56 protein-coding genes and 2 tRNA genes (2 of these 58 only partly in view) are annotated in these 55,190 nt (G+C 68.2%); 24 read left to right on the forward strand and 34 right to left on the reverse strand.

What is annotated here, in order from left to right:
• Window positions 1-311 carry the start of a 3-isopropylmalate dehydratase large subunit gene (gene leuC / locus BJ980_RS05575; protein WP_179501377.1) on the reverse strand. 1,111 nt of this gene lie to the left of the window's left edge, so 311 of the gene's 1,422 nt are visible here — the first part of the coding sequence; the start codon lies at window positions 309-311; its stop codon lies off the left edge, out of view.
• 130 nt (window positions 312-441) lie between these two features.
• On the opposite strand from leuC, the gene BJ980_RS05580 reads away from it, so the two are divergent.
• Window positions 442-1,164, forward strand: coding sequence for an IclR family transcriptional regulator (locus BJ980_RS05580; RefSeq protein ID WP_056676208.1), 723 nt, complete (start codon window positions 442-444; stop codon window positions 1,162-1,164).
• Window positions 1,165-1,169: 5 nt separating this feature from the next.
• Here the strand turns inward: BJ980_RS05580 and BJ980_RS05585 are convergent, their stop codons facing one another.
• The 4 genes from BJ980_RS05585 to BJ980_RS05600 form a co-directional block, all read right to left on the reverse strand.
• Window positions 1,170-1,652 carry a methylated-DNA--[protein]-cysteine S-methyltransferase gene (locus BJ980_RS05585; protein ID WP_179501378.1) on the reverse strand — a complete coding sequence of 161 codons (483 nt, stop codon included), beginning with the start codon at window positions 1,650-1,652 and terminating at the stop codon, window positions 1,170-1,172.
• Between the two features lies 1 nt (window position 1,653).
• Complete coding sequence (locus BJ980_RS05590; RefSeq protein ID WP_179501379.1) at window positions 1,654-3,159, reverse strand: DNA-3-methyladenine glycosylase 2; 1,506 nt, start codon at window positions 3,157-3,159, stop codon at window positions 1,654-1,656.
• A gap of 105 nt (window positions 3,160-3,264) precedes the next feature.
• Window positions 3,265-3,933, reverse strand: a complete 669-nt coding sequence (locus BJ980_RS05595; RefSeq protein ID WP_179501380.1) for a response regulator — start codon at window positions 3,931-3,933, stop codon at window positions 3,265-3,267.
• Window positions 3,930-5,507, reverse strand: coding sequence for a sensor histidine kinase (locus tag BJ980_RS05600; RefSeq protein WP_179501381.1), 1,578 nt, complete (start codon window positions 5,505-5,507; stop codon window positions 3,930-3,932). The genes BJ980_RS05595 and BJ980_RS05600 overlap by 4 nt, the downstream gene beginning before the upstream one ends.
• 123 nt (window positions 5,508-5,630) lie before the next feature.
• Between BJ980_RS05600 and BJ980_RS05605 the strand changes: the two genes are divergently transcribed.
• The 4 genes from BJ980_RS05605 to BJ980_RS05620 are packed head-to-tail and all read left to right on the forward strand — an operon-like array spanning window position 5,631 to window position 9,125.
• Window positions 5,631-6,668 carry a Bug family tripartite tricarboxylate transporter substrate binding protein gene (locus BJ980_RS05605; RefSeq protein WP_246279929.1) on the forward strand — a complete coding sequence of 346 codons (1,038 nt, stop codon included), beginning with the start codon at window positions 5,631-5,633 and terminating at the stop codon, window positions 6,666-6,668.
• Window positions 6,665-7,198 (forward strand): tripartite tricarboxylate transporter TctB family protein, encoded by a 534-nt coding sequence (locus tag BJ980_RS05610; RefSeq protein WP_179501382.1) that lies wholly within the window; start codon window positions 6,665-6,667, stop codon window positions 7,196-7,198. Before BJ980_RS05605 ends, BJ980_RS05610 begins: the two co-directional genes overlap by 4 nt.
• On the forward strand, window positions 7,198-8,733 hold the full coding sequence (locus BJ980_RS05615) for a tripartite tricarboxylate transporter permease (protein WP_179501383.1): 1,536 nt from the start codon (window positions 7,198-7,200) through the stop codon (window positions 8,731-8,733). The genes BJ980_RS05610 and BJ980_RS05615 overlap by 1 nt, the downstream gene beginning before the upstream one ends.
• A complete protein-coding gene (locus tag BJ980_RS05620) occupies window positions 8,730-9,125 on the forward strand; it encodes a universal stress protein (protein ID WP_179501384.1) in 396 nt (131 codons plus the stop codon). Before BJ980_RS05615 ends, BJ980_RS05620 begins: the two co-directional genes overlap by 4 nt.
• Window positions 9,126-9,191: 66 nt before the next feature.
• Here BJ980_RS05620 and BJ980_RS05625 read toward each other — a convergent pair.
• From BJ980_RS05625 to BJ980_RS05645, 5 genes are all read right to left on the reverse strand, one after another.
• Window positions 9,192-9,264 (reverse strand) — tRNA-Glu (locus tag BJ980_RS05625).
• An 83-nt stretch (window positions 9,265-9,347) separates the two neighbouring features.
• Window positions 9,348-9,419: transfer RNA gene (locus BJ980_RS05630), tRNA-Gln, on the reverse strand.
• Between the two features lie 30 nt (window positions 9,420-9,449).
• Window positions 9,450-10,400, reverse strand: a complete 951-nt coding sequence (locus BJ980_RS05635) for a CPBP family intramembrane glutamic endopeptidase (RefSeq protein ID WP_179501385.1) — start codon at window positions 10,398-10,400, stop codon at window positions 9,450-9,452.
• Between the two features lie 2 nt (window positions 10,401-10,402).
• On the reverse strand, window positions 10,403-11,908 hold the full coding sequence (gltX, locus tag BJ980_RS05640) for a glutamate--tRNA ligase (RefSeq protein ID WP_281363716.1): 1,506 nt from the start codon (window positions 11,906-11,908) through the stop codon (window positions 10,403-10,405).
• Window positions 11,905-12,714 (reverse strand): fumarylacetoacetate hydrolase family protein, encoded by an 810-nt coding sequence (locus BJ980_RS05645; RefSeq protein WP_179501386.1) that lies wholly within the window; start codon window positions 12,712-12,714, stop codon window positions 11,905-11,907. The genes gltX and BJ980_RS05645 overlap by 4 nt, the downstream gene beginning before the upstream one ends.
• A gap of 431 nt (window positions 12,715-13,145) precedes the next feature.
• Between BJ980_RS05645 and BJ980_RS05650 the strand changes: the two genes are divergently transcribed.
• Complete coding sequence (locus tag BJ980_RS05650) at window positions 13,146-14,030, forward strand: 3-methyladenine DNA glycosylase (protein ID WP_179501387.1); 885 nt, start codon at window positions 13,146-13,148, stop codon at window positions 14,028-14,030.
• A gap of 12 nt (window positions 14,031-14,042) precedes the next feature.
• Here BJ980_RS05650 and BJ980_RS05655 read toward each other — a convergent pair whose 3' ends face one another.
• Window positions 14,043-14,348, reverse strand: coding sequence for a hypothetical protein (locus BJ980_RS05655; RefSeq protein ID WP_179501388.1), 306 nt, complete (start codon window positions 14,346-14,348; stop codon window positions 14,043-14,045).
• A gap of 244 nt (window positions 14,349-14,592) precedes the next feature.
• Here BJ980_RS05655 and BJ980_RS05660 point away from each other — a divergent pair, with 244 nt between their 5' ends.
• Window positions 14,593-15,840, forward strand: coding sequence for an MFS transporter (locus tag BJ980_RS05660; RefSeq protein ID WP_179501389.1), 1,248 nt, complete (start codon window positions 14,593-14,595; stop codon window positions 15,838-15,840).
• A 246-nt stretch (window positions 15,841-16,086) separates the two neighbouring features.
• Here BJ980_RS05660 and BJ980_RS05665 read toward each other — a convergent pair whose 3' ends face one another.
• The gene (locus BJ980_RS05665) at window positions 16,087-16,698 is read right to left on the reverse strand and encodes a pentapeptide repeat-containing protein (RefSeq protein WP_343047706.1); all 612 of its coding nucleotides are present in this window, start codon (window positions 16,696-16,698) and stop codon (window positions 16,087-16,089) included.
• A 31-nt stretch (window positions 16,699-16,729) separates the two neighbouring features.
• Window positions 16,730-17,299, reverse strand: a complete 570-nt coding sequence (locus BJ980_RS05670; RefSeq protein WP_179501391.1) for a TetR/AcrR family transcriptional regulator C-terminal domain-containing protein — start codon at window positions 17,297-17,299, stop codon at window positions 16,730-16,732.
• A 124-nt stretch (window positions 17,300-17,423) separates the two neighbouring features.
• Between BJ980_RS05670 and BJ980_RS05675 the strand changes: the two genes are divergently transcribed.
• From BJ980_RS05675 to BJ980_RS05685, 3 genes are read left to right on the forward strand one after another with little or no spacing between them, the layout of a single operon-like run.
• Window positions 17,424-18,035, forward strand: coding sequence for a biotin transporter BioY (locus BJ980_RS05675; RefSeq protein WP_179501392.1), 612 nt, complete (start codon window positions 17,424-17,426; stop codon window positions 18,033-18,035).
• On the forward strand, window positions 18,032-18,718 hold the full coding sequence (locus tag BJ980_RS05680) for an ATP-binding cassette domain-containing protein (RefSeq protein ID WP_179501393.1): 687 nt from the start codon (window positions 18,032-18,034) through the stop codon (window positions 18,716-18,718). The genes BJ980_RS05675 and BJ980_RS05680 overlap by 4 nt, the downstream gene beginning before the upstream one ends.
• Before the next feature lie 16 nt (window positions 18,719-18,734).
• Window positions 18,735-19,349 carry an energy-coupling factor transporter transmembrane component T family protein gene (locus BJ980_RS05685; RefSeq protein WP_179501394.1) on the forward strand — a complete coding sequence of 205 codons (615 nt, stop codon included), beginning with the start codon at window positions 18,735-18,737 and terminating at the stop codon, window positions 19,347-19,349.
• 129 nt (window positions 19,350-19,478) lie between these two features.
• Here the strand turns inward: BJ980_RS05685 and bsaP are convergent, their stop codons facing one another.
• Window positions 19,479-19,664 (reverse strand): biotin synthase auxiliary protein BsaP, encoded by a 186-nt coding sequence (bsaP, locus tag BJ980_RS19635; RefSeq protein ID WP_484549439.1) that lies wholly within the window; start codon window positions 19,662-19,664, stop codon window positions 19,479-19,481.
• Window positions 19,665-19,807: 143 nt separating this feature from the next.
• Between bsaP and bioB the strand changes: the two genes are divergently transcribed.
• Both bioB and BJ980_RS05695 read left to right on the forward strand, forming a co-directional pair.
• On the forward strand, window positions 19,808-21,004 hold the full coding sequence (bioB, locus tag BJ980_RS05690) for a biotin synthase BioB (RefSeq protein WP_179501395.1): 1,197 nt from the start codon (window positions 19,808-19,810) through the stop codon (window positions 21,002-21,004).
• Between the two features lie 84 nt (window positions 21,005-21,088).
• Window positions 21,089-21,343: an AAA family ATPase gene (locus BJ980_RS05695; protein WP_179501396.1), complete on the forward strand. Its 255-nt coding sequence runs from the start codon at window positions 21,089-21,091 to the stop codon at window positions 21,341-21,343.
• 98 nt (window positions 21,344-21,441) lie between these two features.
• Here BJ980_RS05695 and BJ980_RS05700 read toward each other — a convergent pair whose 3' ends face one another.
• Window positions 21,442-21,981: an NADPH-dependent FMN reductase gene (locus tag BJ980_RS05700; protein ID WP_179501397.1), complete on the reverse strand. Its 540-nt coding sequence runs from the start codon at window positions 21,979-21,981 to the stop codon at window positions 21,442-21,444.
• Between the two features lie 89 nt (window positions 21,982-22,070).
• On the opposite strand from BJ980_RS05700, the gene BJ980_RS05705 reads away from it, so the two are divergent.
• On the forward strand, window positions 22,071-22,667 hold the full coding sequence (locus tag BJ980_RS05705) for a TetR/AcrR family transcriptional regulator (RefSeq protein ID WP_343047707.1): 597 nt from the start codon (window positions 22,071-22,073) through the stop codon (window positions 22,665-22,667).
• Between the two features lie 15 nt (window positions 22,668-22,682).
• On the opposite strand, the gene cimA is transcribed toward BJ980_RS05705, so the two are convergent.
• Entirely contained in the window at window positions 22,683-24,263 is a 1,581-nt protein-coding gene (gene cimA / locus BJ980_RS05710; RefSeq protein ID WP_179501398.1) for a citramalate synthase, read from the reverse strand.
• Window positions 24,264-24,538: 275 nt separating this feature from the next.
• On the opposite strand from cimA, the gene BJ980_RS05715 reads away from it, so the two are divergent.
• A complete protein-coding gene (locus BJ980_RS05715; RefSeq protein WP_179501399.1) occupies window positions 24,539-25,183 on the forward strand; it encodes a MerR family transcriptional regulator in 645 nt (214 codons plus the stop codon).
• 19 nt (window positions 25,184-25,202) lie between these two features.
• Here BJ980_RS05715 and BJ980_RS05720 read toward each other — a convergent pair whose 3' ends face one another.
• The 4 genes from BJ980_RS05720 to BJ980_RS19210 form a co-directional block, all read right to left on the reverse strand.
• Window positions 25,203-27,023 carry a protein kinase domain-containing protein gene (locus BJ980_RS05720; RefSeq protein ID WP_179501400.1) on the reverse strand — a complete coding sequence of 607 codons (1,821 nt, stop codon included), beginning with the start codon at window positions 27,021-27,023 and terminating at the stop codon, window positions 25,203-25,205.
• 131 nt (window positions 27,024-27,154) lie between these two features.
• Window positions 27,155-28,228, reverse strand: coding sequence for a branched-chain amino acid aminotransferase (locus BJ980_RS05725; protein ID WP_218855421.1), 1,074 nt, complete (start codon window positions 28,226-28,228; stop codon window positions 27,155-27,157).
• 91 nt (window positions 28,229-28,319) lie between these two features.
• Window positions 28,320-29,402: a 3-isopropylmalate dehydrogenase gene (locus BJ980_RS05730; RefSeq protein WP_179501402.1), complete on the reverse strand. Its 1,083-nt coding sequence runs from the start codon at window positions 29,400-29,402 to the stop codon at window positions 28,320-28,322.
• Between the two features lie 10 nt (window positions 29,403-29,412).
• On the reverse strand, window positions 29,413-29,538 hold the full coding sequence (locus BJ980_RS19210; RefSeq protein ID WP_281178381.1) for a hypothetical protein: 126 nt from the start codon (window positions 29,536-29,538) through the stop codon (window positions 29,413-29,415).
• A gap of 456 nt (window positions 29,539-29,994) precedes the next feature.
• Here BJ980_RS19210 and BJ980_RS05735 point away from each other — a divergent pair, with 456 nt between their 5' ends.
• Window positions 29,995-30,561, forward strand: coding sequence for an O-methyltransferase (locus BJ980_RS05735; protein WP_179501403.1), 567 nt, complete (start codon window positions 29,995-29,997; stop codon window positions 30,559-30,561).
• A gap of 73 nt (window positions 30,562-30,634) precedes the next feature.
• Here BJ980_RS05735 and yczE read toward each other — a convergent pair whose 3' ends face one another.
• On the reverse strand, window positions 30,635-31,339 hold the full coding sequence (yczE, locus tag BJ980_RS05740) for a membrane protein YczE (RefSeq protein WP_179501404.1): 705 nt from the start codon (window positions 31,337-31,339) through the stop codon (window positions 30,635-30,637).
• A 61-nt stretch (window positions 31,340-31,400) separates the two neighbouring features.
• Between yczE and yczR the strand changes: the two genes are divergently transcribed.
• The gene (yczR, locus tag BJ980_RS05745; RefSeq protein WP_179501405.1) at window positions 31,401-32,855 is read left to right on the forward strand and encodes a MocR-like transcription factor YczR; all 1,455 of its coding nucleotides are present in this window, start codon (window positions 31,401-31,403) and stop codon (window positions 32,853-32,855) included.
• A 6-nt stretch (window positions 32,856-32,861) separates the two neighbouring features.
• Here the strand turns inward: yczR and BJ980_RS05750 are convergent, their stop codons facing one another.
• From BJ980_RS05750 to argG, 3 genes are all read right to left on the reverse strand, one after another.
• Entirely contained in the window at window positions 32,862-34,025 is a 1,164-nt protein-coding gene (locus BJ980_RS05750; RefSeq protein WP_179501406.1) for a glycoside hydrolase family 16 protein, read from the reverse strand.
• A 143-nt stretch (window positions 34,026-34,168) separates the two neighbouring features.
• Window positions 34,169-35,755, reverse strand: coding sequence for a phosphoglycerate dehydrogenase (serA, locus tag BJ980_RS05755; protein ID WP_343047708.1), 1,587 nt, complete (start codon window positions 35,753-35,755; stop codon window positions 34,169-34,171).
• A gap of 179 nt (window positions 35,756-35,934) precedes the next feature.
• Window positions 35,935-37,365, reverse strand: coding sequence for an argininosuccinate synthase (gene argG, locus BJ980_RS05760; RefSeq protein WP_179501408.1), 1,431 nt, complete (start codon window positions 37,363-37,365; stop codon window positions 35,935-35,937).
• An 86-nt stretch (window positions 37,366-37,451) separates the two neighbouring features.
• On the opposite strand from argG, the gene BJ980_RS05765 reads away from it, so the two are divergent.
• Window positions 37,452-38,435 carry a hypothetical protein gene (locus BJ980_RS05765; protein WP_179501409.1) on the forward strand — a complete coding sequence of 328 codons (984 nt, stop codon included), beginning with the start codon at window positions 37,452-37,454 and terminating at the stop codon, window positions 38,433-38,435.
• Between the two features lie 3 nt (window positions 38,436-38,438).
• Here the strand turns inward: BJ980_RS05765 and BJ980_RS19410 are convergent, their stop codons facing one another.
• Together BJ980_RS19410 and BJ980_RS05775 are read right to left on the reverse strand one after the other, a co-directional pair.
• Complete coding sequence (locus tag BJ980_RS19410; protein ID WP_179501410.1) at window positions 38,439-40,643, reverse strand: DUF4185 domain-containing protein; 2,205 nt, start codon at window positions 40,641-40,643, stop codon at window positions 38,439-38,441.
• A 36-nt stretch (window positions 40,644-40,679) separates the two neighbouring features.
• Window positions 40,680-41,387: a DsbA family oxidoreductase gene (locus BJ980_RS05775; RefSeq protein ID WP_179501411.1), complete on the reverse strand. Its 708-nt coding sequence runs from the start codon at window positions 41,385-41,387 to the stop codon at window positions 40,680-40,682.
• Window positions 41,388-41,538: 151 nt separating this feature from the next.
• Between BJ980_RS05775 and BJ980_RS05780 the strand changes: the two genes are divergently transcribed.
• The 3 genes from BJ980_RS05780 (at window position 41,539) to BJ980_RS05790 (ending at window position 44,361) form a co-directional block, all read left to right on the forward strand.
• On the forward strand, window positions 41,539-42,438 hold the full coding sequence (locus tag BJ980_RS05780; protein ID WP_179501412.1) for an ABC transporter ATP-binding protein: 900 nt from the start codon (window positions 41,539-41,541) through the stop codon (window positions 42,436-42,438).
• Window positions 42,435-43,289 carry an ABC-2 transporter permease gene (locus tag BJ980_RS05785; protein ID WP_246279930.1) on the forward strand — a complete coding sequence of 285 codons (855 nt, stop codon included), beginning with the start codon at window positions 42,435-42,437 and terminating at the stop codon, window positions 43,287-43,289. Before BJ980_RS05780 ends, BJ980_RS05785 begins: the two co-directional genes overlap by 4 nt.
• Window positions 43,290-43,368: 79 nt before the next feature.
• A complete protein-coding gene (locus BJ980_RS05790) occupies window positions 43,369-44,361 on the forward strand; it encodes a zinc-ribbon domain-containing protein (protein WP_179501413.1) in 993 nt (330 codons plus the stop codon).
• Window positions 44,362-44,465: 104 nt separating this feature from the next.
• On the opposite strand, the gene ilvC is transcribed toward BJ980_RS05790, so the two are convergent.
• The 5 genes from ilvC to BJ980_RS05815 form a co-directional block, all read right to left on the reverse strand.
• Complete coding sequence (gene ilvC, locus BJ980_RS05795; protein WP_179501414.1) at window positions 44,466-45,491, reverse strand: ketol-acid reductoisomerase; 1,026 nt, start codon at window positions 45,489-45,491, stop codon at window positions 44,466-44,468.
• A 65-nt stretch (window positions 45,492-45,556) separates the two neighbouring features.
• Window positions 45,557-46,099 (reverse strand): acetolactate synthase small subunit, encoded by a 543-nt coding sequence (gene ilvN / locus BJ980_RS05800; RefSeq protein ID WP_179501415.1) that lies wholly within the window; start codon window positions 46,097-46,099, stop codon window positions 45,557-45,559.
• A 13-nt stretch (window positions 46,100-46,112) separates the two neighbouring features.
• Window positions 46,113-47,879, reverse strand: a complete 1,767-nt coding sequence (locus BJ980_RS05805; RefSeq protein ID WP_179501416.1) for an acetolactate synthase large subunit — start codon at window positions 47,877-47,879, stop codon at window positions 46,113-46,115.
• Window positions 47,880-48,111: 232 nt separating this feature from the next.
• A complete protein-coding gene (locus BJ980_RS05810; protein WP_179501417.1) occupies window positions 48,112-48,759 on the reverse strand; it encodes a 4a-hydroxytetrahydrobiopterin dehydratase in 648 nt (215 codons plus the stop codon).
• A gap of 16 nt (window positions 48,760-48,775) precedes the next feature.
• The gene (locus BJ980_RS05815) at window positions 48,776-49,480 is read right to left on the reverse strand and encodes a GNAT family N-acetyltransferase (protein ID WP_179501418.1); all 705 of its coding nucleotides are present in this window, start codon (window positions 49,478-49,480) and stop codon (window positions 48,776-48,778) included.
• Between the two features lie 206 nt (window positions 49,481-49,686).
• Between BJ980_RS05815 and BJ980_RS05820 the strand changes: the two genes are divergently transcribed.
• The 4 genes from BJ980_RS05820 to BJ980_RS05835 are packed head-to-tail and all read left to right on the forward strand — an operon-like array spanning window position 49,687 to window position 53,188.
• The gene (locus tag BJ980_RS05820; protein ID WP_425490355.1) at window positions 49,687-50,682 is read left to right on the forward strand and encodes a FecCD family ABC transporter permease; all 996 of its coding nucleotides are present in this window, start codon (window positions 49,687-49,689) and stop codon (window positions 50,680-50,682) included.
• Between the two features lie 15 nt (window positions 50,683-50,697).
• Window positions 50,698-51,690, forward strand: coding sequence for an ABC transporter substrate-binding protein (locus BJ980_RS05825; RefSeq protein WP_179501420.1), 993 nt, complete (start codon window positions 50,698-50,700; stop codon window positions 51,688-51,690).
• Window positions 51,687-52,481 carry an ABC transporter ATP-binding protein gene (locus BJ980_RS05830; protein ID WP_179501421.1) on the forward strand — a complete coding sequence of 265 codons (795 nt, stop codon included), beginning with the start codon at window positions 51,687-51,689 and terminating at the stop codon, window positions 52,479-52,481. The genes BJ980_RS05825 and BJ980_RS05830 overlap by 4 nt, the downstream gene beginning before the upstream one ends.
• Window positions 52,478-53,188: a class I SAM-dependent methyltransferase gene (locus BJ980_RS05835; protein WP_179501422.1), complete on the forward strand. Its 711-nt coding sequence runs from the start codon at window positions 52,478-52,480 to the stop codon at window positions 53,186-53,188. The genes BJ980_RS05830 and BJ980_RS05835 overlap by 4 nt, the downstream gene beginning before the upstream one ends.
• Window positions 53,189-53,266: 78 nt before the next feature.
• On the opposite strand, the gene BJ980_RS05840 is transcribed toward BJ980_RS05835, so the two are convergent.
• The 3 genes from BJ980_RS05840 to ilvD form a co-directional block, all read right to left on the reverse strand.
• On the reverse strand, window positions 53,267-54,289 hold the full coding sequence (locus tag BJ980_RS05840; protein ID WP_179501423.1) for a S66 family peptidase: 1,023 nt from the start codon (window positions 54,287-54,289) through the stop codon (window positions 53,267-53,269).
• Window positions 54,286-54,702, reverse strand: coding sequence for a VOC family protein (locus tag BJ980_RS05845; RefSeq protein ID WP_179501424.1), 417 nt, complete (start codon window positions 54,700-54,702; stop codon window positions 54,286-54,288). The genes BJ980_RS05840 and BJ980_RS05845 overlap by 4 nt, the downstream gene beginning before the upstream one ends.
• 231 nt (window positions 54,703-54,933) lie before the next feature.
• Window positions 54,934-55,190: the 3' end of a dihydroxy-acid dehydratase gene (gene ilvD / locus BJ980_RS05850; RefSeq protein ID WP_179501425.1), read on the reverse strand. It continues 1,426 nt past the right edge of the window; only the last 257 of its 1,683 coding nucleotides appear in the window; its start codon lies beyond the right edge, outside the window; its stop codon occupies window positions 54,934-54,936.

Below are 55,190 nucleotides of genomic sequence, written 5' to 3' on the forward strand. Positions count from 1 at the left end.
TCGACGTCACCGAGCGGGTGCAGGCGTACGCCGAACTCCTCGGCGTTCCTGCGCAGCGTGTCGACCTGGGTCTTGGAGACCGGGTCGGCGATCGGCTTGTCCCAGTCGAGCGTGGGGACGTTGTGGTCCTCGGTCGCCAGGGTCAGGTCGGGACGGCGAACCCCGCGCCCGGCCAGGCGCAGGCCGTCGAACGCCTGGGGCGAGGTGACCTCGTGGATGAGGTGGAGGTCGATGAAGAGCAGGTCCGGCTCTCCGTCCGCACTACGAACGACGTGTTCGTCCCACACCTTCTCGGCAAGTGTCTTGCCCATTGCATCCTCCACGAAAGATTTCGACTTTGATCTGCAGATCGACCGGCCCGCACCCGATGTCGGTGCCGATTGGGTCACGTCACACAGGTTAGCTCTTGCATCCCATGATCTGAGACGGCAGTATTGCCATATGGACAACTCTAGCGGAGTCGGCGTTCTCGACAAAGCCGCCCTGGTGCTCGCCGCACTGGAGGCTGGCCCGGCCACATTGGCCGGACTCGTGGCAGGAACCGGGTTGGCCCGACCCACCGCCCACCGCCTGGCCGTGGCCCTCGAGCACCACCGGCTCGTTGCCCGCGACATGCAGGGTCGCTTCGTGCTCGGCCCGCGCCTGGCGGAGCTCTCCGCCGCTGCCGGCGAGGACCGACTCCTGGCCGCGGCCGGTCCGGTCCTGGCCCGACTGCGCGACATCACCGGCGAGTCCGCGCAGCTGTGGCGCCGCCAGGGTGAGCACCGCGTCTGCGTCGCTGCCGCCGAGCGCCCCAGTGGCCTGCGTGACACCATCCCGGTCGGCTCCCAGCTGACCATGCGTGCCGGTTCCGCCGCGCAGGTCCTGCTGGCCTGGGAGGACCCCGAGCGCATGCACCGTGGCCTGCAGAACGCGGCGTACTCCGCGACCGCTCTCTCCGGCATCCGTCGCCGAGGCTGGGCCCAGTCCGTCGGCGAGCGCGAGCAGGGCGTGGCCTCGGTCTCCGCGCCGGTCCGCTCCCCCAGCGGCAAGATCATCGCCGCGGTCTCGGTCTCCGGCCCGCTCGAGCGCCTCTCCCGCCAGCCCGGCCGGATGCACGCGCCTGCAGTCATCGCCGCAGCCGAGAGGCTCTCGGAGTCCCTGCGCCGAGCCGCCGCGGAGTGAGCGCCTCAGAACAATGACGGCTGCTCGAGGTTGAGCAGCACCTGCTTGCGGTCCATCCCGCCGGCGTAGCCGGTGAGCGAGCCGTTCGCACCGATCACCCGATGGCACGGGATGACGATCGGGATCGGGTTGCGCCCGTTGGCCAGGCCGACTGCGCGCGAGGCCGCATTGGTGTGCCCCAGGCGCCGGGCGATCTCACCGTAGGACGCGGTCTCACCGTGCTTGACCTCGAGGAGCTCGTGCCAGACCCGCTTCTGGAAGTCGGTCCCGTGCGGATCGAGGGGCAGGTCGAACTCGGTCAGCTCCTGGGCGAAGTAGGCCTCCAGCTGGCGCGCCGCCTCGACCAGGACGGGGTGGTCCGGGGAGCTGTCGCCGATCGGGCGATCCGCACGAGGCTCACCAAACGGTGAGAACTCGATGGCAGAGATCGCATCGTCGCGCTCGACGATGCGCAGGTCTCCGATCGGGCTCTGGATGACGGTCCACATCTCAGCCATTCTCCTCTTGTCGTGGTTGGTCGTGCTCGGCTCCGGTCGACAGGGACTGCCACAGGTGCATCAGGGCATAGGACCGCCAGGGCCGCCAGGCCTCGGCCAGCTCGGCGATCGCCGCCGGTCCGTCGGCCCGCCCCGCCAGGGCGTTGCGCACGCCCACGTCGGTCGGAAGGAAGATGTCCGGGTCGCCGAGGGCCCGCATCGCGATGTAGTCGGCTGTCCACGCGCCGATGCCGGGCAGGCCCAGCAGTGCCCGGCGTACGTCGTCGCGCGGCGCGGCCCGGTCCAACGACGGCTCGCCCGCCTCGAGGGCAGCGCCCAGCGCCACCAGCGCCCGTGCGCGCGCCTTCGGCATCCGGAAGGCGCCGCTCGCGGCCTCGTCACCGAGACCGGCGAGGGTCGCCGCGGTGGGGAAGATGTGGGTGAGGCCCTCGAGTGGCGAATCCACCGGCTCACCGAACCGGGCGGTGAGCATCCCGGCCAGGTTCCGCGCCCGGACCACGCTGATCTGCTGGCCGAGGACGGCACGCACGGCAAGCTCGTCACCGTCCACGTGACCCGGCACCCGTAGGCCCGGCACCGCGCGGGTGACCGGACCGATCAGCGCATCCTCGGCGAAGAAGTCCGCGACCGCCACCGGGTCACAGTCCGCGTCGAGCAGACGTCGTACCCGCTCGAGAGCTGCTCCGGTGTCCCGCAGGTCGGTGAGCCAGAACGTCGCAGGGACCATGGCTGTGCCACCACGCTCGTCGTGGTCGTGCAAGTCCAGGCGGACCGTGCCGGTGCCGTGCGGGAGCCGCAGCGTGCGCGCATAGGTGGCGCCCTCGACGACCTCGACCCCGGGCACGGCGCGCTTGGCCAGGAACGAGAGCAGCGTCGATCCCGCGAACGGTGCGCGACAGGCCAGGCGCAGCTCCAGCTGGCCGGTCTGCGCCGAACCTGTACGCCGACCGCGCAGCTGACTCGGCGAGCTGGCGTAGACCTCGCGGATCGTGTCGTTGAACTGGCGGATGCTGGAGAAGCCGGCCGCGAACGCGATGTCAGCGAACGTCATCGACGTCGTCTCGATCAGCACTCGAGCGGTCTGTGCCCGACGTGCCCTGGCCAGGGCCAGCGGTCCGGCGCCGAGCTCGTCGGTGAGGAGTCGGCCCAGGTGCCTGGTGGAGAACCCGAGGGCAGCGGCCAGGCCGTCGACACCCTCGCGCTCGACCACACCGTCGTTGATCAACCGCATCGCTCTCCCGGCCACGTCGGCGGCGACATCCCAGTCCGGACTGCCGGGAGTGGCGTCGGGCAGGCAACGCTTGCAGGCCCGGAATCCGGCGCTCTGTGCCGCAGCGGCAGTCGGGTGGAAGGACACGTTCTTGAGTGCCGGGGTGCGGGCCGGGCACGAGGGTCGGCAATAGATCCCGGTGGTGCGCACCGCGGTGTAGAAGACCCCGTCGAATCGACGGTCCTTGCTCTTGACCGCTTGGTAGCAGGCTTCCCGGTCCGTGTGCATGGTTCCATCGTGCACCACGGCACCGCACTCATCTAGCGGGAATCGGACATCACCCGGAAACCCTCTTCGGACGCCCTCTGCCGACACTCTCTGGCCACCTCGAGGTCAGGTCGAGTGATAGCGCCGCTCGGGTCGGCCGGTGCCATATCTCAACCGCACCGAGGCCTGGCCCGTGCTGACGAAGTGCTCGAGGTAGCGACGCACCGAGACCCGCGAGATCCCCACCGCCTCAGCGCACTCGCTCGCGGACAGGTCCCCCGCGGCACGCAGGGAACCCAGCACCGCATCGGCGGTCTCCGGGCTCAAGCCCTTGGGCAACGCAGATCGCCCCTGCGCGGCCAACGGCGCGAAGACGGCGTCGATGTCACCCTGGTCCGCAGCGCCTCCGGTACGCAGAGCGGTGTGCGCGGTCGCGAAGGCGTCCAACCGCACGCGCAGGTCGTCGTACTCGAAGGGCTTGACGAGGTAGTGCGCTGCTCCGTTCGCGGACGCGGCACGCACGGTGTCGGCCTCACGTGCCGCGGTCACCATGACCACGCCGATGTCGTTGCCCTCCGCGCGCAACGTGCGGAGCAGCTCGATGCCGGTCATGTCGGGCAGGTGCACGTCGAGCAGCACCAGATCCGGTCGCAGTCGCTCGATCTCCTGCTTCGCCGCCCCGGCCGTCGCCGCCACCCCGACCACCCTGAAGCCGGGCGTCCGCTCGACGAAGCGGGTGTGGATGGAGGCGACCATGAAGTCGTCGTCGACGACGAGGACGCTCAGGTCCGTCATGCTTGTTCCTCCGGCGGTTCCAACGGCAGGCGAGCGGTGAACACGGCGCCCGAGTCATTGTGCACCGACACCGCTCCCCCACGACGTTCGCAGATCACCTGGACCAGCGCGAGCCCCACCCCTCGGCCGCTGGCGTCACTGGACTTCGTGGACCAGCCACGTCGGAAGATCTCCTCCGCGGCGTCCTCGGCGACCCCCGGGCCGGTGTCCGCAACCTGCACGCTGACCACCGAGTCCTCGAGGCGCAGGCGTACGTCGATCCGCGGCCCGCCGGCCGCAACGGTGGCATCGACCGCGTTGTCGACGAGGTTCCCCAGCACCGTGCCGACGTCCGCGGACAGGTCGGGGGCCAGCCGCGGGAGCGAGGCGTCCTCGGCGAGGACCACGTCCACTCCGCGTTCGGCCCCCAGGCTCACCTTCGCGATCAGCAGCGCAGCCACGGCCGGGTCGTCGATCCGCTTGGTGACCGACTCGTTGATCTCCGCGCGCCGCCGGGTGAGCCGGCCGATGAAGGAGGAGACCTCGCCATACTCCTCGAGCTGGACCAGCCCGGAGATCGTGTGCAGCTGGTTGTTGAACTCATGGGTCTGTGCGCGCAGCGTCTCGGTGACGGACTCACGGGCGCTCAGCTCGCTCTGCATCGCCAGCAGCTCGGTGCGGTCACGCAGCGTCGTCACCGTGCCCACCGCCCGACCCTCGTGGTGGATCCGGTTCCGGTTCAGCACGATCAGGCGTCCGTCGACCATCAGCACACGGTCGTGCACGTCGTCCTCGCCGACGAGCACCTCGAGGACCCCGACGTCGAGTGGCAGGTCGACCAGCCGGCGGCCCTCGAAGTCGTCCTCGCGCAGCGCGAGCAGCTCGCGGGCGCTGTCGCTGAGCACGGTGACCCGTCCCTCGGCGGAGACCGCGAGCACCCCCTCGCGGATCGAGTGGAGCATCGCGTCGCGCTGGTCGGCCAGGGCCGCGATGGCCGCAGGCTCGAGACCCCTGGTGCGTCGCCGGATCAACCGGGACAGCAGCCAGGATCCGACGACACCAAGGAGTAGCCCGATGCCCAGGAAGGTGACCAGGTCCGGCAGCCAGCGACGTGCCCGGTCGCCCAGGGTCGGATATGCCTCGGCCACGGTGACGACCCCGACCAACTCGGAGTCCTCGCTGATGATCGGCACCTGGGCGCCGATCGCCTCCCGGTCCCCGAAGGCCAGGTCACCGGTCCAGGTCCGCAATCGCCTGTCGCCGCGTTCGCCCAGGGGCACCTTCTGGCCGATCACCGAGTCGTCGACGGCCACCACCACCGTCCCGTCCGGCTCGGAGATGTAGACCTCGGTGGTGCTGGTGCGGGCCTGGGTGGTGGCCACGTAGGACTCCAACGAGTCATAGATGCTGCCGCTGGTCATCGCGGTCCGGACCAGGTCGATGTTGGCCAGCTCCTGGGCAGCTGCCCGGAGCGGCGCACCGCGCTGCTCACGGAACTCCGCGTCACTCTGCCGGACCGAGAAGAGTGCGGCACAGGCGAGCACGACCAGCAGCACGATCACCTGGAGCACGAGGAACTGGCCCGCCAGAGTCATGCGGGAGGCATCCCGGCGCCGTGACCACAAGTTCCACAACCTCCATTGATTCCACATGCGTGACCGGAGCCACATCCTTCTCCACGATCGGTTTGATCCACAACCAATCAACCAGGAGCAGACATGCGCCACACCGTGCCACGGAGCACCATGCGCCTGCCGGCCGGCCTCCGTCGACGGCGAGCCCCGCGGCTCGCCGCTGCTGTCGCCGTTGCTCTCGTCGCCACGCTTGCCACCGGATGCGGTGTCACGCGCGACGACGAGGGCAAGGACATGACGATGCTGATCCCGAACAGTCCGGGAGGTGGCTACGACCAGACCGGTCGCGCCGCCGTCTCCTCGATGGAGGCCGGCGACATCACCGGCGGCACCTTCGAGGTGTCCAACATCATCGGTGCCGGCGGGTCGGTCGCACTGACCAAGCTGATGAACGCCGAGGGCGACACCCACACGATGATGACGGTCGGCCTCGGCGTCGTCGGCTCGGCCTATTCGATGGGCCAGCCCTACAAGCTGCAGGACGCGACTCCCCTGGCCCAGCTGATCGAGGACCAGGAAGGCGTCCTGGTGCCGGCGGACTCGCCGTACAAGACCATCGACGACTTCCTGGCCGACTGGAAGCAGGACCCCGGTTCGATCGCCGTCGGCGGCGGCTCCTCGCCCGGCGGTCCCGACCACCTCTTCCCGATGCAGCTTGCAGGTGCAGCCGGCATCGACCCGAACGACGTTCGCTACGTCGCCTATGACGGCGGTGGCCCGCTCACCTCGGCCCTGCTCGGCAAGAAGATCAAGGTCGGCTTCTCCGGCCTCGGCGAGTTCGAGGGCCAGATCCGGGCCGGTGAGCTGCGGGTCCTCGCAGTCTCCGGCGAGGAGCGGCTCGAGGGCGAGGTGTTCGGCAAGTTCCCGACGCTCAAGGAGTCCGGGGTCGACCTGGTCTTCACCAACTGGCGCGGGGTGCTCGCCCCTCCCGGGATCTCCGAGAAGCGCAAGCAGGAGCTGATCGCCTACCTCGAGGAGATGCACGAGAGCCCCGAGTGGCGCAAGGCGCTCAAGGACAACAAGTGGATCGACGAGTTCAAGACCGGTGACGAGTTCACTGCCTTCCTCGAGGAGCAGGACGCCCGTGTCGCCGACACCCTGAAGGAGCTGGGACTGCTGTGAGCACCACCCACGAGAACACTGCGCCGGCCCCGGCACACGACCGCGCAGCACCCGCGCAGGATCGCGCGCAATACGGCGTCGCCGCGCTGTTGGCTGCCGTCGGGGCCTACACGATCTATGACGCCACCACACTGACGGTCGGCTTCGGTGATCCGGTCGGTCCACGGGTCTTCCCCTACGTCATCGGCTCGACGATGGTCGTCCTGGGGCTGCTGCTGGTCGTGGCAACCGTTCGCGGCGACAAGCCCGAGGGCGAGCAGGGCGAGGACGTCGACCTGACCCAGCCGGCGGACTGGCTGACCGTGGCCAAGCTGGTCGGCGTCCTGCTCTTCACCATCGTCACGATCGACTGGCTCGGCTGGGCGATCTCGGGCGGCCTGCTCTTCGCAGGCGCGGCCTGGTCGCTCGGCAGCCGGACCACGATCCGCGACCTCATCGTCGGTCTGGTGATGTCCGTGGCCAGCTGGTACGGCTTCTACGTCGGCCTGGGCATCCCGCTCACGCCCGGCATCGGGGAAGGGATCCTGTGATGGACAGCCTCGATCTGTTGGCCAACGGCCTCGCTGCCGCGCTCACGCCGGAGAACCTGCTCTATGCCGTGATCGGCGTCCTGCTCGGCACCTTCGTCGGTGTCCTGCCCGGCATCGGCCCGGCGATGGCCGTTGCCCTCCTGCTCCCGGTCACCTTCGGCCTGGAGCCGACCCAGGCCTTCATCATGTTCGCCGGGATCTACTACGGCGGGATGTATGGCGGCTCCACCACCTCGATCCTGTTGAACACACCGGGTGAGTCGTCATCGGTGATGACCGCGATCGAGGGCAACAAGATGGCCAAGAAGGGACGAGCCGCACAGGCCCTGGCCACCGCTGCGATCGGTTCCTTCATCGCGGGCACCATCGGCACCATGCTGGTGGTCTTCTTCGCCCCGGCGCTGGCGAAGATCGCGGTCGAGATCGGCGCCCCGTCCTTCTTCGCGATCATCGTGCTGGCCATGGTGCTGGTGACCAGCCTGCTGGGTGCATCGCGGCTGCGCGGCTTCATCTCGCTCTTCCTCGGACTCACCTTCGGGTTGGTCGGGCTCGACCTGAACACCGGCCAGCCGCGACTCAGCTTCGACCAGCCGCTGCTCGCCGACCGTCTCGACATCGTCATCGTCGCCGTCGGCATCTTCGCCCTCGGCGAAGCCCTGTGGGTCGCTGCGCACCTGCGTCGCAAGCCGCTGGAGATCATTCCGGTCGGCCAGCCGTGGATGGGCAAGGACGACTGGGGTCGGTCCTGGAAGCCGTGGCTGCGCGGCACCGCCATCGGCTTCCCGTTCGGTGCCGTACCCGCCGGCGGAGCGGAGACGCCGACCTTCCTCTCCTACGTCCTGGAGCGGAAGCTGTCGAAGAAGAAGGACGAGTTCGGCAACGGCGCCATCGAGGGCGTCGCCGGCCCGGAGGCGGCCAACAATGCCTCGGCAGCAGGGACGTTCGTGCCCCTGCTGGCAATGGGCATCCCGGTGACGGCCACGTCGGCAGTCATGCTGGCCGCGCTCACGTCGTACGGCATCCAGCCCGGGCCGCAGCTGATGACCGACCAGGCCGACCTGGTCTGGACGCTGCTGGCCAGCCTGCTGATCGGCAACGCCCTGCTGCTGATCATCAACCTGCCGATGGCACCGTTGTGGGCCAAGCTGCTCAGCATCCCGCGGCCCTACCTCTACTCCGGGATCCTGTTCTTCGCGACCCTGGGTGCCTATGCGGCCAACCAGCAGCCGTTCGACGTGTTCCTGCTACTGGTCTTCGGACTGGTCGGCTTCATGATGCGTCGCTTCGCCCTGCCTGTGCTGCCGCTGATCATCGGCGTCATCCTCGGCCCGTTGATGGAGACCCGGTTCCGCGAGGCGCTGGCCATCTCCGGGGGCGATGTGTCCGGACTGTTCAACGAGAGTCTCGCTCTCGTCGTCTATGCGATCGCGGTGCTCGTGATCGTCACACCCCTGGTGCTGCGCATGGTGCGCCCCGCAACGACCGGACCCTCGGGCCCGGCAGACTCAGAGGACAAGGAGCTGGTGGAGCGATGAGCACGATCGTGGTGGCGTGGACGCCCGATGCGTTCGGTCAGGTGGCCCTCGAGCGTGGCCTGGACGAGGCACGGCTGCGCGAGGCACGGCTGCTCGTGGTCAACGGGACGCGTGGCGACACGCTGGTCGACGACCACTACGCCTCGGGTGCGCAGCTCGAGCGGCTGCGCTCGCTGCTGGCCGACAGCGGTGTCGAGCACGAGGTGCGCCAGTCGATGGGCGACTCGGTCGAGGACCAGATCCTCACCGCCGCCGAGGAAGCCGGTGCGGAGCTGATCGTGCTGGGTCTGAGGCGGCGTACGCCGGTGGGCAAGCTGCTTATGGGCAGCACGGCCCAGCGGGTGCTGCTGGGCGCCGAGTGCGCGGTGCTGGCGGTCAAGCCTGCTCGCTGAGTGCCCCAGCAGAGGGACGAAATGCAGAGGGGCCCGGCTCTGTGAGCCGGGCCCTTCTGGGGTGTGTACCCCCGACCGGATTTGAACCGGCGTTACCGCCGTGAGAGGGCGACGTCCTAGGCCGCTAGACGACGGGGGCAGCTGCTTCTCTCGAAGCCGAGCGAAACCTTAGCCGAAGCTCTTGTTTCGCTCCAAATCGCAACCCTGGGGCTGCGATTTTCGCTGGGATACTAGGACTCGAACCTAGAATAACTGGACCAGAACCAGTCGTGTTGCCAATTACACCATATCCCAATTCGGCCCTCTGGGAGCCGATGGGAAACATTACACGGCACCCCGCGGGCCTGCCAAAACGGCCCGGTCCACAGTGCGTTTCACGCCCAGGTGCTTGGCGCAGAACAGCACCAGAGCGAGGTAGACCAGCGACTGGGTGAGCGTCACCGGAAGGCTCCACCAGGTGCCACCGGTCGGCGTCAGCGCCTCCCCCAGATCGCCGAAGGCCAGGGCCAGACCGAAGGCCAGCCAGTTGTTCAGCACGTGCATGGCGATGCCTGCCTCAAGGCCTCCCGTCAGCACCACCAGGACACCCGAGACGATGCCGAAGGCGAGCCGGTCCACGAAGATCGGCGGGTCCTGCGCGCCGTGTGCGAGCGCGAAGAGCACGGCCGGAACCAGGATCGCCACGACGGTCGGGAAGTGGCCGCCGAAGACCTGGGTCAGATAGCCCCGGAAGGCATATTCCTCCCCCGCTGCCTGCAGCGGCGTCAGGAAGAGCACCACCAGCGCGAACTGCATAGTGGTCGTCGTGAAGTCGTTGACCTGGGTGGAGATCTCCCCGGCACCGTCACCCTGCGAGGCGGCCGGTACGAGGGCACTGACGACCAGTGTCGCGAAGAGCGCGATGAAGGAGAGACCGAGGCAGACCGCGAAGAAGCTCCACCGCATCCGCGGCATGATCGAGGTCCGCCACCCGGGCCTGAGCCCGTGCAGCAGCCAGGAGATCAGGAAGACGGTCGGGATCAGTCCGGCCAGCACCAGGTTGAGGTGGGCAAGCCCCAGCGGTGTCGGGTTGGTCAGGTCGAGCAGGCGCTGGTAGTCCGCCAGGACGTCGTCGGTGCCGCTGGCCAGGATCCCGATCAGGATGGCGACCTCGAGGAAGAGGGGCAGGATCACCAGGCCGATCAGCAGAAGCAGGACAACGCCCAGCAGCGAGCGCCACCAGGAGTTCTTGGCGCCACGGTGCAGCTGGTGGAACCCGAGCCCCTGCCCCGCCATGCTCAACCCAGTGCGCTCTGAAGGCGCCCGAGGCTACGCTCGCGACCGAGCAGCTCCAAGGACTCGAAGAGCGGCGGCGAGATCCGACGACCGGTGACGGCCACCCGCACCGGCCCGAAGGCGTTGCGGGGCTTCAGTCCGAGCTCCTCGACGAGCTTCTTGCGCAGGGCCTCGTCGATGGCAGCGGTGCTCCACTGCGGCAGCGCCGACAACGCGTCGTACGACGCCTGCACGACGGCCTTGCCGTCCTCGTTTAGGAGCTTGGCGACGTCGGCCTCGTCGCGGGTGAAGTCGGCCTCGTCGATGAAGAGGAAGCCGAGCATCTCGGGGACCTCGGCGAGCTTGTTGATCCGCTCGGCGACCAAGGGCATCGCCAGCTCCAGGAGCTTCGCGTCGGCGTCGTTGACCGGGTCGCTGAGGACGCCGGTCTTCTTCAGGAACGGGATCGAGCGCTTGGTGATGTCCTCGACGGTGAGCAGACGCATGTGCGAGCCGTTGATCGCCTCGCACTTCTTCAGGTCGAAGCGCGCCGGGTTGGGGTTGACGTCGCCGATCTCGAAGGCCTCGACCATCTCGGGCAGCGTGAAGATGTCGCGGTCGGCAGCGATCGCCCAGCCGAGCAGGGCGACGTAGTTGAGCAGCCCCTCGGGCAGGAAGCCCTGGTCGCGGTAGAGCTCCATGTGCGCCTCGGGGTCGCGCTTGGAGAGCTTCTTGTTGCCCTCCCCCATCACGTAGGGCAGGTGGCCGAAGCGCGGCGTACGCTCCGCGACACCGATCTCCTTGAGCGCCTCGAACAGGGCGACCTGGCGGGGGGTGCTGGAGAGCAGGTCCTCACCACGCAGCACGTGGGTGATGTTCATCAACGCGTCGTCGATCGGCGCCACCAGCGTGTAGAGCGGGTCGCCATTGGCGCGGGCCAGCGCGAAGTCGGGGACGAACTGGCTGTCGAAGGTGATCTCGCCGCGGACCAGGTCGTCGAAGGTGATCGCACCCTCGGGCATCCGGAAGCGGACGACCGACTTGCGGCCCTCGGCCTCGAAAGCGGCCCGCTGCTCGGCGGTGAGCTCGCGGCAGTGGCCGTCGTAGCCCATCACCTTGGAGCCGGAGGCCTTGCGGCGTGCGTCGACCTCCTCGTTGGTGCAGAAGCAGTCGTACGTCGAGCCGTGCTCGCGCAGCTTGGCCAGGACATCGGCATAGATGTCGGAGCGCTCGGACTGGCGGTAGGGACCGAAGTCGCCACCCTTGAGCGGACCCTCGTCCCAGTCGAGGCCGAGCCACTGCATCAGGTCGATCAGCGAGTCGTAGGACTCCACGGTGTTGCGGGCCTTGTCGGTGTCCTCGATGCGGAAGACGAAGGTGCCACCGAAGTGGCGGGCGAAGGCCCAGTTGTATAGCGCCGTGCGGGCAAGGCCGACGTGCGGGCTGCCGGTCGGCGACGGCGCCATCCGGACCCGGACCTCCTCCGGCTTGAGGTCGCCGAGGACTGCCTGGTTGGTCTTGCTGCTCAACGTGCTGCCACCTTGTTCGTGAGGGATCCGATGCCGGCGATCGAGATCTCGACCTCGTCACCGATGTTCATGGGGCCGACACCCTCCGGGGTGCCGGTCAGGATGACGTCGCCGGGAAGAAGCGTCATCACCGAGCTGATGTGCTCGACGAGCGTGGGGATGTCGAAGATCATGTCAGCCGTGGAGCCGTCCTGGACCAGGTCACCGTTGAGGTGGGTCTGGATCTTCACCCCGTCGATGAACGTCTGCGGGTCCAGGTCGGTCTCGATCCAGGGACCGAGGGGACAGAACGAGTCGAACCCCTTGCCGCGGGTGAACTGGACGTCCTTCTTCTGCAGGTCCCGCGCGGTGACGTCGTTGGCGACCGTGTAACCGTGGATGACGTCGGTCGCCTTCTCCTTGGGCACGTCGCGGCAGATCCGGCCGATCACCACGGCCAACTCACCCTCGTAGTGGACGTTCTCGCTCTGGCGCGGATAGAAGATCGGGTCGCCGGGGCCGGTCACCGAGGTGTTCGGCTTGAGGAACATCAACGGCTCCTCGGGCAGGTCGCTGCCCATCTCCGCGGCGTGCGCGGCATAGTTCCGGCCGATCGCCACCACCTTGCTGCGAGGCAGGACGGGGGCGAGCAGCCGTACGTCGGCCAGCTTGTACTCCTCTTGGAGCAGCTTGACGCCGACATAGAGCGGGTCGCCCGCGAGCGCGACGATCGTGGCGTCCTCCTCGATCTGGCCGAACTCGTCGAGCTCGCCCGTCAGGACGCCGTAGAGGGGATCTTCGCCGGTGGTGAATCTGCAGATACGCACGGGACCGAGCCTATCCGGCATCCGGCGAGACGTTGTCGCCCGCCGTGCCGGTGCCCGAGGATGCTCTCGTGGTCAATCGCTGATGGGCTTCGTGGGACGAGATCCGGCCTGGCGTCGGCCCTAGCCGCGAAGCAGTCGTCGGCGCAGTGTCCCGAGTCCTGGCTTGGCCTCAGCGCGGCGACGACGGCGGGCAGCCTCGAGTTGCACGCTGAGCCGCCGTGCGGCCTCTTCTGGGGTGATGCGTCGCTCCGTGGCCATGCCGTGCGTCCGCCCTCTCCCCGGTCTCCTGGGTCTTCGTGTGTCTTTTCGTGTCCGTGTCTTCGCGTCCTACTCCACAAGACTCCCGCACACCCCGATCGGTGACATCAACCCGCAGGATGATCCGTCTACGACTTTGGTCGGGGGCCACACCCGCTCCTAGAGTTCTTCGCGTGAAGGTGCTGGACGAATCGGAGTGGCGCGCGCGGGCCGCGGCCCACGCCGAGCGACTCGAGCCCTACGTCGCGCCGCACCTGGCCCGGCGCGAGACCCGCATCAAGCACCCGGTCCACGACTTCCTCTTCACCTACTACTCCCAACGGCCGGCGCAACTGATGCGCTGGCACCCGGGGTTCGGGGTAGCGCTGGGCGGCGAGGCAACGGCGTACGCGCAGATGAAGGGCTATCAGGCCCCGCCGGTGGCCGTGAGTCGGGAGTACGTCGTCTCGCAGCGCCCGCTGATCTCCTCACTGAACACGTTGCTCGCCGCGACCGCGTCCCGGCCACCGACGCTGGGCTGCTTCGGCCTGCACGAGTGGGCGATGGTCTATCGCCTGACCGAGGACGAGACCCGGCACCGGGACTGGACCCTGAGACTGGGCGCGACCGGCACCGACGAGGTGGTCGAGTCGCACCGGATCACCTGTTCACACTTCGATGCGTTCCGGTTCTTCACTCCCCCGGCGCGTGGGCTCAACCTGCTGCAACCTGCCAACGACGACCGGCCGTCATACGAGCAACCGGGTTGTCTGCATGGAGGCATGGATCTCTACAAGCACGCGTTCCGACTGAGCCCGATGATCAGCTCGGACGTGGTTGCCGACGCGTTCGAGCTGGCGTGGGACATCCGCATCCTCGACATGCGTGCAGCGCCCTACGACATGACCGGCACGGTCCTGGATCCCAGCGGCGAGGAGTGGAGCCCGGTCAGGATCGAGACGCCGGAGGGCAAGCGCGAGTACGCCGATGCGCAGCGCATCTTCGCCGAGCGCGGGGCTCCCATTCGTCGACGGTTGATCGATGAGTGCGAGCGGCTGCTCGACGTCGCCGGCGACTAGTCCAGACCCAGTTCAGGCCCCGCCGCCCGTGATCGCGACGAAGCAGAACACGACGGCTCCAGAACCTGCTGTCCACGCGGCAGCCGTCCCCAGGGCCTGTCGCCATGAGCGCTCGCGAAGACGAGCAACGACCAGTGAAACGACGGCAACCAGGAACGGGATGAAGACCGCGACAAGGAGGATCTTCATGACCATCACCGATGTCGGGCTGATCAGCGATCGCTGTTCCGGGTCTGTGAGGTTCCACCACGCCCGGAAGAAACCCGGAAGAAAGGCCACCATCGCTGGGAACAGTGACAGGAGAAACAATCCGGCCATTGGCCAGTTTGACTCCCGCGGAGGACGGAGAGCGGTGTCGGACACAAGTCCCATGATCGGTCCATGGACGAGGATCGCGCAGCCAGTCCGCTGAAGATGACTGGCCGCGACAGCAGTCGGCGACGATGGATCGAGGAATCGCCGCAAGGTCGCGCCTCTCGATAGAATGCAGGCTGCACAGGGCCATGGCGTGACTGTTGGGTGGGAAGGCACGCGCCCCGTTTCGCGAACCCTGGAGTCACCTGTGTCACCACTCGCTGGCTACAAGCGCCTCTTCCGCCTGACCGGTCCCCTCTATGTGGTCGTCGGTTTCCTTGCCCGACTTCCATTGGCGATGAGCCAGCTCGGCGTGCTGCTGCTCGTGGCGGGTATGACGGACAGCTATGGCGCGGGCGGCGCCTGTGCGGGAGCACTCGCCATCGCCAACGCGGTCGGCGCCCCGTTCTGGGGCAACCTCGCCGACCGGATCGGGCAGCGACCCGTCGTACTCGTCCAGTCCCTCGCCGGGGCCGCTGCACTCGCCGTTCTGTTGGTGACCACGCATGCGGGCGTGCCCTGGGCCTGGTCCGCAGTGGCAAGTGCAGCCGCCGGGCTGTTGATGCCGCAGGTCGGCCCGATGGCACGGGTGCGTTGGCGTCCGATCACCTCGCGCAGCGAGAACCAGACCCGGTTGGTCGACATCGCCTTCTCCTATGAAGGCGCCGCGGACGAAGCCTCGTTCGTGCTCGGGCCGGCGCTGATCGGGCTCGGCGTCTCCCTGGCCAGTCCCACCTTCGCCCTGTCCTCCGCCGCGGTGGTGCTGGCCGTCTTCGGTGCGTGGTTCGCCCTGCACCCGACAGCAACCCATGCACACGCCTCTCGTGAGACCGGGGACCACTCAGGGATCCGGCTGCTCACCCCGGCGTTGGTCCTGCTGTGCACCTCGCAACTGGTGATCGGGACCGTGTTCGGCTCGGTGCAGACCGGCACCTCGGTGCTGGCAACCGACGTCGGTCAGCCCGGGTTGACCGGCTATTTCCATGCCCTGCTCGGAGTCGGATCGGTGATCGCCGGGCTCTGCATCACGATGCTCCCGGAATCCTTCGCCCTGCCCGCGCGACTGCGCTGGTTCGCCGTGACGCTGCTGGTACTGGCCACGCCCCTGCTGGTCGTCGACTCGCTGGCCGTGCTGGCCCCGGTCCTGCTGGTGCTCGGCATCAGCATCGCGCCCTACATGATCACGACGTTCACCCTCGGCGAGCGGATCACGCACCGATCAAGGACAAGTGCGGCGATGACGCTTCTCGCTGCCGCCACCGGACTCGGATATGCGATCGGCGCCGGCATCGCCGGTCAGCTCGCGGACTGGGGCGGACAGACGCCGGCGTTCGCCGTCACCGTCGGTGCAGGTGTGGTGGCCATCCTCGTGTCCTGGGGTGGGAGCAGCGTCGTCACCCGTTCGGAGGAGGCCGCCGCCTCGCGGAGTCAACCGTCGCCGGTCGACTCGGCCTGATCACGGCCCTCTCATTCGCATTTGCGCGCTCCGGGCTAACTGATGGGTTGGGGTCGGCGCCTGCACTAACTGATGGGTTGGGGTCGGCGCCTGCACTAACTGATGGGTTGGGGTCCTCAAATGATGATCTGAGAGACCCAACCCATCAGTTACGCACCCTGAGAGACCCAACCCATCAGTTACACACCCCGAGAGACCCAACCCATCAGTTGCGCACCCCGACAAGCAGCAGGACCAGCGGGTCGTTCAGCTGGCATCCACGTCCGCACCGAATTGCTCGGCGAGCAGGACTGCGCCGGCCACGTCCAGCTTGGTTCGCCGCAGGCGAGCAGCCGTGAGGTCGACCCTGTCGAGCGAGGCACCGCGCAGGTCTGCCCCGGACAACTTGGCCTCGCGCAGGTTGGCCGCATCGAGCTGGGCTCCACGCAGGACGGTCCCTGACAGGTCAGCCAGGGACAGGTCGGCCTCGCGCAGGTCGAGACCGGAGAGGTCGAGCTTGCTGAGGTTGATCCCCCGCAGGGTGACCCCGCGCCACTGACCGCCCAGCACCTTGATCGGTCGCAGGATGCAGTCGGTGAAGACCGAGCCGCTCATCTTGCAGCCCTCGAAGGTCACGTCGAAGAAGTTCGTCCGCTGGAAGTCGCAGGCGATGAATGCCGAGTGGGTGTGGGTGCTCGCGTTGAACCGCGATCCGTGGAACGTGCACTGGTCGAAGATCGCACCGGAGCTGGTCACCTCGGAGAAGTCGACGTCACTGAAGGTGCATCGCACGAATCGCGTGGCGCCCAGGTCGTCGGCATACCAGTCCTCCCCGCGGTAGTGCTGGTCCTCGGCCGACCCGTCGCTCACGTCATTCACGTGCCACACCGTACGGCGTTGCTGCCGCGCCTCAACGACGTCGGGTGCTGACCTCGGCGTGCACCCGGATCCCATCGACCACCAGGCCCAGTCCGAGGTCGAAGTCGGAGCGCTCGCGCGGCTCGTCAGCGATGGCGCCGACACTGGCCGCCTGCATCTGGGTCTGCTCCTGCAGGGCGTGGCCGAGCACGAAGTGCAGCACCGTGTTGACCGCGACCGGTAGCACCGCCTCGGGGAGGTCGGCGCCGGAGAGCGCCTCTGCCAGGTCTTCGTCGGGTCGGGCCGCACCGAGGCCGAAGGCGTGCACGGTCGCTACCAGCTCGGCGCCGTCGCGCCAGGCCAACATCGCGTCGCGGAGCTCCCGGCCCAACTCGAGGACCTTCGCATCCCAGCCCGAGGCCGAACGCTCACGACGGCCGCGCTCGAGGATCTCGTCTGCCAGAGCCGCCAGCAGCGTCTGCTTGTTGGCGAAGTGGTGATAGAGCGCGGAGGGCTGTACGCCGAGCTCACTGCCCAGGCGACGCATCGACAAGTCAGCCAACCCATAGGCGTCGAGCACCGTCAGGGCCCGATCGATGATGTCGGTCCGGCGATAGCGCAACGTGTTCTCCCTCCCCGGTCTTCTGGTGTGTGACCACTTACTCTAACCTGAACACTGTTCAGCTTGCGGCGCCGGACCGCGGGCATTCCGTCAGCACGACATCCGACCAGAAGAGAATTCGACCATGCCACGTCGCACCTCCACCTCCACCCCCACCGACATCGCCCTGATCTCGGGGTTCGCTGCGCTGATCGCGGTCGCGGCAATCCTGCCCGCGATCAACGTCGCCGGCCCGGTCCCGATCACACTGCAGACCTTCGCCGTACTCCTGGCTGGCGCCGCCCTCGGTGCCGTCCGCGGCTTCTTGGCCGTCCTGCTCTACATCGCGGTCGGCGCGGCAGGTGTCCCGATCTTCTCCGGCGGCGCAGCAGGCCTCGGCGTACTCTCCGGCCCGACCGCGGGCTATCTCTTCGGCTTCGCGTTCGCGGCGGCACTGTGCGGCCTGATCGTCCAGTCCCTGCCGCGGAAGAAGATCCAGACCAGCGTCCCGCTCATCTTCGTCGCCGGCCTGGTGAGCAGCGCCCTGTTCATCCACACAGCAGGGATGGCCGGCCTGGTGTTCCGCGCCGACATGACGTGGGCGCAGGCGTTCGACATCGACAAGGTCTTCTGGATCGGCGACGTCATCAAGAACGTGGCAATGGCGCTCGTCGCGACCGCACTCCACCGCGCCTTCCCCGACCTGCTCGACCGTCGCCCGCGGCGCTCGGACGTCGAGGCGCCGACACCCGCGTGAGTGGCATCGAGCTCACAGACGTCTCGGTCCGGCCCGCCGGCAACGACGATCTGGTCATCCTGAAGCCCACGACGCTCTCGCTGACCGAGCACCGGATCGCACTGATCGGGCCGAACGGATCGGGCAAGTCGACCTTGGCGCGACTGCTCAACGGGCTGGTCGAGGCGAGCACCGGTCGAGTGGAGGTCGAGGGCCTCGACGTCGCCAAGCACGGCGCCGAGGTACGCCGTCGAGTCGGCTTCGTCTTCACCGATCCAGCCGCGCAATTGGTGATGCCGACGGCGGCGGAGGACGTCGCCCTGTCGTTGCGCAAGCAGGTCCGCAACAAGAAGGACAGGCTCGCTGCCGCGCTCGAGGTCCTCGAGGCCCATGGCCTGGGCGGGCTCGGCGACCGCAGCGTGCACACCCTCTCGGGCGGCCAGAAGCAGCTGCTCGCCATGGCCGGCGTGCTCGCGACTCGACCGTCCATCCTGGTCGCGGACGAGCCCACCACGCTGCTCGACCTGCGCAACTCACGCCGGATCGCCGAGCTCCTCTTCGGGATCGACCAGCAGCTGGTCCTGGTCACGCACGACCTCGATCTCGCTGCGCAATGCGATCGCGCACTCGTGATCGACCAGGCCCGCGTCGTCTTTGACGGGGCGGCCCCTGACGCGGTCGCGCACTACCGGGCGATGGTCTGATCGTGGAGCACCAGGGATGAGACAGGACACACTGCTGGGCGATTACCGCCCCGGCTCGACATGGCTGCACCGGCTGACCCCGGGTCCGAAGCTGTTCGCCCTGGCGGTGATCGCCGTGGTCCTCGTCGCCCTGAGGGAACCGGCTCTCGCCCTGGGCGCGCTCGCCATGGCCACGATGCTGGTCCTCTGGTCGGGCATGGGCATCGCGACGGCGGTGCGGACCCTGCGCCGGATCGCGATCATCGCGCTGCTGCTCGGCGCCTGGCTGGTCTGGCAGCACAGCTGGGCACGCGCCGTCGACTCGGTCGGGGACCTCGCGGCGCTCGTGCTCTTCGCATCGGTCTTGACTGCGACCACGGCGGTCGACGACCTCCTCGACACGATCGTCCGGTTGTTGCAGCCGCTGCGTCCCTTCGGTGTCAACCCGGAGAAGGTCTCACTGGCCTTCTCCTTGGCGCTGCGAGCGATCCCGACCACGCTCGAGATCGCCGAGCAGACCCGAGACGCGGCCATCGCGCGGGGGCTCCAGCGCAGTCCTCGCGCACGGCTGACGCCCCTGGTGATCAGGGTCGTCGCGAACGCCCGCGCGACCGGTGAGGCCCTGCATGCTCGCGGGATCGGGGACGACTGAGTCGTACGTCGCACTCGCGTGCCTGATTCACGCCCCGAACCGCGCCCCCGTCTCCTGCCCCGTCGGGTGTCCGTCTCGTGACTCCGCATCACGCCACCGGCGCCCTCCGGACGGACAGCGTGCGGCGGGTCAGACGCGGATCTCTCCGTGCTCGCGACACGTCGCGGTCCATCCGAGTGGGCTCGACTGCACCCGCAACCCGGCCCGGCACTGCGGACAGAAGCGAGGCGCTTCCTGGAAGTTGTCGAGCTCGCAGTCAGTGTGGTCCGAATCGGCAGCTGAACCACCGCAGTGGCTGCAGTACGGCGTACTCATCGCGTCAGCGTAGTCGGCCGACGTAGTCACCCGTGGACACCGTCCGTGCGGCGTCCCATCGCCGGACCCCACGTTGCAGCCGCGCCTTCGAAGCCCTAACCTGAACACCGTTCAGGTTGCCTATGGGCCAAGGAGCCACTCACATGACGATCCAGTTCGACCTGATCGCCGATCGCATCCTCGCCGGTGGTCTGGCGAACGAGACCGAGGCCCTCGAGGTGTTGCGCACATCGGACGCAGAGGTGCTCGGTGCGGTCTCGGCCGCGGCCCGACTGCGTCGCGCGCACTTCGCGAACACCGTGAAGGTGAACTATCTGGTGAACCTGAAGTCGGGGCTGTGCCCGGAGAACTGCAACTACTGCTCGCAGGCGCTGGGCTCACAGGCGCCGATCCTCAAGTATTCATGGCTCTCGAAGGACGAGGCCCTTCGGCAGGCAGGTGCTGGCCTGCGCGGCGGCGCAACCCGAGTGTGCATGGTCTCCTCGGGGCGAGGCCCCTCGGACCGTGATATCGACAAGGTCGTCGAGATGACCGAGGCGATCAAGCAGGAGCATGCCGGCGTCGAGGTCTGCGCCTGCCTGGGCCTGCTCAAGGACGGCCAGGCCGAGCGGCTCAGGACGGCCGGGGTGGATGCCTACAACCACAACATCAACACCGCCGAGAGCAACCACGACACCATCGTCCAGACGCACAGCTATGCGGACCGGATCGAGACCATCGACAAGGCCAAGGGCGCAGGTCTCTCCCCCTGCTCCGGCTTGATCGCCGGGCTCGGCGAGAGCGACGAGCAGCTGGTCGAGGCACTCTTCGCACTCAGGCAACTCGATGCTGACTCGATTCCGGTGAACTTCCTGATGCCCTTCGACGGAACCCCCTACGAGAACACCTGGGAGCTTTCTCCGCTGCACTGCCTGAGGATCCTGACGATGGCCCGGTTCGTCTGCCCGGACAAGGAGATCCGCATCGCCGCAGGCCGTGAGATGCACCTCCGTTCTCTGCAGGCGACAGCACTGCAGGTCGCCAACTCGATCTTCCTCGGCGACTACCTCACCTCCGAGGGACAGGACGCCCGGGCCGACCTGGAGATGCTGCGCGACAACGGGTTCGTGATCCTGGGCCATGAGGAGGCCTTCAACGACGCCACGTTCGACGAGGTCTTCAACCCATCGAGCCGTGCCTCCTCCGCTGCCTCTGCGAGCGCGTCATGTGCGTCCAGCAGCAACTTCGGCACCGACTGCGGCGGTTGCGCGCAGACAGACACCACTCACGGGTCTGGTCAAGAAGCCAGGCCGGCGATCCGTCGCCGCGGCGCCGGCACCCAGGCCCCTGCCAACGCCTGATGCAGACCGGAGCCAATCGGGTCATGCTGACCATCGACGGTGTCGAGGTCATCGATGCGATGAGCTCGTGGTGGTCGGCGATCCATGGAGGTGTACGTCGTGACCCGCGCCGGGCTGGGAACCCTCAATCACACTGAGCTCGCCGTGGACGCACTGCGTGCCCGCGGCATCGAGCCGGTCGGACTGATCGTCGGATCCTGGCTGGCCCGTCCGGGCACCGTAGAGATCTGCAAACTCGAGGACCTGCCGCGACTGACCGGCGTACGAATCGCCGCCGTCCTCCCCGAGGGCGCCGGCACCCGAGAGGCTCCAGCCTTCGTCGCTGAGGCGATCTCCTGAATCACATCCCCTCGAGCCGGCAGTTGTTGACACATCTGATGGTCAACAACTGCCGGCTCGGCGCGAACAAGCGTCAACAACTGCCGGGTGGACGAGGATCAGGCGGTCGGCTCGGCGTCGACCAGCGCCTGCACGGCATCGGCGAACTTCGCCACGACGGCCTCGTCGGCGAGGATGTCACCCTCCATGGCCGACTGGGAGACCACGATGTGCTCGACGACCTGGGCACCGGCGATGGTTGCCGACTTCTGGGTGTGCTCGTGGGCCCACTTGCCGCCGTAGGGGGTCGGGGTCGCACCGATGACGGCGAACGGCTTGCCCACGACGGCGCCGGCGCCGTAGGGGCGCGAGAGCCAGTCGATGGCGTTGTTCAGCACGGCCGGCATGGTGGCGTTGTACTCAGGCGTGACAGCCAGGACGCGGTCGGCCTCGGCCACGGTCTTGCGCACCAGGGAGGCAGCCTCGGGGACGGTCTCGCCGTCGAGGTCCTCGTTGTAGAACGGCAGGTCGCCCAGGCCTTCCACGATCTCCAGGGTGACACCCTCGGGAGCGTTGTCACGGAGGTTCTCGGCGATGCGGCGGTTGAGGGAGTCGGCGCGAAGGCTGCCGACGAGTACGGCAACGCGGGTGTCAGTCATGGGGATCTCCTCGAGAGGTTGATTGTGGGAATTCGTGGATCAAACGGACCGCGGTCCGCTTTCATTCCCAGCGCGTTAGGATCGAGTTCGTGACGCCGCCCACATTCCTGCCGCTCGCCGAGGATCCGGCTCCCGAGCGACGCGATGCCGCGCGCAATCGCGATGCCGTGCTCGGCGCCGCCCTCCGGCTCGTCGATGAGCAGGGCCCGTGTGCGGTGACCATGGATGACATCGCCGCCTCGGCAGGCGTCGGCAAGGCCACGGTCTTCCGCCGCTTCGGCAGTCGAGCCGGGCTGATGACGGCCGTCCTGGACCATACCGAGGCCGAGTGGCAGGCGGCGGTGATCTCGGGCCCGCCGCCGCTCGGACCGGGCGCTGCCCCGATGGACCGACTGGTGGCATTCGGCCGGACCCGGATGGAGCAGACCCTGGCCCACGCCGAGCTGATCGAGGCCGCCGGCAGCACGACTACGCGCAACCGGGCGGCGTACTCCTTCATCGCCATGCACGTGCGCCACCTGCTAAGAGAGCTCGATGTCCGCGGCGACGTCCCGCTCCTCGCGACCGCCCTGCTGGCACCGCTCGAGGCGGTCGTACTGCGTCAGCAGGTTGAGGTGGAGGGATTGTCAACCGAGCGCATCGCGGCCGCCTGGGAAGACGTCGTACGCCGCGTGGTTGCGGGCTGAACGCCCCGCGTCAGCTCACCCGTGGTGGCGGCGAAGGCCGAAGGTCAACCCGTCGATCAGCGCGCCCCAGGACGCCTCGATCACGTTGTGTCCCACACCGACGGTGACCCACGACGACTCCCCATCAGTGGTCTCGATGAGCACTCGGGTGGTGGCGTCGGTGCCGTGCCCCTGGTCGAAGATACGGACCTTGTAGTCGATCAGCTCGAACTTCGCCACCTCGGGGAACGCCTGGCCGATCGCCTGGCGAAGGGCATGGTCCAGCGCGTTGACCGGGCCGTTGCCCTCCCCGGTGACGACGTAGCGCACGCCCTCGGCCTTGAGCTTGACCGTCGCCTCGGAGACCGCTTCGCCGGCCGGCGAGGTCTCGGTGATCACCCGCCACGACTCGATGTCGAAGTAGGCGGGTCGCGCACCCTCGACAGCCTCCACGAGGAGGAGCTCGAAGGAGGCGTCCGCCGCCTCGAAGGTGTATCCCTGCGACTCGAGCTCCTTGACCCGCGCCGTCACGCGGGTGATCAGGTCCGGGTCACTGGACAGGTCGAAGCCGAGCTCCATGCCCTTGAGCTCGATCGAGGCGCGCCCGGCCATGTCGGAGACCAGCAGGCGCATGTCGTTGCCCACCTCGACCGGGTCCAGGTGCTGGTAGAGGTTCGGGTCGATCTTGATCGCCGAGGCATGCAGTCCGGCCTTGTGCGCAAAGGCCGAGGTGCCCACGTAGGGCTGGCGCGAAGCCGGCGGGAAGTTCGTGATGTCGGCGACGGCGTGCGCGATCCGGGTGGCCTCCGCGAGCCTGCCCCGGGGCAGCACCGTGCGGCCGAGCTTGAGCTCGAGGTTCGCGACCGTGGTGATCAGGTCGGCGTTGCCGGTGCGCTCGCCATAGCCGTTGATGCAGCCCTGGACGTGGGTGGCGCCCCCCTCGACAGCGGCGATCGAGTTGGCCACCGCGCAACCGGTGTCGTTGTGCGCGTGGATGCCGACCCGGCCACCGGTCTCGGCGATCACCTCGGAGACGATCTCCCCGACCCAGTGCGGGAGCATCCCGCCGTTGGTGTCGCACAGGGCGACGGCCTCGGCACCGGCCTCGAACGCGGCAGCGAGCACCTCGAGGGCATAGCCACGGTCGAGACGGTAGCCGTCGAAGAAGTGCTCTGCGTCGATGAACACCTGTTGTCCGCTCTCGCGCAGGTGGCTCACGGAGTCCCTGACCATGGCCAGGTTCTCCTCGAGCGTGGTGCGCAGGGCGAGCTCCACGTGACGGGTGTGTGACTTGGCGACCAGCGTGACCCACGGTGCGCGGCTCTCACGCAGGGCAGCGATCTGCGGGTCGTCGGCCGCGGCGATGCCTGCCTTACGGGTGGAACCGAACGCGGCCAGGACAGCGTTGCGCAGGTCGAGCTCGTCGGCCGCACGGCGGAAGAACTCGGTGTCCTTCGGGTTTGCTCCCGGCCATCCGCCTTCGATGAAGCCGACACCGAGCTCATCGAGGAGCCGGGCGATGTTGAGCTTGTCGGCGACCGACAGGTTGAGCCCCTCCTGCTGGGCGCCATCGCGCATCGTCGTGTCATAGACGTGGAACGCACCCTGCAGGTCCATCACTGACTCATCTCGCTTCGCTTCGGGAAACACAAGTTCGGGAAACACAAGTTGTCGCACAAACAAAAAAACCCCTCGATCACGAGAGGTTGCGCATCGCCGGGGACCGGGGACGCGCTAGGGAATGATGATCGCCGTCTGTTGCACGTCGTCAGTCTGCCATGACGCACCGACCGACGACATGGATCTCGAATTGCGACATTTCCATTCTCCTGTGGAGACCCCCGACCCGGACCTATATTGAGCCGACCGGTCATCGTGAGGGGATTCAAACCATGCGGATCAGCAAGTTGAGCGAGCGCGCCTGCCTGCCAGTCGGCACGGTCAAGTTCTACCTCCGCAGCGGCCTGCTCCACCCCGGGCAGGCCACCAGCGCCACCCAGGCGCTCTATGACGAGTCGCACCTGGACCGGTTGCGGATGATCCGCGCACTCTTCGAGGTCGGCGGCCTCGCCCTGGCCGACATCCAACGGGTGCTGGACGCGATCGACCTGCCCACCGAGTCCGTGGACGTGTCACTGGCGCTCGTCGACGAGGCGCTCACCGGTGCCCCACCCGAGCAGGGCGGGGTCGATGTGACCGCCGCGCGCAACCTTCTTCTCGAGCTCGGCTGGCACGTGGACGTCGCCTCGCCCCACCTGGTTCCGCTGGCCCGTGCCCTGTCCGCACTGGCGGACGTCGGCGTGGTGGCGGACCGTGAGCGGCTCAAGTCGTACGCCGAGGCCGCCGCGCACGTCGCCCGACACGACGTCACTGCGATGGAGAAGGTCCCCGAGAACGACCGACCCCGCACCCTTGCCGCCTCCCAGGTGCTCTTCGAGCCTGTCTTCTCATCCCTGCGCCGCCTGGCCCGCGAGCACCAGGCGTTGGCGACACGTTCGCGGATCCCGTCGCCGCGGATATCGGTGCCGAACGCCTGACTCACCGGACTCACCGGACTCACCGGTCGAGCTTGGCCAACCATGAGTTGCCGCCCCACGGCGAGGTGTTGGTCGGCGTCCACTCGACGCCGTTGCTGCCGGCGGTGTAGAGCATCAGCGCCGTGATCGCGCACAGGACGACCACACCGATCCCCCACCACATCGTGTCGCCGGCCATCGGCCGTCCGATGTTGCGCACGGGTGTCCGCACGCGCGAGCTCCCCGGGCCGGTCCAGACCGAGACGCCGAGGACGAGGCCGGAGACGAGCAGGAGCACGATGTCCTCAACGCCCAGCAGGAGCAGGACGAGCGCTACGCAGGCGGCCAGCATCCAGCCCCAGGCGACCAGCAGCAGGCTGAGCGGCAACGAGACCAGGAAGTGCCAGGGGGCAGCGAGCACGTCGACGAGCCCGTCGTACCACTTCGTGCCTCGTCGGTTGCGACGCTGTGTTGCGGCGGTCGAGGAGAGCGAGACGCTGCGCAGGAGGATCACCAGGGCAGTGACCAGGCTCAGCGTCAGCCACGGACCGGCCGCGACACCGCTGCCCACCGCAGCAAGCAGGCCCAGGCCGAGAGTGGTGCGGCGCAGGCGTACCGCCCAGGACGGTCGCGGCGGTGCCGACTGTTGGGGTGCCGACTGTTGCGGTGTGCCCTGCTGTTGCGGTGTGCCCGACTGTTGAGGCGTGCCCTGGTGGTGCGGTGAGTGTGGACCGGCACCCGGCTGCCCCGGATAACCGGACTGGGGTGGCGGGGGCTGCTGGTAGGGCGACCGCGCCGGCGCCATGAACGACTCACCGGCCGAGGGTGAGGCCTGCGGTTGCGCGGCGGGGTGTGATGCGGCTTGTGGGTGCGGCGGCTGCTGCCCCGGGGGCTGCTGGCGGGTCGGCGCCTCACCGCTGGTCACGCCACTGGTCACATGATTGGGGCCGTTGCCCACCACCTCGGTCGCGGTGAAGTCCGGCGCGGCGGAGAGCGGCATGGTCATCGTGGCAGGGGCTGGCACCGACTTCCGCCCGGGCCGTGACCGGTCCCGGATGGCGTCCTCACCCAACCGCGCGATCAGCTGCGTGAGCGTCGGTCGGTTGGCGGGATCGGGGTCCAAGGCGGCCACCACGAGGCCGAGCACCTCATAGCCGAGCCCGTCCAGGTCATGGTCGCCGCGGCGTACCCGGTCCAGAACGGCCATCGACGGCCCCTTCCCGAACGGCCCACGCCCCAGGCCGGCGAAGGTGACGGTGCCGGCCCACGCATGTACGTCGGAGGCGGAGGTCGGCTCGTGGCCGAACAGGACCTCGGGGGCCAGGTAGCCCGGCGTACCCATCAGATAACCGGTGCGGGTGATCCGCTCGTCATCGGCCAACCGGGCCAGCCCGAAGTCGATGAGCACCGGGTGCCGGCCCTCCATCAGGACGTTGCTCGGCTTGACGTCGCGGTGCAGTACGCCGACGTGGTGGACGGCCTGGATCGCCTCGGCCAGCCCACGGGCGAAGACGATCAGGTCGGCACCCTCGAGTGGGCCTTCCTCGGCCACGTGGTCGTGCAGGTTCAGCCCCGGGACGTAGCGCGTGGCCACGAACGGCACCGGTCCCCACGGGTCCGCGTCGACGATCTCGGCGATCCGCGGCAACTGCACCCGGCTCAGCGACTTGACCTCGCGGGCCAGTCGCTCGCGCGCCTCGGCGTCCCCGACGACGTGTGGGCGCAGGACCTTCAGCGCGACCCGCTGGCCACCCGGCCTGCGGGCAAGGTGGACGACACCCATGCCACCTTCACCGATGCGGGTGAGCAGCTCGTAGTCCCCCACCTGCATTCCGCTGGGGGCACGTCCCTGTGTCGTCACGTCGTGAGATTACCTGTTCGCGGCGCGCGCGTTCGGTTGCGCACGCCGGGCCCACACGTCGGGCCCCCCGCCACGGATCACAGGCCACGAATCACAGACCGCGGCTCACAGGCCGCGACAGACGACACAGCTCACACGACGCGGTGCATCCAGCCGAACGAGTCCTCGGCGCGTCCGTACTGGATGTCGACGAGCGCCTGGCGGATCTGCATGGTGAGCTCGGTCGACGCCGGGGCCGCGACCTCGCCGCCGTCCCACTTGAGCGAGCCCACCGGGGTGACGACGGCCGCAGTGCCGCAGGCGAAGATCTCGACGATCTCGCCCGAGTCGACTCCGTTGCGCCACTCGTCGATGGAGAACTTCCGCTCACTCACCTGGTGGCCGAGCTTGCCGGCGAGCTCGATCACCGAGGAGCGGGTGATGCCCTCCAGGATCGTGCCGGTCTGGGGGGTGACGATGGACCCGTCCTTGAAGACGAAGTACATGTTCATCCCGCCGAGCTCCTCGACGTACTTGCCCTCCTGCCCGTCGAGGAAGACGACCTGGTCGCAGCCGTGGGCGGAGGCCTCCTGCTGTGCCACCAGCGAGCTCGCATAGTTGCCGCCGGTCTTGGCGGCACCCATGCCACCGCGACCGGCGCGGGTGTACTCCTCGGTCAGCCAGAGGCTCACCGGCTTCACGCCGCCCTTGAAGTAGGCACCGGCCGGCGAGGCGATCACCATGAACGTGACGTGCTGGCTCGGGCGGACACCGAGGAACTTCTCGGTGGCGATCATGAACGGACGAAGGTAGAGGCTCTTCTCCCCCACGCTCTCGGGGACCCAACGGGCGTCGACCTTCACCAGCTCGTCGACGGCTGCCACGAACTCCTCGACCGGGAGCTCGGGGAAGGCCAGGCGACGCGAGGAACGCACCATCCGCTCGGCGTTCGCCTCGGGACGGAACGTCCAGATCGACCCGTCCTCGTGACGGTAGGCCTTCATCCCCTCGAAGGTCTCCTGCGCATAGTGCAGGACTGCCGTGGCCGGATCGAGAGTGAGCGGGCCGTAGGGCGTGATCCGCGGGTCGTGCCACCCCTTCTCGGGGGTCCACTCCGTGGTGAACATGTGATCGGTGAAGTGGATCCCGAACCCGGGCGCCGCGAGGATCTCGGAGAGCTTCGCGTCGTCGACGACCTGGTCACTGAGGGTGGTGCTGATCTCCATGGACATCAAACTATCTGACCTTCTCTGAAATGGCGGACGCCGGGCACGTCGAAGAAACGTGCCCGGCGCCGAGGATTGGCTGGAGGACGCGTCAGCCGGCTACTCGTGCGGCGATGGCGTCGCCGACCTCGCTGGTACGTCGTGCCTGGCCCGGGGTACGGGCGGACAGGTCGGCGAGCACGGCGGTCTCGATGGCCGCTGCGGCCTCGGGGTGGCCGAGGTGGTCGAGCAGGAGCGACGCGGACAGGATGGCCGCGGTCGGGTCGGCCTTCTGCTGGCCGGCGATGTCGGGCGCGGAGCCGTGCACCGGCTCGAACATCGAGGGAGCGGTGCGGTCGGGGTTCACGTTGCCCGAGGCGGCCAGGCCGATGCCACCGGTGATGGCCGCGGCGAGGTCGGTGATGATGTCGCCGAAGAGGTTGTCGGTGACGATCACGTCGAAGCGCGCGGGGTCCGTGGTCATGTGGATCATCGCGGCATCGATGTGCATGTAGTCGGTGGTGACGTCGGGGTGCTCGGCGGCGACGGCCTCGAACAGACGCCACCACACCGACCCGGCGTTGACCAGCACGTTGGTCTTGTGGACCAGGGTGAGCTTCTTGCGGGTGCGGCGCTCGGCTCGCGCGAAGGCGTCGCGGATGACCCGCTCGACGCCGTACGCCGTGTTGACGCTGACCTCTGTGGCCACCTCGGCCGGGGTGCCGACGCGCAGTGCGCCACCGTTGCCCGTGTAGGGGCCCTCGGTGCCTTCGCGGACCACGACGAAGTCGACCTCAGCGCCCTTGAGGATGTGCTCCCCCAGCGGCGAGACAACCCCGGGGAAGATCTTCGAGGGCCGCAGGTTGACGTAGTGGTCGAGCTCGAAGCGGAGCTTGAGCAGGAGGCCGCGCTCGAGGATGCCGGGGGGCAGGTTGGGGTCGTTGGGCTTGCCGCCGACGGCACCGAGCAGGATCGCGTCGTGGGCGCGGATCTCCTCCAGGGTGCTCTCCGGAAGGACCTCGCCGGTGGCGAGATAGCGCTCTGCGCCGAGGTCATAGCGGGTCTGCTCGAACTTGATCCCGGCCGGCGAGGCAACCTCGAGAACCTTGAGGGCTTCGGCGGTGACTTCGGGACCGATGCCGTCGCCGGGGATGACGGCGAGCTTGGCGGAGGTGACGGGGGTGGAGGAGGTCATGGCGAGGAATCTAGTTGTCGTCGGGGCGCGGACCGCCGTTGTCTCGCAGGTCAAGAGCGGCCTGCACCGCCTCGAGGCTGCGCGGGTTCTCCGGGTTGTGGCTGGCGGGGCCCCACTCGGGATACATGTCATACATCGGTCTGTCTCCTCAATGTGTCGTTGGTGCGTGCGTTGTCGGATGGAACGGTGATGCCTGGTGGATGCTGCTCGGTGGATGCTTGGCAGCATCGAGAGCATCGACAACGCCCCGCGACGGGAGACGGGACACGACACACGGATCACGAATGTCGGTTCGGTCGCTGTGACCGGAGAAGGAGCGGATCGCGCTGGTTTCACCAGGTTCCGGCTGGCCTGTTCAGCTTGCCGGAAGATCCGCCGCGGGGCGTTTCATCAATTCAGATGTGATGAAGGCCCGGGAAACACCACTCGCCACGGCGAGGTGGCCTTCTTCAGGCCTCGCCGCGGCAGTGAATGAGTACGAGCACGTTCCGCATGATGCGATCAGACTACGCCCGGCATCCTGCTCCGCACAGGCGTTCCACGAGACTGCTCAGAATCTGAGACGGCAGTCCCGAGATGAAAGACTCGCCCCATGAGCGCCCCGCCAGAACTGCCAGAGATCGTCTCCCGCGCCTTCGACGTCTCCCGCAAGGCCGGCTATGTGTCGTTCTGCCGCAACGAGACCGGCCGTCTCCTCGCGGCACTGGCCGCCACCCGGTCCGGCACGCTGGCCGAGTTCGGCACCGGTGCCGGCGTCGGCACGGCCTGGCTGCGCAGCGGCGTGGGCGCGAACGCACGCATCATCTCCGCCGAGCTCGACCCGAAGCTCGCCGGTGCTGCCGCCGAGATCTTCGCCGACGACGACTCCGTCGAGGTGCTGGCCGCGGACTGGTCGACCTTGCGCGACAAGGGGCCGTTCTCGCTGCTCTTCCTCGACTCCGGGACCCCCTCGGACGTGGGGGTCGAGGTGATCGCCGAGCTCGTCGAGCCCGGCGGGATCGTTGTCCTCGACGACTTCGTGCCGTGCGAGGTGTGGCCCCCGATCACCATGGGCCGCGTCGACACCCTGCGCGAGCAGTGGCTGACCGACGAGCGGTTCGCCGCGGTCGAGGTGATGATCGCGCCGGACGCCTCGGCGATCATCGCCACCCGCCGCTGACGAGTCCTCCAGCCGCGCTCTGAATCAAACGCGCTCTCGATCAGGCGTGCCCCGGATCAGGGCGTGCTCTGAATCAGGCGCGCTCCGGATCAGTCACGCTCCGGGGAGTCGGCAGATCCACGATGCAGGCCGGCAGCATCAGCTGCGCGAGCGGACCGATCGCCACGGCATAGATGACGGTCCCGACCCCGAGCACTCCGCCGAGTGCCAGGCCGACCACGACGACGGCGACCTCGAGGCCGGTGCGCACCAGGCGCAGGGACCAACCGGTACGTCGTGCCAGCCCGGTCATCAACCCGTCGCGGGGACCGCGCCCGAACTGTGCTCCGATGTAGAGCGCCGTCGCCAGTGCGTTGAGGACCACGCCCGAGAGCATCAGCGCGATCCGCCAGCCGATCTGCGAGGGCTCGACGAGCAGGGCGAGCGTCGCGTCCGCGGCAAGGCCGACCACCACCGCGTTGAGCAGGGTCCCGATCCCGGGCTTCTCCCGCAACGGGATCCAGGCCAGCAGCACGATGAAGCTGAACAGGATGACGACCTGCCCCAGGGTCAACGGCACGAACCGGGTGACGCCGGAGTGCAGGACGTCCCACGGCGCCAGTCCGAGCGCACCGCGCACCATCATCGCCAGCGAGACGCCATAGAGGACCAGGCCCACCAACAGCTGGGGAAAGCGTCGACCGAGCCGTCCTGCGCGCAGCTGCGCAACCGGACCGAGATCAGCGAGCTGACGGCGTACGGCCGGGACGGCGCCCGCCGCGAGAGGAAGCTGTGACATGGACCCAGCATGTCGCCAAGTGGCCTTCTATGAAATAGCCACTTGTGGCACAGTGGCCTGCATGAGCCGCAACGTCTCCGCCGCGCGCGTGGCCACCCTCGTGGGCGACTTCGACCGGTCCCCCGCCTACACCGGCCTGGCCGACGCCCTGCGCCTGCTGATCGCCGAGGGCCGGATCCCGCACGACACCCGGCTTCCCAGCGAACGCGACCTGACCGACGCCATCCGGGTCAGCCGCACCACGGTCACCAAGGCCTACGCCGAGCTGCGGGACAGGGGGTACGCCGTCGCGCGGCACGGCTCGGGCACCTTCACCAGGATCCCGGGCGGACCCCGCCGGGCCCCGGACCGGATCCTCACGCCACGGATGACCGGGCAGCAGGGCGACCTGTCAATGATCGACCTCAACTGCGCCGCCTCCCCCGCGCCACCCGGACTCGGCGCCGCCTATGCGCACGCTGTCGAGGAGCTCCCCGGCTACCTGGCAGACCATGGTTACTACCTGGTCGGCCTGCCCGAGCTTCAGACCCGGATCGCAGCCACCTACGAGGCCCGCGGGTTGCCCACGGAGCCGGAGCAGATCATGGTCACGCCGGGCGCGCTGGCGGCCACTGCGATCGCAGTACGCGCCGTGACCGGGCCCGGCGACCGGGTGCTCGTGGAGTCCCCGGGTTATCCCAACGCCACCCGCTCACTGGCGATCCCGGCCAATCGGCTGGTCGGCTCGCCGGTCGACATCGACGGTTGGGACCTGGCCGGCTTCGCCGCGACCGTGCGACAGACCGCCCCGCGGGCCAGCTACACCGTTCCCGACTTCCAGAACCCGACCGGCAACCTGATGGGCGATGCCGAGCGGGCGGAGTTCGCCGCGATCCTGGCCCGCTCGCGCACCCTTGCCATCGTCGACGAGGCCAACCAGGCGCTCGCCCTCGACGGCCAGGAGATGCCGCGCCCGTTGGCTGCCCACATCGAGGAGGCGGGTGGCGAGGCGCTCACCGTCGGCAGCGCGAGCAAGATGCTCTGGGGCGGCCTTCGACTCGGCTGGATCCGGGCGCCACACTCGCGACTCGACGCGCTGACCAACGCGCGGCTCACCCTCGACCTCGGGGCGCCCGTGGTCGAGCAGCTCGCCCTGTTGCACCTGCTCAAGGACCTCGATCCGGTCCTGGCCGAGCACCGCCGGCTGCTGCGCGAGCAGCGCGACCACCTGGCCTCAGCGCTCACCGCACAGCTGCCCGACTGGTCGTTCCGACTGCCCGGCGGCGGGCTCACCCTGTGGTGCAGGTTGCCGATCGCGGGCGCCGGCGCACTCTGCCTCGAGGCAGAACAGCACGGCGTCTTCCTCGCGCCGGGCAGCGTCTTCTCCGTGGACGGCGGCTATGAGAGCTTCGTGCGCATCCCGTTCACCCGGCCGGTCGAGGAACTCACCGAGGCTGTCACCCGGATCGCGACCGCGTGGCAGACAGCTCGTACGGCGACCACGCGGCGTACGCCGGAACGAGTGATGGTCGCCTGAGCCCACTCACTTCCAGACGTGGAGGTAGTCCACCTCGTAGGTGGCCGGGATCGGCGGCGGGTCGAGCAGGTTGAAGTTGTTGCCCGAGGACCCCAGGAGCTGCGTGAAGGCAACGATGTACTTCTCCTTGAAGGCGGGATCGCCAGAGGAGTGCTCCAGGCACAGCTTGCCGTTGACATAGATCCTGATCTTGCTGGCCCCCCACTCGAGACGGTGCGTGTTCCACTCGCCGCGATTCGCCAGGCAGTCGTGGGCGGTGTTCTGGTTGGGGCCCGAGGTGATGTTGCCGTAGGCGTCGTAGCGCGAGTGCAGGAATGGGATCGTCAGGTAGTAGTAGCTCGAGTAGGTCTCGGAGACGTCGATCTCGCCGCTGTAGGGCCACTTGGTGACGTCGACCTCGCGGGCGTCGGGCCAGAGCCAGAACGCCTCGTGCAGTCCCTTCTTGGTGGTCGCGGTGTTGCGCACCCGGGCCTCGAAGCGGCCATATCGCTGGGACCACTTGTGGAAGGTGGACACCTGGCCGGCGGTCAGGACCTTGAGGGCCCCGGTGAGGGTGGGGCACTCGAGCAACGTGGCATAGCGGGCTACCAGCCGCAGCGATCCGTCCTTGACGCTGACGTTGTTCGGCTTGTAGCAGGCAGCCGCCCCGGCCGGGTTGCCGGTGTTCGGGCTCTCGTCACCGTGGACATACCACTTCGTGGCGTCGAGCGCGGTTCCGCTGAACTCCTCGGCCCAGGTGCAGTCATAGAGGGTGCCGTTCCACTTGACCGGGCGGATCCCGCAGCTGTCGCGAGCCGGTGAGACCCAGCGCGCAACCGAGGAGCGTCCCTGCCTCAGGTCACGCACCCGATAGGCCGTGGTGGTCGTGCGCGCGGGAAGGGTGGTCTTGTACCAGCCATAGGCACTGCTGGTGATCCGCCTGACGTGAATGTATCGACGCCGTGAGGCGTCGTAGCGCTGCACGTTGAGATCGGTCCTGCCCACCCGTGTGCGACCGGAGAGCCGCACCCGGCCGTCATCGAGACGTGTCGCCGAGATGCTCGGCGTGGCGGAAGTGGCAGCCACTGCGGACGGAGCGGTGGCGAGCGAGGTGACGATGCCCGGAGCCGCCAGGAGCGGCAGACCCAGGAAAAGGGAGCCCAAGGCCATGACGAGGTAACGCGAGCGCATCGATCATCTCCGAGGGGTTGACGCTTGGAAAGTGACACTAGCAGCGGCCAGGACGATCGTCCCCGGATGCACGGCATCCCCGGCCCCGAAACGGGGCCGGGGATGCCGACTGACGAATGGTTCAACCCAGATCGGAACGCAGATCAGGTCAGATCGACTGCGCGCACGCTCTCGGCGTTGATGGCCTGCTCGATCTCGGCCAGGACCTCCGGCGAGATCGAGGAGTCGACGGACAGCGCAACGAGTGCCTGCCCGCCCTTGCCGACGCGGGCCACCTGCATGCCGGCGATGTTCACCTGCGCGCCGCCGAGGATGCCACCGACGGTGCCGACCATGCCGGGCTTGTCCTCGTAGCGCAGGAAGGCCAGGTGCTCGGTCGGCTCGATGTCGACGTCGAAGCCGTTGACCTCGACCAGCCGCTCCTTCTGGGCCAGCCCGACCAGGGTGCCCGAGACCGACACCTGGGTGCCGTCGGCCAGGGTGCCGCGGATGGTGATCAGGTTGCGGTGGTCGGGGCTCTCCTGCTCGGAGACCAGGCGCACTGCCGTGCCACGCTCAGCGGCGAGCAGCGGCGCGTTCACGTAGGAGACCTGGTCCTCGACGATGTCGGTGAAGACCCCCTTGAGGGCCGCCAGCTCGAGCACCTTGACGTCGTACTCCGTGATCTCGCCACGGACCTCGACGTCGATCTGCTGAGCGGCCTCGCCGGCCAGCGCAGTGAAGACGCGGCCGAGCTTCTCGGTCAGTGGAATGCCCGGACGCACGTCCTCGGCGATGACGCCGCCCTGGACGTTGACCGCGTCCGGGACGAGCTCACCGGACAGGGCGAGACGGACAGACTTGGCCACGGCGATGCCGGCCTTCTCCTGCGCCTCGTCGGTGGAAGCGCCCAGGTGTGGGGTGGCGACGACGTTCTCAAGCTCGAAGAGCGGGCTGTCGGTGCACGGCTCCTTGGCGAAGACGTCGAGACCGGCGGCGGCGATGCGGCCGGTCTTGAGCGCGTCGTAGAGCGCCGCCTCGTCGACGATGCCGCCGCGGGCCGCGTTGACCAGCACCAGGCTCGACTTGGCCTTCGCCAGTTCCTCGGTCCCGATCAGGCCCACGGTCTCAGGGGTCTTGGGGAGGTGGACGCTCATGAAGTCTGCCTCGGCCAGGAGCGTGTCGAGGTCGACCAGGCGCACGCCCATCTGTGCGGCGCGACCGGCCTGGACATAGGGGTCGTAGGCGATGACCTTCATCCCGAAGGCGCTGAGGCGCTGTGCGACCAGGACGCCGATGCGGCCGAGACCGACGATGCCCACGGTCTTCTCGTAGAGCTCGATGCCGGTGTACTTGCTGCGCTTCCACTCACCGTTGCGCAGGGCCGCGTGGGCCGGGCTGACGTGGCGGGCCGCGGCGAGCATCAGCGCGACGGCGAGCTCGGCAGCGGAGACGATGTTCGAGGTCGGCGCGTTGACGACCATCACGCCGGCCTGGGTGGCGGCCTTGACGTCGACGTTGTCGAGGCCGACGCCGGCGCGGGCGATGACCTTGAGCTTCTTCGCAGCAGCGAGGGCCTCTTCGTCGACCTTCGTCGCGGAGCGGACCAGGATCGCGTCCACGTCGCTGATGGCCGGGATCAGCTCGGCGCGGTCGGCGCCGTTGCAGTTGCGGATCTCGAAGTCGGGGCCGAGCGCCTCGACGGTTGCGGGGCTGAGTTCCTCAGCGATGAGTACGACGGGCTTGCTCACAGCAAATTCCTCGGATGGTGTCTCGTGGACGGATGCGGACCGTGAAAACGGGTCGTGCACAACGCTGTGCCCGGATGTCCCGACCATACCCGACCGGCATGGCGTTGCTCGGGGTGTCCGCACACTGTGCAGGGGCTCCCCCGAGAGCCCCTCGCCCGACCGCACGGGTCGGGGAAGCCTCAGTCGGTGCCGAACTCCATGGCGGCACGATCGAGAGCCTCGTCCTCCTCGTTGACGCCGTCTCCGCGATCGGCGATGCGGTCGGCGCCACCGGCGGGGAGCTCACCGAAGAGCGTGCCGTTCTCGACCAGCACCTGCCCCTGGTCGAGCGGCTGGCCGGCATACATCTCCAGCTTGGCCCGGGAGTCGGCGATGTCGAGGTTGCGCATGGTGAGCTGGCCGATCCGGTCCAGGGGACCGAAGGCTGCGTTGTCGGTGCGCTCCATCGACAGCTTGTCGGGGTGGTAGGAGAAGTTGCTGCCCGACGTGGACAGGACGGTGTAGTCCTCACCACGCCTCAGCCGCACGGTGACCTCACCCGTGACCAGCGATGCGATCCAGCGCTGGATGGACTCACGGATCATCAGCGCCTGGGGGTCCAGCCAGCGGCCCTCGTAGAGAAGGCGGCCGAGCTTGCGGCCCTCGTTGTGGTACTGCGCGATGGTGTCCTCGTTGTGGATCGCGTTGACCAACCGCTCATAGGTGAGGAAGAGCAGCGCCATCCCGGGGGCCTCATAGATGCCGCGGGACTTGGCCTCGATGATCCGGTTCTCGATCTGGTCCGACATGCCCAGTCCGTGCCGGCCGCCGATGGCGTTGGCCTCGTGGACGAGCTCCACGGCGTCGTCGTAGTGCTTGCCGTTGATGGCCACGGGGCGGCCCTGGTCGAAGGTGACCGTGACGTCCTCGGTCTCGATCGCGACCGACGGGTCCCAGAACTTCACGCCCATGATCGGCTCGACGGTCTCCAGCGAGACATCGAGGTGCTCCAGGGTCTTGGCCTCGTGGGTGGCTCCCCAGATGTTGGCGTCCGTGGAGTAGGCCTTCTCCTGCGAGTCGCGGTAGGGCAGGTTGCGCTCGGTGAGCCAGGCACTCATCTCGGTACGGCCGCCGAGCTCGTTGACGAAGTCGGGGTCGAGCCACGGCTTGTAGATCCGCAGGTCGGGGTTGGCCAGCAGGCCGTAGCGATAGAACCGCTCGATGTCGTTGCCCTTGAAGGTCGAGCCGTCGCCCCAGATGTCGACGCCGTCCTCGTGCATCGCCCGGACCAGCATCGTGCCGGTGACGGCGCGACCGATCGGGGTGGTGTTGAAGTAGACGCGCCCACCCGAGCGGATGTGGAAGGCGCCGCAGGCGAGGGCGGCGAGGCCCTCGTCGACCAGGGCCTTCTTGCAGTCGACGGCGCGGGCGATCTCGGCGCCGTACTGCTTGGCGCGGTCCGGGACACCGGAGATGTCGGGCTCGTCGTACTGCCCGATGTCGGCGGTGTAGGTGCAGGGCACTGCGCCCTTGTCGCGCATCCAGGCCACGGCGACCGAGGTGTCGAGACCTCCGGAGAAGGCAATTCCGACGCGTTCGCCGGCGGGCAATGAAGTGAGGACCTTGGACATGGTTACGAGTATATGCACACTCCTGCATGTTTATACAATCGGTTGCACCGCTCCCCCGCGGCCGTTCCCGTGACAGAGTTGCGCCCATGCCTTCCGAGACCTGCCCCCGGTGCCAGACTCCGCGTGAATCGCCCGACCTCGCCTTCTGCACCAACTGCGGTACGCCGTTCGCAGCGGGCGGGTCGCAGCCCCCTGTGGAAGAGGACCGATCGACCCAGGTGCTGCCGCAGCAACCGTGGGACCAGCAGGGCTCACAGCCGGGCTGGGGCGCGCAGCAGGGATCACCAGGTGGATCACACGGTGGGGGCAACTTCCCCCCGCCCGGTGCCCAACAGGGTCAGTGGGGTGGCCCAGCACAGCCTCCGGCGGGTGGGTGGAGCGGTGCGGCACAGCCTCCCCAGGGCCAGTGGGGCGGGGCTGGGGGCGGACCCGGTCACCCCGGCGGCCCGTGGCAGCAGCAGGGACCTGACGGTGGCGGGCGGGGCCGAGGCAAGATCGCCCTCATCATCGGGCTGGTCGTCGTGCTCCTGGCTGCCATCGGCATCACCCTCGCCCTGGTCCTGGGAGGCGACGACAAGGACGCCAAGGACGCACCGACGAACGCCAGCAAGGACGAGTTCTGCGAGGTCGCGGAGGAGTACGGCGACCTCGAGGATGACGAGTGGGAGGACGCCTCCGACATCGCGGACGAGGCAGCCGAGGTGGGCACGCCCGAAGACATTCCCGAGGATGCCCGGCGTGGTTTCTTGGTCGCCCTGGAGATCCTCGGTGAGGCCAAGGACGAAGAGGACGCCGAGCGGCTCTCCGAGGACCGTAGTGCGGCCGATCAGAAGGACCTCACCGCCTTCTTCATGTACGTCGGCACCACCTGCGCCGCTGAACCAGGCGTCACCCAGTCCCCGTCGGGCCTGCCCAGTGACTTGCCCAGTGACTTGCCCACTGATCTGCCCAGTGACCTGCCGACGCCCGAGCTCCCCAGCGACTTCCTCACGGACCTGCCCAGCGACCTCCTCTCCGACCTCCCGTCCGAGCTGCTGACCCTGATGCCCGAGACCGTCCCCAGCAACTGAGGCTCAGTCGGGGAGGTCCACCCGCAGGAACCGCGGCCGATAGAGCAGCGGGTCCTCGATCACGGCCGCCAGGTCGGTGCGGTTCTGGCTGTAGGACACCACCATCGTCCCGTCCTCGGGCAACAGTCCCGGATGGGCCAGCGGCATGTAGCGCAAGGCTCCCTTCACTGTGTCGGAGGGCAGCTGCGCCAGCGCGCCGTGGGCGGTGAAGGGGCCCGTGGGCGACGGTGCCGTCCACACGGTCAGGTCCGTGCCGAGGAACTCGTCGCGCTTGCTCAGCGCATACCAGGTCCCGTCCTGCTCGAAGACGCTCAGCGTCTGGGAGACGCCGCCCCTGGCCGGAATCAGCTCTTGGGCTGCACTCTCGGAGCGGACCCATGACTTCCCGTCCCAGAACCGCCACCGGGAGCGGTCCAGGATGTCGTCGGGTCGGACCCGGGCGACGCTCAGTGAGAACCCGAAGACCATGTCCTGCGCCGGGTGGGCGGTGCCGTAGAGATAGGCCCAGCCGTCGTGGACGGCGGAGGCCGCACCCCACGTCGGGTCCGATGCGTCGGCGTCATCGGGACCGATGTCGCGCCGGTCGACCAGTTGCGGGGTGCCCCCACGAGGCACCACGAAGACTGCGATCGCCGGACCGAGGTTCTCGAAGTCGAACGAGCCGGCGCCGGTCGTGCGCACTCGCTGCGCGGAGATCGCGACCAGGTCATAGCCCGGCCGTTCCTCGCGGCCGATCGACATCGGCCAGTAGCCGACCTTCACGTCCCGGTCCGGGATGATCGCGCCGTGGTCGACGGGCTCGACCATCTGCAGGCAACCCGACCCCAGCACCAGCATCGAGTTCCGGACGAACCGCTGACCCTGATGATCCGGGGCGCGCAGGGTGTCTCCGAAGACGAACAAGCTTCGGCCGTCCTGGAGCTTCACGCTGGCCCCGACGTCCCCGCCCTGGAAGTTGTCGCTGGCTCTCAGCTTCCCGGCGAGCCGGTTGATGTCGCCGAGGTCCTCCACCTCGCCGGTGGGCACGCAGTCGGTCTCGGAGGCCCGCGAGGGGATCTCGGCGACGTCGGCGATCGCGGTACGCGGCAGTGACAGGGTCATCCCGACCAGCAGCAGGGCGCTGGGCACGACCACGACGGCCACGCGCAACCGCCACCTGATCCGGGTACGTCGACTGGTTCCGGCAGCCATGTCGGCCGGGTCGATCCCGAACTGCCGGCGCACCCCACGAGCCGTCAGCGAGACGAGCCACACGATCACCAGCCACGCCACGAGCGTGAGCAACGGTCGAGCCTCGAGCCCCGCGCCGTCGAAGATCACGACGCCGGCGAGCGCCTCTCGCATCGCGCCCAACGGCAGCAGGGGCACGAGGGTGGGCCAGGGCTCCGGGAAGAGCCGCACGTCGGTGCCCATCAGCAGTGGAATGGCCTCGAGGAAGAACAGGACCACCGCCAGCGCGAGGCCGGGCAGACCCGCCAGAGCCTCCAGCGCCAGCGTCACCCCACCCGTCACCCAGACAGCCAGGGCGACGATCAGAACGGCATTCATCTCAAGCCTGCCCAGGCCGATGCCCGGCAGCCAGACCAGGATGCCTGCGCCGAGGACCGCGACCCCGGCCAGTGCGGCGTGGCGCAACAGCCCACGGCGCAACGTGCGCGTGACAGGTCCGAGCGTCATCGAGACGATGACCACGAACAGGAAGCCGAGCGCATTGGCCGCCAGCACCAGCCGGTCCGCGGCCCGAGGAGATCCGTGGGACGTGTCGACGTACTCCACCGCGACGCTCCGGCCCCGGCTCCGCTCCAGTGCCCGGATCCGTTGCAGCACCGCCTCGTTCAGCGTGGAGTCGTTGGCCCGGTTGAGCAGCACCGTGTCCCGGGTGCCGCTCAGCTCCACCTCGACGGCAGCCACCAGGCTGCCGTCGCGGACCTCGGACCGGGCCTCGGAGGCCTCCAGGACGTAGGCCTCGAAGGCGCCGTCAGGCAGGGCGCTCGCCTCGTCGGCGAGCACCTTCCCGATCACCGGTGCGGTGACGATGCCGACCGGTACGTCGTCCGGTTGGCCGATCGCACTGCTCCGGGCCAGCCACACCATCAGAGCCACCTGCACCAGCAGGACCAGCAGGCAGAGCACTGCCACGGGACGTGAGACCACCCGCGCGAGCGTGACGGCTCGGTCCCGGGTGGTCGCGCGGACCTTCGGAGTCACCCGGTCATCATCCGACCCGGTGACTCCACTCGCAACTCAGATCGCGCATCCGTCGGGACCGCAGGCCTCGCCGTCGGCGTCGACCATCTTCAGGGTGGGCCGGGACTCGTTCCACGCCTGCTCGATCGCCTGGGAGAACACCTGGGCCGGCTGGGCGCCGGAGATGCCGTACTTCTCGTCGATGACGAAGAACGGGACACCAGTCGCTCCGTAGGCCCGGGCCTGCGCGACGTCTGCGTGCACCTCGTCGAGGAATTCCTTGCCGTCCAGGACCTCTCGGACGCGAGCCGCGTCCAGGCCGACGGCGACGGCGATCTCCACGAGCGTGTCGTGATCGGCCACGTTGCGGAGCTCCTCGAAGTGCTCGCGCAGCAACGCCTCCTTCAGGGCCGACTGCAGTGCGATTCCTCCGTCGTGGAGCGCAAGGTGGAGCACCCGGTGCGCATCGACGGTGTTGACCCGCAGGTTCTCCGAGAGCCGGTAGCGCAACCCTTCCTCGGCCGCGACGGTCTCCACCTGGTTCATCATCTGCTTCGCGCCCTCGACGCCGCCGCCGTACTTCTTGGCGAGCACCTCGGCCATGGTCTCGCTGGGCACGCTCGGCGCGCTCGGGTCGAGCTCGTAGGAGTGCCAGACGACCTCGACCTCGTCCGAGTGCTCGAAGCCCTCGAGGGCCGTCTCGAGACGGCGCTTGCCGATGTAGCACCACGGACACACGACGTCGGACCACACATCAATTCGCATGTCGGTACAACGTGCAGGGCTGCCCGATTCTTCCCGCCCGATTCTTCTCTCCCAACCACCATCGGATCAGGGATGACTCAGGGTCGGTCAGGGTCATTCGGGGCGCTCTCCCCGATGTGCGCACCCCTGCTGTGCGGTGAGGGTTGGAGCCATGATCACAGTCCATTCCCTCACCAAGAGCTACCGCGGCTTCACCGCGGTCAATGATGTCTCCTTCGTGGCCCGACCGGGCCGCGTCACCGGGTTCCTGGGACCCAACGGCGCGGGCAAGTCCACCACCATGCGGATCATGGTCGGCCTCACCGACGCCACCTCCGGATCCGCCACCATCCTGGGTCGCCACTTCGCCGACCTACCGAACCCGGGCAGGGAGGTCGGCGTACTCCTCGATGCCTCGGCACAGCACGCCGGTCGCACCGGTCGCGAGATCCTGGCCATCGCCCAGCGCACGATGGGCCTGCCCGTCTCACGTGTCGACGACATGCTCGACCTGGTCAGCCTCACCGAGCGTGAGTCGCAACGCAGGGTGAAGAACTACTCGCTCGGGATGCGGCAGCGACTCGGCATCGCCACCGCCCTGATCGGCGACCCCGAGGTCCTGATCCTCGACGAACCAGCCAACGGGCTCGACCCCGCCGGCATCCGCTGGATGCGTGACCTGCTCCGTGGTTATGCCAACAAGGGCGGCACGGTGCTGCTCTCCAGCCACCTGCTGCACGAGATCGAGGTGATCGCGGACGACCTGGTGATGATCGGCAACGGTCGCGTCGTCGCCGAGGGCACCAAGGCCGAGCTGCTCAGCGCCGCCGGGACCGTCGTACGGACCCCCTCGTCGGCCGCCCTGGCCCAGGCCCTGCGCAACGCCGGGATCGTCGTCACCCAGGGCACCGACGGCACCCTGCGCACCGACGCGCCGGCCGACCGGGTCGGCGAGATCGCCCTCGACGCCCGTGTTCCGCTCACCGAGCTGCGCTCGGCCGACAACGCCGGCCTCGAGGAGATGTTCCTCGAACTCACCGCAGACAGCCAGCGAGAAGGAGCTGCAGCATGAGCACCGTTGCCCGATCCACTGTCCAGTCAGATGCCCGATCCACTGTCGAGTCAGGCACTCGCCCGCCCGAGTCCGCAGGTCGGGCCGTGCCCGTCCAGCACAAGCCGATCCCGATGACACGCGTGATGTGGGTCGAGCTGACCAAGATGTTCGACACCCGCTCCGGCTTCTGGCTGATGGCCAGCATCGGCATCGTCTCCCTGCTCGCCACCGCAGCGGTGATCCTCTTCGCTCCGGACGACGAGCTCACCTATGAGACGTTCGCGACCGCGATCGGCTTCCCGATCGCGGTCATCCTCCCGATCATCGCGTTGCTCTCGATCACGAGTGAATGGAGCCAGCGGACCGGGTTGACCACGTTCACCCTGCTCCCCCGGCGCTCTCGGGTGATCAACGCCAAGCTGATCGTTTCGGTCGCCGTCGGCATCGTCTCGATGTTCGTCGCGCTTGCGATCGGGGCGCTCGGGAACCTGGTCGGGACCGCGATTGCCGGGGTGGACACCACCTGGAACGTCAGCCTCTACGAGTTCTCGTTGATCGTGCTGGCCAACGTGCTCGGCATGCTCATCGGTTCCATGCTCGGGGTTCTCATCCGCAACTCCGCCGGTGCCATCGTGGGCTACTTCGTGTTCAACGCCCTGCTGCCGACGTTGTTCATGACCTTGGGCAACCTGCAGGAATGGTTCCGTGACATCTGGCCCTGGATCGACTTCTCCTACGCACAGGGCGCCCTGTTCGAGGGGTCCCCGACAGGCGAGGAGTGGGCCCGGCTGGCGGTCACCTCGACATTCTGGTTGATCCTGCCGATGGCGGTCGGTCTCTGGCTGATCCGCAGGTCCGAAGTGAAGTGAGTCTCCCCGGATCGGTCGCCGAGAGAGTCGGCGGCCGATCCGACGTTAGAACTTCACGACGATGGGCAGGATGCCCGCCATGAACAACCCCGTCTGCTCCAACTGCGGAGCCCCCCTCGACCCGACGGCTGCTGCCTGCAGCCGGTGCGGGATGCCGATGAGCCAGATGCCGGGCCAGTCCCATGACCAGCCCAATGACCAGCCCCAGGGCCAACAGCCCTCCCCCGGCCAGGGGTATGCCGGTCAGGGGTACGGCGGCCAGGGGTATGGCGGCCAGGGGCCAGAGGGTCAGGCCTACGGGAGCCAGGGTCACCAGGGTCAGGCGTACGGCGGGCCGGCGTACGGCAGCCAGGGTCCGGCCCATGGCGGCCAGGCCTACGGCAACCAGGGTTACGGCGTCGGCTACGCACAGGGTTATCCGCAGGGACAGCCTGGAGCCGGGATGCCCGGCCCAGAGGGCCCCGGTCGACGCAAGCCGTGGCTGGTGCCTGCGATCATCGCGGGCGTCCTCGTCCTGATCGGTGCGGCCGTGCTGATCGTCGTCCTGCTCACCAACGGCGATGACGACGACAAGTCGGACGGCCCCAAGAACGACCCCACGGCTCAGGCCACCGACGGGCCGACCGATGAGCCGACCGACGGGCTCACCCAGACACCCACCCCGGCCCCGGTTCCCACCGCACCGACACCGACGACACCGACGGCACCGCCGACGAACGGTGGCGACCTGTCCCTTCGCTCCGCTCCGGTCGGCAGCGACGAGGAACAGATCAAGCAGCTGACCGAGGAGTTCAGCGCCTGGTACTCGTCCGTGACCAGCGGCGGGGACACCACCTGCTCCGAGATGGACCAGTTCTTCCTGGAACCCGAGGACAGCGACGTGAAGGGTTGCGCGTCGGCATCGACGCTCGATGCCAAGTTCAAGTTCGACATCACCGACATCAAGGTCAGCGGCGACACCGCCACCGGAACCATGAACAGCACCATCACGGTTGGCGGCTCGACACCTCAGTCGAGCTCGGACGACGTGAAGCTGGCCAAGCGCGACGGATACTGGTTCTTCGACGAGTGAGCGGGGCCTCGGCTCGCGCCCATGCGTAGCGGCACAGCGAAACGCCCCGGTCGATTCCTGGTGGAATCGGCCGGGGCGTTTCGATGCTGAGTGGTGCGTGAGGCTCAGCGCGCGGCGGAGCCCTCGGTGTAGTCCTTGTCCTGCTGCTGCCAGGCGAAGTGACCACGCAGGGTCTTGCCGGTGACCTCGATCGGGTGCGCGGCCTCCTTCTCGCGGAGCTCGTTGAACTCCTTGGCACCGTTGTCCTGGTCATCGATGAAGCGCTGCGCGAACGCACCGCTCTGGATGTCGGCCAGGACGGCCTTCATGTTCTCCTTCACCGACGGGTCGATGACCCGCGGGCCGGAGACGTAGTCGCCGTACTCCGCGGTGTCGGAGATCGACCAGCGCTGCTTGGCGATGCCGCCCTCCCACATCAGGTCGACGATCAGCTTGAGCTCGTGGAGCACCTCGAAGTAGGCGATCTCGGGCTGGTAGCCGGCCTCGGTCAGGGTCTCGAATCCGGCCTGCACGAGGTGCGACATGCCACCGCAGAGAACGGCCTGCTCACCGAACAGGTCGGTCTCGGTCTCCTCGGTGAAGGTGGTCTTGATGACGCCGGCGCGGGTGCCGCCGATCGCCTTGGCGTAGGACTTCGCGAGGTCCCAGGCCTGGCCGGACGCGTCCTGCTCCACGGCGATGATGTCCGGGATGCCGCGCCCGGCGACGTACTCGCGACGCACGGTGTGACCCGGCGCCTTGGGGGCGACCATGATCACGTCGACGCCCTCGGGGGCGGTGATGTAGCCGAAGCGGATGTTGAAGCCGTGGCCGAAGACCAGGGTGTCGCCCTCGGTCAGGTTGGGTGCGATCTCCTCGGCATAGAGCTTCCGCTGGTGCTGGTCCGGGGCGAGGATCACGATGACATCGGACTCTTCGGTGGCCTCGGCGGGCGTCAGGACGCGCAGGCCCTCCTCCTCGGCCTTCGCGCGGCTCTTCGAGCCCGGCTGCAGGCCGATGCGGACGTCCACACCGGAGTCACGCAGGTTCAGCGCGTGGGCGTGGCCCTGGCTGCCGTAGCCGATGACCGCGACGTTCTTGCCCTGGATCAGGGACAGGTCGGCGTCGTCGTCGTAGAACATCTCAGCCACTGGGGCTCTCCTTCAGGTTGGTTGTGGTGCTGCGTTGGGGAACTTGTGCGGGGTGTAGCGGAGGATCAGCCGGCGACCGGCGGCGGAGCCGGTACGGCGACCGGGCGCAGGTTGCGCTCGGAGATCGAGCGGGAACCCCGACCGATCGCGACCATCCCGGACTGGACCAGCTCCCGGATGCCGAACGGCTCGAGCACCCGGAGGAAGTCGGCCAGCTTGTCGGCGTTGCCGGTGACCTGGATGGTCAGGGCGTCGGGAGCCACGTCGATGACCTTGGCCTTGAACAGCTGGACGGCGTCCAGCACGTGGCCGCGGGTCTCGGTGTCGGCGCGGACCTTGACCAGCACCAGCTCGCGCGAGACCGAGGCCCCGGTGTCGAGCTCGACGATCTTGATCACCTCGACCAGCTTGTTCAGCTGCTTGGTGACCTGCTCGAGCGGGCTCTGCTCGACGCTGACCACGATGGTCATCCGGGAGACGTCCGGGCTCTCGGTCGGGCCGACCGCGAGGCTGTCGATGTTGAAGCCACGACGGCTGAAGAGCCCGGCGATGCGGGCCAGGACGCCCGGCTTGTTCTCGACCAGGACGGACAGGGTGTGCTTGCTCATGTTCTCCAGCCCCTCAGAGGTCGTTCTCGTCGAACTGCGGCGCGAGGTCGCGGGCGTACTTGATCTCGTCGTTGCTGGTGCCAGCGGCGACCATCGGCCAGACCATCGCATCGCGGTGGACCCGGAAGTCCACGACCACGGGCTGGTCGTTGATCGACATCGCCTTCTCGATGGTGGCGTCCACGTCCTCGGGCGTCTCGCAGGCGAGGCCGACACAGCCGTAGGCTTCCGCGAGCTTCACGAAGTCCGGGATCCGCTTGCTGTGCAGGTCGGTGTTCGAGTAGCGCTCGTTGTAGAACAGCGTCTGCCACTGGCGGACCATGCCGAGCGACTCGTTGTTGATCAGCGCGACCTTGATCGGGATGTCGTTGATCGCGCAGGTGGCCAGCTCCTGGTTGGTCATCTGGAAGCAGCCGTCACCGTCGATCGACCACACGGTGGTGTCGGGCATGCCGACCTTGGCGCCCATCGCCGCGGGGACCGAGAAGCCCATCGTGCCGAGGCCGCCAGAGTTGATCCACGTGTTGGGGTGCTCGTAGCCGATGAACTGCGCGGCCCACATCTGGTGCTGGCCGACGCCGGAGACATAGATCGACTCGGGACCCGAGATCTTGCTGAGCCGCTCGAGGACGTACTGCGGCGCGAGGCCGTTGGCGGGGGCGTCGTAGGCCAGCGGGTACTGCTTCTTGATACCGGCCAGGAAGGCCACCCATGCCTCGTAGTCACCCTGGTTGCCCTGCTCGGACTCGGCGTTCAGGGCGAGGATCAGGTCCGCGATCACCTCGCGGCAGTCACCGACGATCGGGACGTCCACGTGTCGGTTCTTGCCGATCTCGGCCGGGTCGATGTCGGCGTGGATCACCTTGGCACCGGGGGCGAAGGAGTCCAGGTTGCCGGTGACCCGGTCGTCGAAGCGGGCACCGAGGCTGATGATCAGGTCGCTCTTCTGCAGGCCGGCCACCGCAGCGACGGTGCCGTGCATGCCGGGCATGCCGAGGTGCTGCACGTGGCTGTCCGGGAAGGCGCCGCGGGCCATCAGCGTGGTGACCACGGGAATCCCGGTGGCCTCGGCCAGGACGCGCAGCTCCTTGGCAGCACCCGAGCGGATCACTCCGCCACCGACGTAGAGGACCGGGCGACGCGACTCGAGGATCAGGCGCGAGGCCTCGCGGATCTGCTTGCTGTGCGGGCGGGTCACCGGTCGATAGCCCGGCAGGTTCAGCTCGGTGGGCCAGTTGAAGGACGTCATCGCCTGCAGCGCCGACTTGGCGACATCGACGAGCACCGGGCCGGGACGCCCCGTCGAGGCGATGTGGAAGGCCTCGGCGATGGTGCGCGGGATCTCGGCCGGGTCGGTGACCAGGAAGTTGTGCTTGGTGATCGGCATCGTGATGCCACGGATGTCCGCCTCCTGGAAGGCGTCGGTGCCGATGGAGGCGGCCCCGACCTGTCCGGTGACGGCCACCATCGGCGTGGAGTCCATGTGCGCGTCGGCGATCGGGGTGACCAGGTTGGTCGCTCCCGGGCCCGAGGTCGCCATGCAGACGCCCACCTTGCCGGTGGCCGCGGCGTACCCCTGGGCGGCGTGACCGGCGCCCTGCTCGTGGCGGACCAGGATGTGCCGGATCCGGGAGTCGAAGAGTGGGTCGTAGGCCGGCAGGATGGCACCCCCTGGGATGCCGAAGATGTTCTCTACCCCCGCGCTCTCCAGCGACTTGATAAGGCTCTGCGCTCCGGTGACCTGGGTCCCGGCGCCCCCTCCGCTGTCCTGCTCGGCCATTGCTACTTCCTGTCTGGTCTTCTCTTCACCAACAAAAAACCCCTCGGCCACAGTGGCAACGAGGGGATGACGCGTGTGCGTTGAGGCGGTGTTGGCCTCAGCTCACGCGTCGCGTGCATACAAGAATGTCCTTGCGCATGGTCCTACGTTCGCTGCCGACGTCATGTGGCGTCAACCAAGTGAATCACCTATCCCACATCGTGGAACTCTCATCCCACGATGTGGCCCTCTTTCATCGTGTCGCGTTGGTACAGATGCAGACCCGGTTGCCGTCTGGATCCGCGAGCACCGTGAAGCTCGGCGCCTCCGCGTCCGAGACCAGTGTCCCACCCGCTGCAACGGCGCCGGCAATGCGCCCCGCAGCCACCTCGATCGGCACCCAGACGTCGAGGTGGAACCGTTGCCGGGGTTCCTCGTGCGCGTCCGTGTCCTGGAACCACAGGGTGGGCAGTACGCCGTCCGGGTCGACGACCTCTTCTCCCCCGCCGCCCACCGACATGCCGTAGACCGCCTGCCAGAACGGCCTGAGCCGCGACCGGTCGGCGGTGTCGAGAGCGATCTCCAGTGCCTGAGGCAGCTCCGGCTGGGAGCGCATGCCGCCCTCGTCGGCCAGCAGGCTGATCGTGCGCGCCAACCTCACGTCCCGCTCGGTGATTCCCCCGACGTCGTGGCTGCTCAGGGCCACGTCGACGTGGCCGTAGCGCAGGTCGAGGTCCGGGTGGTGGTTCATCGCCTCTGCGGCGGCACCGATCGCGTTCACCAGGTCCAACCCGGTGACGAAGTCACGGGTGCTGATCCGGGTGTGCAACCGGCCCAGCAGCGGCCGCCAGCCAGGCAGGTCGAGGTCGAGCACCTGTTGATTGGTCAGCTTCTCGCTCATCCCTCGAGCATGCCACTCACAGCGACGCGCGGACACCCTCCAGCGACTTCAGCTGGGATCCGTCCGGCTGGTTCGACTCGTCGAGCCAGGCACGCAGCGCCTGCGCCAGCGACGGCCACTCGTCGTCGATGATCGAGAACCAGGCAGTGTCGCGCGAACGCCCCTTGTAGACCACGGCGTGGCGGAACGTTCCCTCGTGGGTGAAGCCGAGGCGCTCGGCAGCGCGTCGCGACGGCTCGTTGAGCGCGTCGCACTTCCACTCATAGCGCCGGTAGCCGAGCCCGAAGACGTGGTTGGCGAGGAGATACTGAGCCTCGGTCGCGGCAGCGGTGCGCTGCAGGCGGGGCCCGAGGGTGATCGAGCCGACCTCCACCGATCCGTTCACCCGGTCGACGCGCAGATAGCTGGCGATCCCGCAGGCCCGGCCCTCACGGTCCCGGACCACCACGGTCACCGAGTCGGTGGCGTCGGCACGGGCCTCGATGTGATCGGCGAACTCGCCCCGATCGGCGAAGGGGCCGACGCCGAGATAGGTCCACAGGGACTCGTTCCCGGGGCCGCACAGCTCGTCGTACAACTCGTCGGCGTGCTCGCGCAGCAGCGGCTCGACGCGGCACCACGTGCCTTGCATCGCGGTGACGTCGGGAAACGGCGCTGTGGCCCAGCCCTCCACGGCGGGCCCGATCGGCTGGTCGAACTCATTGGTGCGCAACTCATTCACCTCGCCGACCCTAGGGCATCTCGCCTCCACCCCCCGGGCGAGGACGAGGAGTGACCACCTAGGGTTGTTGCAAATAATTCGCAACAAGCAGGGGGGCGTGCATGTCCGTGCTGGACCAGAGCAGACGGGCCTCCACCGACGCAGGAACGGATCTGGGAATCCGGGCGGGCGCCCGGCGCGCGAGGGTGTGGAGCACTGCTCTGGTTGTGGTCCTGCTGGCATCCGCACTCGTTGGGATCTCGGTGGGGTCCGCCTCCCTGCCCCTCAGCGACGTCCTGCACATCGTGGGCCACCACGTCTTCGCCACCCCGGCTTCGATCACCTGGTCGGCGCCCCGCGACGCCATCGTCTGGGAGGTCAGGGTCCCCCGGGTGCTCCTGGCAGTGCTGGTGGGCGCCGGCCTGTCGGTGTGCGGGGTCGCACTTCAGGCGATGGTGCGCAACATGCTCGCCGACCCCTACCTGCTCGGGGTCAACTCGGGCGCCTCCAGCGGGGCTGCCGCCCTGATCCTCTTCGGGTTCGGTGCCGGCCTGGGTGCGCACGCGCTGCCGATCAGTGCCTTTCTCGGCGCACTCGCTGCGTCCCTCCTCGTGTTCTTCATCGCCCGCAGCGGTGGCCGCGTCACCTCGGTGCGACTCCTGCTCGCCGGCGTTGCCGTCGGCTATGCCCTCTACGCCCTCACCAGCTTCCTGATCTTCGCCTCCGACTCTGCCGAAGGCGCCCGCTCAGTGATGTTCTGGCTGCTCGGCTCCCTCGCGCTCGCCTCATGGGGGCCGCCACTCGCGGTGATGACACTCGTCGTCGTCGCGACCGTGGCACTGCTGGCCCTGTGGAGCCGACAACTGGACGCCCTCAGCATCGGCGACGAGACCGCACACACCCTGGGCGTCTCGCCCGATCGGGCGCGCGTCAAGATGCTGGTGCTGGTCGCACTGTGCATCGGGGTCGTGGTGGCCGCATCGGGGAGCATCGGCTTCGTCGGCCTGGTCATTCCGCATGTCGCCCGGCGTCTCGTCGGGTCAGCCCACATCCGCGTCATTCCGGTCGCAGCCCTGCTGGGCGCAATCCTGCTGGTCTGGGCCGACGTCTTGGCCAGGACCCTGTTCACCCCCGAGGAACTGCCTGTCGGGATCATCACCGCCATCCTCGGGGCGCCCTTTCTGCTCGTCCTGATCCGGCGTCTCCACGCCACGTCCGTCTGAACCCGAGGAGCCTGCATGTCCCAGCCCCTGCGCACCGTTGTCGCACTCACCTCACTGTGCCTGGCCCTGTCCGGGTGCGGCCTCGTGAAGGACGACGACTCCGCCAGCGTCAAGGGTGACGGCTACTACCCCGTGACGGTGGAGAACTGCGGAGCCTCGGTGACGATCAGGTCCGAGCCCGAGCGCCTGGTGTTGCTGAAGAACTCGGACGTACCGATCCTCGACGCCCTGGGTGTCCTCGACCGTACTGTCGCCAAGGCCGGCGCGTTCCCTTCCGGCTACTACGACGACGTAACAGCGGCCGCACTGGAGGAGGTTCCGTCGCTGACCAGCAAGAGTGACGCCAGTGGTCACCTGCAGATCTCCAAGGAAGTCGTGATCGGCGCCGAGCCGGACCTCGTCTTCGGCGAGGTCGAGAACCTCAGCAGGGAGACTCTGCGCGAAGTCAGGATCGACCTGCTCGAGAACCCTGGGCTGTGCGGTGAGGGCCTGACCGATCCCGGCTTCGACGACGTCCATGCCCAGATCGCGCTGCTCGGCAAGGTGTTCAACCGCGAGGCCGAGGCGACCAGGGCCGTGGCCAGGATGGAGGCGGAGGTCAGCGCCCTCGAGGGGCGTGCTGCCAACATGCCCGCACGGACCGCCGCGGTGCTCTATCCGACCATCGCAGGCGGCACCACGTATGCCTATGGCGCCCGCAGCATGGCCCACCCCCAGCTCGAGGCAGCCGGGTTCGAGAACGTCTTCGCGAGCCAGCGTGAGCGGGTCTTCGAGGTCTCCATGGAGACCCTGCTCGCGAAGAACCCCGACGTCCTCATACTGCTCCATCCCAACGGCGACCCGAAGAAGGTCGAGCAGGCAGTCACCGACCTGCCGGGCGCCAACACCCTCACCGCCGTGCGCAACGGCGACGTGATGACCCAGTTGTTCAACTACACCGAGCCACCGTCTCCGCTGGCTGTTGCCGGGCTCGAGAAGATCATCGAGCGGTTCGGGGAAGACCGATGATCCGCGGCACGGGGCTGAGCTTCTCCTACGGGACCGAGCGGGTCGTCGACGGAGTAGATCTGGCGGCCGATCAGGGCAGGGTGCTGGGGCTCATCGGCCCCAACGGAAGTGGCAAGACGACACTGCTGCGGATGCTCTATGGCGCTCTCCCTCCGAGCGCAGGAGTCATCGAGGTGGACGGAACTCCACTGACGTCGCTCTCCGTGCGAAACATCGCGCAACGACTGTCCGCGGTCGTGCAGGAGACCGGGGGCGAGTCCACGTTGACGGCGACGGAGATGGTGATGCTCGGACGTGCCCCGCACCTGGGCACGTTCCAGCGGTTCGCCAGCGAGGACCAGCGCCTGGTCCGTGACGCACTCGCGACCGTCGGTGGCCTCACCCTCGGGGCGCGGCCCTTCTCCGGGCTCTCCGGCGGCGAGAAGCAGCGGATCCTCATCGCCCGGGCCCTGGCCCAGGGCACCGACCACATGCTCCTGGACGAACCGACGAACCACCTCGACATCCGCTACCAGCACGACCTGTTGAAACTGGTGCGTGGCCTGGGCATCACGGCAGTCGTGGTGCTGCACGACCTGAACCTTGCAGCCCGCTATTGCGACGACCTGATTCTGCTCGACCGCGGGGCCGTGGCCGCACGGGGAACAGTCGACGAAGTCCTCGACCCCGACCTCCTCGAGGCCGTCTACGGCATCGGGGTGCGGCGAGTGAGCGTCGATGGCGAACTGCACCTCCTCTTCCACCCCCGGGACGGGGCTCTCACCCACGAACTGATGAGGAACACGGCATGACCGGAACAGACCCGATCCAGACGCAGCTCAACGAGTACTGGACGCTCCGCGCCCCCGACTACGACGCCTACCAGCAGTCACCGGGTCGGCTGGAGGCGAACAACCGAGCCTGGGGCGAGGTCTTCGCCAGCGCCCTGCCCGCGGCGCCTGCAGATGTCCTCGATCTCGGCACCGGCAGCGGGTACGTCGCCTGCCTGCTCGCCGGCCAGGGCCACCGGGTCACCGCGACCGACCTGTCCGCAGGGATGCTCGAACAGGCCGAGAAGCACGCCGTCGACATGGACTCTCCCCCGACCTTCCTCGAAGGTGACGCCGTAGCACCCGACTTCCCTCCGGCCAGCTTCGACGCGATCACCAACCGGTTCCTGATGTGGACCATGCGCGAGACCGACAGGGCCCTGTCCAACTGGAGGCGCTTGCTGCGTCCCGGAGGAACCCTGGCCGTGGTCGACGGCACCTGGTATCCCCACGGCATGGAACACGACACCACCGAGGAATTCCAGCGCCTCTACGACGCGTCCGTTCAGCAGGCACTCCCCTTGGCCACGGCGTCCTCGATCGACATGGTGGCGGACCGGGTCGTTGCTGCCGGGTTCCGCGAGGTCGAGGTGACCCCGCTGCAGACCTTGCTGGACCTCGACAGAAAGTACGGCGTGGCGCCGAACCACGAGGTGGTCCTGCTCCATGTGGTCACAGGTCGGGTCTGAGGAGTGAGGTGGAGGTAGGTCGAGGAACGAGACCTGCCGGAGCCGAGCCCCGCAAGGCACGACCACAGACAGCACAGCTCAGGCCAGGGTCTGGGTCACCTCGCCCTGGCCGTCACGCACCGTGACCGTCGCCCACGCGCCGTTGACCAGCGGGAGGTACGGCGCCACATGGCCGCAGTCGACATCGAGGATCACCGGTATGCCCAAGTCTGAGAAGGCGTCGGCCACCGCGTCGTGCTGGGTGAAGCCCTCGGTGTCGGGCGCGGACGGTCGCCCGACGAGGATCGCGTTGGCGTGCTCGAACCAGCCCGCGAGCCGGAAGCCGTGCAGGATCCGGGCGACGTCATAGGGCCCGAAGTCGCAGGCCTCGACATAGACCAGGATCCCCTCGTCCGCGTGCTCGCGACCGAACCCGGCGATGTCGGCGTACGGCGTGCCCGAGATCGCGCCGAGCGTCTCCACACAGCCACCGATCAGACGCCCTGTGATCTCGGCATCGCCCCCACCGAGGACGCTCCAGCCGTCGACGGCATCGAGATCGAAGACGGTGGTGTCCGGGTTCGCGATGTAGTCACCGTGCGGCGCAGTGCGGAACCGGCCAGGGCTGCACTGGGTGACCGCACCGGTCGCCGCGGCCAGCTCGGTCCAGTGCGCGAGCCCGTCCGGCGCACGGTAGGGCGAGTCCATCAGGTTGGAGCCGTGCAACGTGGCCCAGCCAGTACGCAGGGTGAGCGGCACCATCACGGTGGTGAGGTCGGAGTAGCCGACCAACCAGGTCGGCTCCGCCTGGGCGAGCGCGTCCCAGTCGAGCAGGTCGAGCAGGTCGATCGCCAGCTCGCCGCCCCACGGTGGGACCACCGCGCGGACCTCCGGATCGAGCAGCATCCCCATCAGCTCCTCTGCCCGCTGATGCTTGGGCGCCGAGACGTGGCGGGTCCCGTCCATGCACTCACCCACGCGTACGACGTACCCGCGCTGTTCCAGGTCGCGCCTGGCCACCTCGAGCCGGGGATGCATCGCTGCGCCGACGCCGCTGGAGGGCGACGTGACCGCGATCAGGTCACCGGGCTGCAGGGGGCGGGGGAAGCGGATCGGGCTCATGGCAGCACCAGCTGACCGATGTCGCCCGGGTTCGTGGCGATCTCCCAGCGGAAGCCGTCGGGGTCTGCGAAGTAGCCGGTGTAGCCGCCCCACTCCCGTTGCCTGGCGGTCTCCACCGGGTCCGCGCCGGCAGCCCGGGCCAGGTCGAGGACGGCGTCGACCTCGTCCTCGCTGGCCACGTTGTGCGCCAGGGTGATCGGTACGACGCCCTCACCGCGCCGGATGGTTCCGACCTCGGCCTCGAAGGCGGTCTCGTCCCACAGCGAGAGCACCAGGTGCTCGCCGGCCCTGATCATCAGCACGTCGCCGGGCACGAAGAGCTCGGCGGTCCAGCCGAGTCCGTCGAGATAGAACTCCCGACTTCTCTCCAGGTCGTTGACGGCAAGGGTGACGAAGCTGATCCGCTGGTCCATGCGCCCAGCATCTCCCACTCGCCGCTTGCTGCCCAACCCAATTCCCCCGACCCGGCGTGGGAATCACCGACCCGGCAGAACATTCGTCGAGTCGGCAGTTGTTGACAGACCTTGTTTGCGAACAACTGCCGACTCGGCGTGGAAAGCGTCGACCCGGCAGTTGTTCACAGCTATTCGTTTGTCAACAACTGCCGGGTCGGCGTAGGAGGTCCCGACTCGGCGGAAGGAGGGTCAGCTGGTGACGGCTCCGTGCGCGGCGGACTGCACGGTCTTGGCGTACTTGCCGAGCACACCGCGGGTGTACTTCGGGGGGTGCGGCGCCCAGCCCTCCTTGCGCTTCTCCAGCTCGTCGGCATCCACAGCCACCTCGAGCAGGCGGTTGGCGACGTCGAGGGTGATCTGGTCACCGTCGCGCACGAAGGCGATCGGGCCGGCGTCCACTGCCTCGGGGGCGATGTGGCCGACGCAGAGACCAGTGGTCCCGCCGG

Source organism: Nocardioides daedukensis (genome assembly GCF_013408415.1).
In the GTDB taxonomy this organism is placed as follows: Bacteria; Actinomycetota; Actinomycetes; order Propionibacteriales; family Nocardioidaceae; genus Nocardioides; species Nocardioides daedukensis.

What these genes read in the sequence shown, in the direction of transcription:
- BJ980_RS05580 (WP_056676208.1), top strand. Translation starts at nt 442, where the DNA reads ATGGACAACTCTAGCGGAGTCGGCGTTCTCGACAAAGCCGCCCTGGTG.
- BJ980_RS05585 (WP_179501378.1), bottom strand. Translation starts at nt 1,652, where the DNA reads ATGTGGACCGTCATCCAGAGCCCGATCGGAGACCTGCGCATCGTCGAG.
- BJ980_RS05590 (WP_179501379.1), bottom strand. Translation starts at nt 3,159, where the DNA reads ATGCACACGGACCGGGAAGCCTGCTACCAAGCGGTCAAGAGCAAGGAC.
- BJ980_RS05595 (WP_179501380.1), bottom strand. Translation starts at nt 3,933, where the DNA reads ATGACGGACCTGAGCGTCCTCGTCGTCGACGACGACTTCATGGTCGCC.
- BJ980_RS05600 (WP_179501381.1), bottom strand. Translation starts at nt 5,507, where the DNA reads ATGACTCTGGCGGGCCAGTTCCTCGTGCTCCAGGTGATCGTGCTGCTG.
- BJ980_RS05605 (WP_246279929.1), top strand. Translation starts at nt 5,631, where the DNA reads ATGCGCCACACCGTGCCACGGAGCACCATGCGCCTGCCGGCCGGCCTC.
- BJ980_RS05615 (WP_179501383.1), top strand. Translation starts at nt 7,198, where the DNA reads ATGGACAGCCTCGATCTGTTGGCCAACGGCCTCGCTGCCGCGCTCACG.
- BJ980_RS05620 (WP_179501384.1), top strand. Translation starts at nt 8,730, where the DNA reads ATGAGCACGATCGTGGTGGCGTGGACGCCCGATGCGTTCGGTCAGGTG.
- BJ980_RS05635 (WP_179501385.1), bottom strand. Translation starts at nt 10,400, where the DNA reads ATGGCGGGGCAGGGGCTCGGGTTCCACCAGCTGCACCGTGGCGCCAAG.
- BJ980_RS05655 (WP_179501388.1), bottom strand. Translation starts at nt 14,348, where the DNA reads ATGGCCGGATTGTTTCTCCTGTCACTGTTCCCAGCGATGGTGGCCTTT.
- BJ980_RS05675 (WP_179501392.1), top strand. Translation starts at nt 17,424, where the DNA reads ATGCCACGTCGCACCTCCACCTCCACCCCCACCGACATCGCCCTGATC.
- BJ980_RS05685 (WP_179501394.1), top strand. Translation starts at nt 18,735, where the DNA reads ATGAGACAGGACACACTGCTGGGCGATTACCGCCCCGGCTCGACATGG.
- bsaP (WP_484549439.1), bottom strand. Translation starts at nt 19,664, where the DNA reads ATGAGTACGCCGTACTGCAGCCACTGCGGTGGTTCAGCTGCCGATTCG.
- bioB (WP_179501395.1), top strand. Translation starts at nt 19,808, where the DNA reads ATGACGATCCAGTTCGACCTGATCGCCGATCGCATCCTCGCCGGTGGT.
- BJ980_RS05695 (WP_179501396.1), top strand. Translation starts at nt 21,089, where the DNA reads ATGGAGGTGTACGTCGTGACCCGCGCCGGGCTGGGAACCCTCAATCAC.
- BJ980_RS05700 (WP_179501397.1), bottom strand. Translation starts at nt 21,981, where the DNA reads ATGACTGACACCCGCGTTGCCGTACTCGTCGGCAGCCTTCGCGCCGAC.
- cimA (WP_179501398.1), bottom strand. Translation starts at nt 24,263, where the DNA reads ATGGACCTGCAGGGTGCGTTCCACGTCTATGACACGACGATGCGCGAT.
- BJ980_RS05715 (WP_179501399.1), top strand. Translation starts at nt 24,539, where the DNA reads ATGCGGATCAGCAAGTTGAGCGAGCGCGCCTGCCTGCCAGTCGGCACG.
- BJ980_RS05725 (WP_218855421.1), bottom strand. Translation starts at nt 28,228, where the DNA reads ATGGAGATCAGCACCACCCTCAGTGACCAGGTCGTCGACGACGCGAAG.
- BJ980_RS05730 (WP_179501402.1), bottom strand. Translation starts at nt 29,402, where the DNA reads ATGACCTCCTCCACCCCCGTCACCTCCGCCAAGCTCGCCGTCATCCCC.
- BJ980_RS19210 (WP_281178381.1), bottom strand. Translation starts at nt 29,538, where the DNA reads ATGTATGACATGTATCCCGAGTGGGGCCCCGCCAGCCACAACCCGGAG.
- BJ980_RS05735 (WP_179501403.1), top strand. Translation starts at nt 29,995, where the DNA reads ATGAGCGCCCCGCCAGAACTGCCAGAGATCGTCTCCCGCGCCTTCGAC.
- yczE (WP_179501404.1), bottom strand. Translation starts at nt 31,339, where the DNA reads ATGTCACAGCTTCCTCTCGCGGCGGGCGCCGTCCCGGCCGTACGCCGT.
- yczR (WP_179501405.1), top strand. Translation starts at nt 31,401, where the DNA reads ATGAGCCGCAACGTCTCCGCCGCGCGCGTGGCCACCCTCGTGGGCGAC.
- BJ980_RS05750 (WP_179501406.1), bottom strand. Translation starts at nt 34,025, where the DNA reads ATGCGCTCGCGTTACCTCGTCATGGCCTTGGGCTCCCTTTTCCTGGGT.
- argG (WP_179501408.1), bottom strand. Translation starts at nt 37,365, where the DNA reads ATGTCCAAGGTCCTCACTTCATTGCCCGCCGGCGAACGCGTCGGAATT.
- BJ980_RS05765 (WP_179501409.1), top strand. Translation starts at nt 37,452, where the DNA reads ATGCCTTCCGAGACCTGCCCCCGGTGCCAGACTCCGCGTGAATCGCCC.
- BJ980_RS05775 (WP_179501411.1), bottom strand. Translation starts at nt 41,387, where the DNA reads ATGCGAATTGATGTGTGGTCCGACGTCGTGTGTCCGTGGTGCTACATC.
- BJ980_RS05780 (WP_179501412.1), top strand. Translation starts at nt 41,539, where the DNA reads ATGATCACAGTCCATTCCCTCACCAAGAGCTACCGCGGCTTCACCGCG.
- BJ980_RS05785 (WP_246279930.1), top strand. Translation starts at nt 42,435, where the DNA reads ATGAGCACCGTTGCCCGATCCACTGTCCAGTCAGATGCCCGATCCACT.
- BJ980_RS05790 (WP_179501413.1), top strand. Translation starts at nt 43,369, where the DNA reads ATGAACAACCCCGTCTGCTCCAACTGCGGAGCCCCCCTCGACCCGACG.
- ilvN (WP_179501415.1), bottom strand. Translation starts at nt 46,099, where the DNA reads ATGAGCAAGCACACCCTGTCCGTCCTGGTCGAGAACAAGCCGGGCGTC.
- BJ980_RS05805 (WP_179501416.1), bottom strand. Translation starts at nt 47,879, where the DNA reads ATGGCCGAGCAGGACAGCGGAGGGGGCGCCGGGACCCAGGTCACCGGA.
- BJ980_RS05810 (WP_179501417.1), bottom strand. Translation starts at nt 48,759, where the DNA reads ATGAGCGAGAAGCTGACCAATCAACAGGTGCTCGACCTCGACCTGCCT.
- BJ980_RS05825 (WP_179501420.1), top strand. Translation starts at nt 50,698, where the DNA reads ATGTCCCAGCCCCTGCGCACCGTTGTCGCACTCACCTCACTGTGCCTG.
- BJ980_RS05830 (WP_179501421.1), top strand. Translation starts at nt 51,687, where the DNA reads ATGATCCGCGGCACGGGGCTGAGCTTCTCCTACGGGACCGAGCGGGTC.
- BJ980_RS05835 (WP_179501422.1), top strand. Translation starts at nt 52,478, where the DNA reads ATGACCGGAACAGACCCGATCCAGACGCAGCTCAACGAGTACTGGACG.
- BJ980_RS05840 (WP_179501423.1), bottom strand. Translation starts at nt 54,289, where the DNA reads ATGAGCCCGATCCGCTTCCCCCGCCCCCTGCAGCCCGGTGACCTGATC.
- BJ980_RS05845 (WP_179501424.1), bottom strand. Translation starts at nt 54,702, where the DNA reads ATGGACCAGCGGATCAGCTTCGTCACCCTTGCCGTCAACGACCTGGAG.